This window comes from Enterobacter sp. JBIWA003 (assembly GCF_019968825.1).
GTDB classification, from domain to species: Bacteria; Pseudomonadota; Gammaproteobacteria; order Enterobacterales; family Enterobacteriaceae; genus Enterobacter; species Enterobacter quasiroggenkampii.
This window is the reverse complement of record NZ_CP074170.1, coordinates 2002036-2059433: the sequence shown is the minus strand read 5'-3', so window position 1 is coordinate 2059433 and position 57398 is coordinate 2002036. Positions and strand designations below refer to the sequence as shown.

Below are 57398 nucleotides of genomic sequence, written 5' to 3'. Positions count from 1 at the left end.
GGCAGCAGGTTAAGGGATAACGTCTGGTCCTGTAACCCCAGCGCGCTGGCCATGGAGAGCGCCACCTGCTTGCTTTGCAAATCAGACGCGTACACTTCCTCATGCGGAAGGCTGGCGAAATAAGCTCCCGGCGAGTCGCCGGACGGGGTGCGGAGAAGCGCCTCCCAGGAGACAACCTGCTGCATAAACGGATCGACTATCGGCTGGAACGCGAAGCTGCAATCCGCCCCCTTCGCGACCACCTCAGGCTGCGCGGACAAGCGCGTTTCTTCGCGAACGAATTCCCATGAGTCCGCAGGCGGCAGTTCAAAGTAGTTCGCTTTTTCCGTGGCCTCGACAAAGGTGCGGAAAAACTGCAGAGGGCGGTCGTTATACGTCAGCTGGTAGCGTGTCGTCCCCTTATTGAGCACCTGCTGCAGTACCTCGTCCCTGTCGAAGTGGCGCAAATCAAAAAGCTCCATACCCACGTTGCCAAAACGCCGGACAGGCCCGTGATCGCGCATTAACTCGACCACGTTATGGTGGCGCGGGTCGTTGCAGATCTGCTCATAGATAGCCGAAACGTGCTCAACCGGCCCTTCCAGCAGTTGAAAAAAATGTGTGCCGTTAAACAGCAAGATCCCCGTGACATTGGATTGCCGATTTTTACGATTTGCAGCAGCGACCATTGCTTCCAGCGCTTTCACTGGAACGTCCTCGCAGATATGACTGCGGTAAATGATGGTTGTGAGCATGCTATTCCTGGGGGTTAAGGTTTTGGCCACGAAAGACGTGGGTAATGTTCATTTATAGCACATTAATTGCCTGACAAATAATTTACATCTCAACCATTTACGGCAGTTAATGAGACCTTTTGACTCGGCTGTACAACTTACCAGCACCTGCGCTTTTTGTACAATATATCCTGCACTCCCACCCCATCACAACGCCAACCCAACACAATGAAAAATAAATGATTTATAAGATATATCGTAAAAAATCTAAAAAATTGTACATTTTAGATGTACAGATTTGAAAATTATGTATACCTTAAATGTAACGTTACTGATTACAAAATTTTACAGGAGCGAAACATGCAGCAGAAAGGTTACGTCGCAGATTCCGCAGCAGCAATCGCACAGTACTTCGAAAAGGCCGCGCTTCCTACCCAGCAGGAAACGCTGGGCCAGGTGGTTGTTGAAATTCTCAGCGACGGGCGAAACCTTAATCGCAAATCGCTTTGTACAAAATTGCTGAGTCGCCTCGAAAAGGCCGACGGCCCGGAAGAGGAAGAGCATTACCACATGCTGCTTGGTCTGCTCTTCGAACGGTAAGGATATGAATAGCAGTAACGCAGACCGACTGATAGACCAGCTTATCGGTGAAGCCGTTCTCTCTCTTCTGAAAGAGCGGGGACCGGTGACAACTGAAGGCTTGCTACAGCGTCTGCGGGTCATGAAAGAACATGAAAAGGATCCCCAGCGGCGGGAGACACTTGCGGTGGTGATTGCCGAGATCGGCTCAAACAGCACCGCCTTTACACGTCGCAGAACCGCGCAAGGACGAACGAAAAGAGAGGGATCTCTCAACGATACCCGAGACAATGTTGTGCCGTTATTTGGAAGTGGAAAACCGTCCGATCCCAAAAAAATACATTGACTGCAATTTAACAGCTACGGTGAGAACAAATGAGACAAAATATTCAGCTTCAACCCGAATACCACTCTGCTTTTTTAGACAGTGCGCTGGCGGAGTATTTCCGCCATGCAGGCGATCGTTTTGCTGAAGAGTCCGCTATTTTTTCTACTGCAGTACGCTGTGTTCTGGCCTCCGAAGGGCATTTGTCCAACAAGGCGATCATCCTCTGGCTCATTCAGACGCTGGAAGCCACCAACGACGTGGTTCAGGCGGATGTGATTCGCAAGACGCTGGAAATCGTGGTGGGTTACACGATGGACGATCTCTGAGTTCCTGCTCGCCACGCCCCCTAACGTGTCATCGTCAAAACTGACGATCGGCCTGACGATGACACGCGCCCTCCCCGCATAACGCCCTGTAATCCACGCAAAACCAACCTGGCACGGTTCCTGCTTACCTCCGTATACGGGACTGGGTTTCCAGTCAACTTTGCTTCATTTCTTAACAGGTCTGTTATTGATGAAAAAGATCGCCAGCGTCTGCCCGTACTGCGGTGCAGGCTGTAAATTGAACCTTGTCGTTGAAAATAACCGTATCATCCGTGCCGAAGCGGCAGCGGGAGTCACAAACCAGGGCACTTTATGTCTGAAAGGATTTTACGGCTGGGACTTCCTTAACGATACCCGTCTGCTCACCCCTCGCCTCACCCAGCCCATGATCCGCTACCGCAAAGGCGAAGCCTTCACCCCCGTTACCTGGGAAGAGGCGATCCGCTACACCGCCCACAGGCTCAGCAGTATTAAAGCGCAGCACGGGCCGCGGTCGATCATGACCACCGGCTCCTCGCGCGGAACCGGCAATGAAACCAACTATGTGATGCAAAAGTTTGCCCGCGCGGTGCTGAACACCAACAACGTGGACTGCTGTGCGCGCGTCTGTCATGGCCCGTCCGTCGCCGGTTTACAGGAAACGCTCGGTAACGGCGCGATGAGCAACTCCATTAGCGATATTGAAAACTCAAAATGCCTGCTGGTCTTTGGCTATAACTGCGCGGACTCCCACCCTATCGTCGCCCGCCGCGTGCTCAAAGCACGTGAAAACGGCGCAAAAATTATCGTCTGCGATCCGCGGCATATTGAAACGGCGCGTATTGCCGACCAACATCTGCAGCTGAAAAATGGCAGCAACATGGCGCTGGTGAACGCCTTTGGCTATGTGCTGCTGGAAGAGGAGCTGTACGATAAAAGCTACGTGGCGCGTTTTACGGAGGGGCTTGAGGCCTACCGCCAAACGGTAAAAGACTATGCGCCGGAGCAGGTCGAACATCTTACCGGCATCCCCGCCCGTGACGTTCGCCAGGCAATGCGCACCTTCGCGGCGGCCCCTTCCGCCACCGTGATGTGGGGGATGGGCGTGACCCAGTTTGGACAGGCTGTGGATGTGGTCAAAGGGCTGTCCAGCCTGGCGCTGCTGACCGGGAATCTCGGTCGCCCTGCCGTTGGCGTCGGGCCGGTGCGCGGTCAAAACAACGTCCAGGGTGCCTGCGATATGGGCGTTCTGCCGAATATGTTCCCCGGCTATCAAGATGTGACCGATCCCGCGGTCAGGCAGAAGTTCGCCGACGCCTGGGGAATTGACGTCAATGAGATGGACGATCGCGTCGGGACGCGCATTACCGAAGTGCCGCACCTTGCGCTGGAAGGCAAGGTTAAGGCCTATTACATCATGGGAGAAGATCCGCTTCAGACCGAAGCCGATCTTGGCCTGGTGCGCAGCGGTTTTGAGGCGCTCGATTTTGTCGTGGTTCAGGACATCTTTATGACCAAAACGGCAGAGGTGGCGGACGTTCTGCTCCCGGCCACGTCCTGGGGTGAACACGGCGGCGTCTTTACCTGTGCCGATCGCGGCTTCCAGCGTTTTGGCAAAGCCATCGACGCCAGCGGCAACGTGAAGCGTGACTGGGAGATCATCAGCCTGCTCGCCACCGAGATGGGCTATCCGATGCATTATGACTCCAACCAGCAGATCTGGGATGAGATGCGCGCACTGTGCCCGCTCTTCTTCGGCGTGACGTATGAAAAAATGGGCGAGATGGGCCACGTGCAGTGGCCCTGCCCGACGCTGGATCACCCCGGTACGCCGTACCTGTACAAAGACAATCAGTTCGACACGCCGAGCGGTAAAGGGCAACTCTTTGCCGCACCGTGGCGCGCGCCGGCGGAAACCCCGGATGCGGATTTCCCGCTGGTGCTGTGTACGGTACGCGAGGTGGGACACTACTCCTGCCGCTCCATGACCGGGAACTGCGCCGCGCTTCAAAGCCTGGCCGACGAGCCGGGTCGGGTGCAAATGAACCCTGCCGATGCAGAAAAGCTGGGCATTACTGACGGGCAGCTGGTCTGGGTACGTTCACGTCGCGGGAAAGTGATTACCCGCGCCAGCATCAGCGAGCGTATCAACGCCGGGGCCGTCTATATGACCTATCAGTGGTGGATTGGCGCCTGCAACGAGCTGACCCAGGACAACCTCGATCCCATCTCCAAAACCCCGGAAACGAAGTACTGCGCGGTGCAGCTGGAGGCGATTGAGGACCAGCGCTGGGCGGAAGATTTTGCCGCGTCGACATATCAGTCCATGAAGTCGCGGCTGATGAGTGCGGCGAACGTCTGAGGAAAATGCCGGGTGCCGTAACCGTCACCCGGCGACAAAACAGCGCCTGCGCCCTTTTCTCCCTGTTACACATCCTGCCCCGCTAAATGGTCACGCAATTTGTTCGGGTGGGCGTTCTTTTCAACCATTCGGTGAATCAGCACCATAAGTTCGAAATCATTACGCAGATCGAATTTTTGCATCAGTAAATACTTATGCGTGAATATCGTTTTGTTACTCGTCCTGAGCCTATTCGCAATCTGTGCTATCGATAACCCTTTGTATAAATTCACCGAAAGACGAATCTGCTGCGTCGATAATATTTTATGCGGGCAGTGGAAGCAGTCTTTATGTTTCCAGCGATAATCCGGCAGTTGCGTACGGTACCATGCAAGAAAGAGTCTCTCGCTTACCCGATCCAGCGGGGCCCGGCGGGAGATGAAAATCATATCCTGAAAACAGGATGAAAATTCAGTGAAGCGCCGTTCGTCATCGACCATCCCAATTAAGATCCCTTTTTTTCTCGCTTTTAATTCAGGAATACAGGTCAGCGCTTCACCCGGGCATAAAGAGAGGATAACAATATCGGCGCTATTGACGCTGTCAAAAGTAAACTCAATGCCAAAATTAACCTGATATCTAAAATTATGCAGGAAGAAATCGACAAGAAAATATTGCAGGCCATTTTTTAAAAAAGAATCCGGTTCTTTAATCAGAATATTCAACATAGCGGTTACCGACATCTGCAAATAAAAGGATAACACACGCACGAGCCGATCAGTTGTATTGCATCGTCATGACCACGACGGCACTGATGCTCCCCGGCGTCGCGCTCCCGGTAACAGAGTTGACCGATGCCAGCAGGGCTATCGTCGCGGTTCTGTCTGCTGAGATGGCCTGCGTAATCTGAGTCCCGGTTCCCTTTAAAGCACCGGTAGCGGCATCGTTCATCGCTATTGCGACGTGAGTGGCCGAACCGCTGTTCATATAGTAACCCGCCCCTGCGATGGGATCGGGGTTTCCGGTAAATAAGACCGTCACGCTGCGCGTACCCGCAGGGCACTGGGTAAACATCAGGTTAAAAGGCACAGGTTCGGAAGACGATCCCGGGGTTGCCATATTGGATGCCTGAATATTGCCGAGATTAACATCCAGATTGTTATTTCCCCCATTAAATACACAGGGAGAGGCAACAATATTACCGGTGACGCTGACGTTAATGGTATCCGCTGCAATGAGATTGCCGCTGATTAATGCCGCGGTGAACGCTGCCGTGCGCAAAATATTCATCGTCATTCCCTTTACTGGTATGTCAAATTTAAGGTTGCTGACGCATTTGCTGTGCCGGGTTCTACCGTCGTTTGCGTCTGATAATAACGCGCCGTTAAGGGGAACGCTTCCAGGCCACCCGCCGCGGGCTTTAACGGCAGACGCGTATTGAGCGTGAGAGGCGTACCGTTATAGAGCAGCTGAACGCCGACGCCTTTCGCCGTGCCGGTATTCCCTTGCCCAGTAAGCGCCAGCACGCTCGTCGCCGCAATGTCGGGATTCTGAATACCGCTGATTGACACGTTGACGTTAGCCCCCGCATCGCAGTTAAGCCCGAGATTCTGGGTATTCTGGGCGCCCACCGGCGTGGTGCCCACCGTTGCGCCAAACGCCGCGGCAGAAATATCCCCTATCGGAAACGTCAGTTGCGGCGTCGTAATCGTGCAGGCAAGCACGTTAATCGTTCCGCCCAGCAGGGTCGTCGTCAAACCATCACGATATACACCATCGCTCCCCTGCAGCGTCACCACACCCAGTACCCCCGGCGTCAGCGAACCGGACGCAACCGGTCCGGTGACGATAAGTTCTACTTTACCGCCCCACCACTCGACATAACTTGCCTGCGCAGTATAGGAAAAGGTATTAGCCGGGTTTTCAAAATAATTACCCGATGAAAAACGTATTCCAATACCGCTGACGTTAGTGTCTTAGACATGATTACCGTAGGTACTCGGCGTGGCATTAAGGTAGCGCATGCTAAAACCCAGCATTAACGGATTGGTACATCCCGTTAAATAGGAACCGGTTAGCGTTGCATTACGCGAAAACAGGACGGTCCCAACGGCGACGTCGCGTTGCACCGTAATTGTACCGACAGACAAGGTTGAGTCCTGTGGCGTGATCGTCGTGCAGGTTCCTGCATGGGCACTATTCCAGCCTGCGGCAATGCTCAGAAGGAATAGCATGTTCATTAAGCGCATTTTAAAATCCTAAAGGCAATTGACGTTGATTTCTGTTATTCCGCCGGAAGGCGACGGCGGTGTAAGCACGTACGGGGCGCGGCATTGCCGATCGCGTTCCGCTCCCCACGTAACAAAGACGGTGCCCTGTGTATCCAGCCCGGTGAGATAAACCTGGCCTTTATCACCCACAATGAAGCTGCTTCTCTCGACGCCTTTCAGGCTCGCAATCGCGCCAAAGGGAACGCCATGGCCGTTGTGCATAACATTGAACAACGCACGTCGCCCCACTTTTGCCTTATAGTCGGCCATCACCATTGCCCCTCGCGTCGGCGTCACCGTCCGGGTATTGATATCCAGCTCAACCTCATCCGGCAGGCTTTCCGGGGCAAGGGTGATGTCATTTTTACGATAAACGGCGAGGTTACTGACCACCGTATATCCCCGGTAATCCGTTCTGACTCCCGGCTGATTGCGAATATCCACGCCGTGCGCGCCCGGTGCGCGAATCAGAGCATTAGTCTCGCCCAGGGGCTGCGAAAGCGTGATCCCTTCTCTGTGGGCAATAATGCCGCCCTGCAGGCCATAATTAAGCCGCTCGCTGTTCCTGTCGTAGCTATAGCCCGCGGTAACTTCGCCGTAGGTTCCCTTATAATCACCGTTCACATTACCCGTATAGCCGACGCCATCCGACCCGTAGCCTTGCTGCACGTTCCAGTTCAGCGCGTGGTTTTCCAGCGCCACGCCGTTCAACCCGAGGTTGTGCGTGGTGCCGTTATTCTTGCTGGCGCTCACGCCATAGTTCGTCCAGGTCTGCGGTAAAAATTTGTCGAGAGGAATACTGACGTTAAAAGCCAGCAGCCGATCGCTGTCGTATCGCTTATCACCCGCACTGCCGTTTTTACTGTAGGTCCAGGTGAGTCCGTAACTGATGTTATGCCAGGCGTTGTTGTAACCCAGGGTGTAGGACGCCATCGTCTGACCCGAATTCCAGTAGTCTTCACGGGCCGCGCTCAGCGTCAGCGAACCAAGATTACCGCCCAGCGTCTGGCTCATCGTCAGCTCGGCCCGGTTGCGACGCCGGTCCTGAAGCGCACTGCTGTCACCGTACGAATCCAGTACCTCCTGCATGCCGTAGTAGCCGGACGTGGAATAGCGGTAGCCCGCAATCGAAAATTGCGTCCCCGTTCCGATCACGCTTTTGCTGTACCGCGCGCGCCAGGATTGACCGTTGGATTTATCACTGCCCTGCGGGGTGGACCAGGCCTGGGTCATGTCCGCAGAAATGGCACCGAAATCCCCCATATTCTTCCCGACGCCCAGTGCGAAAGACTGGTATTTGTTCGACGCCTGCAGCCCGCCATAAATCGTGAGTCCATACGGCAGACCATAGATCCCGGTGATTTGCCCGAAGGGTGTCTTCTCAACGCTGCCGTTATAAGAACGATACTGCCCTCCGGTCACCGCATATTTCAGGCGCCCTTCACGCTGCAAAACCGGTAATGACGCGTACGGCAGGGTAAAATGTTGCTCGCTGCCATCGGCCTCTTTAACGGTGACGTCCAGATCCCCGGCGCCTCCCGTCGGGTACATATCGGTAATTTCAAATGCCCCAGGCGCCACGTAGGTCTGATAAATCTGATAGCCATTTTGCCGCACCACCACCTGGGCATTGGTGCGCGCGATACCCCGCACCACGGGTGCATAGCCTTTCAGCGAATCCGGGAGCATGTCATCATCCGAAGCCAGCTGTCCGCCGCGAAACGGCATACTGTCGAACACGTCTGCTGGTGCCGAGCTATCCCCCAGGGTGAGCTGCGCGTTGAGCGGAATAATGGCCCGCTGCGCGTAGGTGTAGACGGTATCCCATTTGTCCTGCCCGGTCTCATCCCCGGACCAGGTGGTGTAATTCCGCACTCGCCACGGCCCAACGTTCAGACCCGGGCGCAGGTTGGCATATTGACTGTCGCTGTTTTTACTCTCGTTTTGTTTCGCCCGGCTGCTTGCACCACTCAGGCTGTAGTTCAACATGACGGCGGCGATCCCTTCATCCCAGAGCGCTGGCGAAACATACCCACGTGCAGGCAGGTCAATGGCGGCCTGAGGAATGCTGATAATCAGTCGCTGCGCGGCGAACTGAAAATCCGTGCTGGCATGAGGGATAGCCTGCAGGTTGACGCAGGACGTGCCCTGGTTCGCTAAGTCGGGAAAAAGCGCGGTTTTGACGCCCCATTTATTTAGCTGTTCAAGACTCAGACAGGGCTTAAGGCTATCGCCCTCCTGTCCGCCGTTTACGGAGATGAAGTCAATATCGCTGGTCTCGATGAGCTGGTCGTCAAGAATGATGTCAACATGGTATTTCCCTGGTGCCTGCGAACCTGATTCAAAAGCAGTTAAATCAGCTTTATCTGCGCCCGGATTGTCCAACTCAACCAGTTCAGCGTTGAACGACTCACGGGCATCAACAGTCTGCATTGTATTGACCAGCGCGAAGGCGATACAGATCGCCAGACGCGCAGGCTGCATTTTTTTAGTTTTCGTTGCCATCATCATGAACCTGACTCGAAACGAGGAGCACCGCTTTTAATAAATTAAAAGCTGGCCTGATGTATTATTCCGGGGCTGCCGTAATCATTAATAACTTTGAATGAAATATGACTGCCACTGGCTCCTGCGGGTAAGGTAAATGCCGCCATTGCGCCGGGCACCACCCAGGAGACCTCATCCAGCTTTTTATCGCCGATGCTTATTTCATTAAAATTGATGACATAGGGCGTTGGATTGGTGACCAGAAGTTTATCCCCGCTACGCGACCAGGTTAATTTATTCGCTTGCTCTTCCGGTGTGGATGTCTTCAGACCTGTCGGGCGATAAATAAGCTTAATGCGCGTTTTGACGGCAATTTGCAGTGAGTTTGTCTGCTTCGAGGCAGACGGTATCGCTTTAATATTCAGCCAGAAAAGACTCTCTTTATCCTGAGGTAACGAACCCGAGAACAAAATGCGCTCAATGTTTTGCTGCCCCCCATCCAGTCGATATAACGGAGGCGTAACAATAAAAGGTGCTTTATTAGCATTACCCTCCGGCATCTCAACCCAGGACTGAATTAAATAAGGCACGCTGTCTGCATTGTTAATGCTGATTGATGCCTCTTTTTTCCCGCCATCAAAAATGACGCGGGTCCCGCCAATAATGACCCCGGCATAAGCATGCGAAAACGATGCAGAGAGGATGACCGCGATGAGCAGGGTCTTGCTAATAAAATGCATGTTACACCTCGTGAAACACGGGGGCAGTGAATGCCCCCACGCAGAACCGCGTTGAACTGGTTCAGGTTCTGCTTAATGACTAGTTATAAACAACGGAGAAATTAGCTACGGAGTTGGCAGGGCCGGCCGTCACCGATGACGCGGTTGAAATATACTGCGCGTAGAAATTCAGCGTATTATCTGCGGTACTGCTGAGCGTATAGCTATAGCTGTTGCTGCCGTGTAAAGGCAGATCCGCTTTATCTGCGGTCATCAAATTGATGGCAACACCCGTTGCCGCACCGGCGACGGAGGTATCAATAGCCAGCAGATCGGCGTTGGTCAGATCGGGGGTACCGTCAAAACGCACTTTGGCACTGGTGACCGTGGACGGGCAGTTCTTCAGGACAATATCGAATTTCGCTGCCGCCGTTCGGGAACCCGTCGCCGTAAATTCTGATTTATTGTAATCGCCCAATACCACCACCTGATTTTGAGAGGAAACCGCAACATCGCAGGCAGAGTCCAGGATGTTACCATTAAAATTGACGGTTCCTGCAGCAGCGAAAGCGTTGCCCATCATTAAGGCGGCCCCCGTCGCAGCCATCGCTAAAATAACGTTCTTTTTCATAATCTTTATTATCCTGATTTAGGGAATAACTTTATTTATTATTAACACTCATGCAGCAGAAAGCTGATGAATACATCAATGTGAATTCATTTGTTTTTTATTAAAGCCATAAGCTCTTTCTGACTGGCTGGTTAAAATTTATATAATCATACGGGTGAATACAACGTTTAGATGGTCTAGCTGTAGACTTTGATTTAACGAAAAAACAACATTCCTTTCAGGAAATACTTAAGCCATGCTGTCCTGGTCTATTAATAGACTATGAAATCTTTTTGTTTATATTCAGTCTGTTAGATTACAACGACTCAATGGTCTACTTTTAGACCTCGTCGAAACATTCCCTGACCCCTTCATTTTTAAGATAATTCTTCCCACAGTTCAAAAAACGATCGGACCCGTAGTCGCCGTGAGGTATCTTATGAATACGCGTTTAACCCCTCCACTGAATCACCAGGAATCAACTGTTCTGGGTTTAAAACCGCTTAGCCATATAGACGCCCTGATTAAATCAGTGGTACCTGCGGCGGACAGAATAATTATCAGCCGAGGGGAAACCGTACATTATTATAAAGATGAGATTCGCCAGTGCTTTTTACTTCTCCAGGGGAGTGTGGCGCTTCATCGTCGCGGTGATGGTATTGTTTTAAACTCTGAATCTGCGCCTTTTATTCTTGGCGTCAGCAGCCAGTTTTCTTCGGAACATCTGTATGTCAGGGCCCTTGAGACGGCAGAAATAGCCCGAGTGCCGCTGGAGACGTTTAATCAGATCGTTGGGCAGCAGGATTTATGGGAGCACTTTTCAAAGCTGCTGATTTATACGGCCTCGCGGGTGTATGAGCACTGCGCGCAAATATCGCAAATGTCTGCTTACGACATCATTCGTTTCCAGCTTGTTGAGCTAATGCAGGAACCCGATGCCATACGGCAAAATACAACGGCGGCCGCGTATATCAAAAGCCGTACCTATCTTTCGCGTAGCGGAATTATGCGCATTCTTGCAGAACTGCGGACCGGGAAGTACATCACCATGGAGCGTGGGGTACTGCTTGACATTCACCATCTGCCCCGCAAATATTGACAGCCAGCGTGCCTGAAACCAGGAGAAGCGCTATAATTAGCCAGGTTATTTTTAAGGCTGTCGGCAACCATGTCCCTTCCAGAAAAGTCTCAACGGGGTTCCCCCTACGCGCAAGAACTTATTTCACACCTGTTACCTGATTGCACAACGCGACATATCGCCCGCGGCGAGCGGCTGGACCTGCAGGTCAACGGTCAGGGCATGTGCTATTTAATTCTTGAGGGAACCGTCGCCATCTACAGAAAAAACGATGACAGGATGCTGTCTACGGCTCGCAGCCCTGCCGTCTTCGGCCTCGCGAACCTCACCGATATCTATTTTAATGATTATCTTAAGACCGTCAGCCCGTGTCTGATCGGGACGCTCACCACCGAACGGGTGAATGCCATTATTAAAGAGAAGGCGCTTTGGGGGCTGCTCTCTCAACAGCTCGTGTATGTCTATAGCCGTCTTTATAACAACGTGATGCCGCAGGGCGCGCCCACGGCGTATGAGATGATTCGCCAGCAGCTCATAAAACTGATGGATGAAGATGAGAGCTATCGCGGCAGCGTGACGGCGGAAAGGTATATCAGGGAGAAAACCCAGCTCTCCCGCAGCGGCGTGATGCGCATTCTGGCGGATTTAAAAACCGGCGGATTTATCGAAATGGAAGAAGGCAGGCTTATTAAAATCAACAAGCTCCCCGCTAAATACTGAACGTCAGACACAAAAAAGGCCGCTCTTGCGGCCTTTTCAACATTACTCTCTCAATGGACGTGAACGCCCAACCGCCAGGCAAAGTAGATCTCTTCTTTCAGCTCATTCGAAGAGAGCGCCAGCAAATCTGTAAATTCCAGCTCAAGCTGTTTCAGCTTTTTCAGGTACTGCGCCGGGGACAGATTGCTCTTATCGCGACGTAAATATTCAATTGCCAGCTGTGTTGGGGTTATTTCAGTATCCATGATGTCCTCGCTTATGTACAAAACCTGACCAGTATATCACAACCCACTGACTAGTTTTTGACCAAAGGCAAAACATCTGAAAACTTTACACGACCGCCGTCGTCAGCCGCGACGAGCAGCACAGGCGATCCTGCTCGTCGAGAATGTCAATCTGCCATACCTGATGGCGGCTACCGGCGTGCAGCGCGCGGCAAACTCCGCGCACGCGCCCGCTGCGTACCGAGCGGATATGGTTAGCATTCACCTCGAGTCCGACCACCTTCTGCTCCCCTTCGGTACAGAGATATCCCGCCACCGAGCCCAGGGTTTCGGCCAGCACGACGGACGCCCCGCCGTGCAATAAACCAAACGGCTGATGCGTGCGACGATCGACGGGCATGGTGGCCTCGATATCATCGTCGCCAATGCGGGTGAACTGGATATCCAGCAGCCCCACCATATTCCCCTCGCCCATGGCGTTCAGCGCCTGCAGCGTCACGGCACGTTTCCAGATCATCCAATTATCTCCAGTAAAGCCTGCAATGGGTGACGTACACCGTTACCCTCTACCCGTTTCACCTGGCTTCGACAGGAGTAGCCCGTCGCCAGACAGCGGTTTCGCGGCAAACGCTGCATCGCCTGATGCCAGGACAGCTCATAGATACCGAGCGAGTTGGCGTGGTTTTTCACTTCGTGCCCGTAGGTGCCGGCCATGCCGCAGCAGCCCACGCTGACGCTTTCCAGCTTCGCGCCGAAGCGGGCAAAAACGGAGGCCCACTGCGCGGGGGCACCCGGCAGCGCGGTGACTTCCGTGCAGTGTCCGAACAGATACCACGGCTCGCCGCTGACATCCTGTACAGCTTTGCCTTCCAGGGCCATCGGCAGCCACTCGTGCACCAGCATGACGTGGAAATCACCGCGCTTGTCGCCCAGCGTCTGCTTGTATTCATCGCGATAGCACAGCACCAGCGCCGGGTCGACGCCGACCATCGGTATCGCGAGTTGCGCCACGCGGTTTAAGAAGTCAGCGGTTTTCTGCGCGGTCTTCGCAAAGCGCGTCAGGAAGCCTTTAATGTGCTGCGCCTTACCGTTGGGTGAGAACGGCAGGACCACCGGCTGATACCCCAGCTTTTCGGTCAGGCGGATGAAATCCGCCACGACCTGGGCATCGTAGTAGCTGGTAAACGGATCCTGCACCACCAGCACCACCTTCGCTTTTTGCTCAGGCGTGAGTGCCTCCAGCTGCTCCAGGGTCATGTTCGCCGAGCGATGCCCGACGAGCTGGCGCTGCAGAGACGGCACCGACAGCAGCGGCAGATCGACCATGCCGATATGTTTTTCGGAGAGCTTGCGCACCAGCGGCTGGTTGATAAAGAAGTTGAAGGTCTTCGGCGCGCGCGCCATCAGCGGCGCGTAGCTTTCCACCGTCGCCACCAGATGGTCGCGAACCGGGCGGAGGTAGCGGGTGTGATACAGCTGCAGGAAGCGCGAGCGGAATTCCGGCACATCGATTTTAATCGGGCATTGGGTTGAGCAGGCTTTACAGGCCAGACAGCCGGACATCGCCTCTTTCACCTCATGGGAGAAATCATACTCGCCCTTGTTGGCATGCCAGCTGTTGCGGGTGCGTTCAATCAGCGAGCGCAGGCTGGCCCGTTTTTCCGGAAGCTGCTGCTCCAGCCTGAGCGGGTCAACCCCGCGATCGGCCAGCAGACGCAGCCATTCACGCACCAGCGTCGCCCGCCCCTTTGGCGAGTGGATACGGTTGCTGGTGATTTTCATTGACGGACACATCGGGCTTTTCACATCAAAGTTAAAGCACAGGCCGTTGCCGTTACACTCCATCGCGCCGCGCCAGGAGGAGCGCACCGCAATCGGGATCTGTCTGTCGTATGTGCCGCGCTTGACGGCATCCACCTGCATCATTGGCGCGTCCACGCCTTCAGGCGGGCAGATTTTGCCCGGGTTGAGGCGGTTATGCGGGTCGAAAGCCGCCTTCACCTTGCGCAGCTCCGCATAGAGCTGTTCGCCGAAGAATGCGGGGCTGTATTCCGCGCGGAATCCTTTCCCGTGCTCTCCCCAGAGCAGACCGCCATATTTGGCAGTTAAGGCCACTACATCGTCGGAGATCTGCTTCATCAGGATCTCCTGCTGCGGGTCGCACATATCCAGCGCCGGACGCACGTGCAGTACCCCGGCATCGACGTGGCCGAACATGCCGTAGCTCAGGCCGTGGCTGTCCAGCAGGGCGCGAAACTCGACGATATAATCCGCCAGATGCTCAGGCGGCACGCAGGTATCTTCGGCAAAGGGAATCGGCTTCGCCGCCCCTTTCGCATTGCCGAGCAGGCCCACGGCTTTTTTACGCATCGCATAGATACGCTCAATCCCGGCCAGATCGTTACAGAGCTGCCAGCCGATCACGCCGCCTTCGCCCTGCGCAATCAGCTCATCCAGCCGCTGGCAGAGCGTGGTGACCTGGCTCTCAATCAGCGCCGCATCGTCGCCGGCAAATTCCACGATGTTAAGACCGAGCATCTCTTTATCCGGCACGTCGGTAATGAGATCGCTGACGGAGTGCCAGACAATATCTTCCCGGGCCAGGTTAAGCACTTTGGAGTCAACCGTTTCCACCGACAGCGCTTTCGCTTCCACCATAAACGGCGCATTGCGCAGCGCGGAATCGAAGGAGTCATATTTGACGTTCACCAGACGACGCACCTTCGGCAGGCGGGTGATATCCAGCCGCGCCTCGGTGATAAACGCCAGCGTCCCTTCAGAGCCGGTGAGCACGCGGGTTAAATCAAACTGGGTCAGGTCGTCGTTAAAGACGTGACGCAGGTCGTACCCGGTCAGGAAGCGGTTCAGTTTGGGGAACTTATCGAGAATAAGCTGGCGGTTGTCGCGGCAGCGCTCCAGCACGGTACGATAGATGCGTCCGCTGGCCGTGTTATCTTTGCCCAGTGTTTCCGCCAGTTCGACCGGCATCGGCTGCGTATCGAGAATATCGCCGCCCAGCAGAACGGCACGCACGCCCAGCACGTGATCGGAGGTTTTGCCGTAGACCAGCGAGCCCTGACCGGAAGCATCAGTGTTGATCATCCCGCCGAGGGTCGCGCGGTTACTGGTGGAAAGCTCCGGAGCAAAAAAGTAACCGTAAGGCTTGAGGTACTGGTTAAGCTGATCTTTGATGACGCCCGCTTCGACCCGCACCCACCCCTCTTCCGGGTTGATCTCAATGATGCGGTTCATATAGCGCGACATATCAACAATGATGCCCTGGTTCAGCGCCTGACCATTGGTCCCGGTGCCGCCGCCGCGCGGCGTAAAGACCAGAGAGGCAAAGCGCTCCTGTGTGGCCAGCCGGGCAATCAGCGCCACGTCAGCCGTTGAACGAGGGAAAACGACGGCATCGGGAAGAAGCTGGTAAATACTGTTATCGGTCGCCATCGTCAGCCTGTCGGCATAGTTCGTGGCGGTATCACCTGTAAAACCCTGTTGCTCCAGTGCTTGCAAAAAATTAAGCACCAGCTGAACGACGCCAGGTGCCTGAGAAATCTGTGGGATCATGACTGTCGACCCTAATTAGAGTTGTATATACACGTCATCCTTCGAGCTGCCTCTGCGTTGGCTGCGTCTGCTCACCCCAGTCACTTACTTCAGTAAGCTCCTGGGGATTCTCAGACTTGCCGCCTCGATGCAACTCGAATGATTTTGTGTATAAAATCGTTTGCGTTGTGTCTGGAAAGTTTTATCACATTTTTTTCTTATAATCTCTGCCGAATTACAGGCAAAATCCGCCTGTCAAAAACCGCTGAGATCATCAATGATTAGAGAGACGCGGTTTTCCGTTCCCGCCAGCCACGCTGGCGTTCTTTTAAGGAAAGTTTCATTTATGGTCAATCTTCGCCAGCCCAGGGATGTTGCGCAAATTTTGCTGTCGGTGCTGTTCCTGGCCCTCATGATTATTGCGTGTCTGTGGATTGTTCAACCCTTTATTCTCGGCTTCGCCTGGGCCGCGACCGTTGTCGTTGCCACGTGGCCTCTGCTGCTGCGTTTACAGAAGCTGCTGTTCGGCCGCCGCGGGTTAGCGGTGCTGGTCATGACGCTCCTGCTGTTCCTGCTGTTTATTATTCCGATTGCCCTGCTGGTGAATAGCCTGGTGGATTCCAGTGGCCCCGTTATTCGCGCTATTAGCAGCGGTGACCTGACGCTGCCGGATCTCGCCTGGCTGAACAGCATTCCGGTGGTGGGCGCCAAGCTCTACAGCGGCTGGCATAGCCTGCTGGAGATGGGCGGCAGCGCGCTGATGGCAAAAGTCCGCCCGTACATTGGCACGACCACGACCTGGTTTGTGGGTCAGGCGGCGCATATCGGCCGGTTTATGATGCACTGTACCCTGATGCTGCTCTTCAGCGCCTTGCTCTACTGGCGCGGCGAGCAGGTGGCTTTAGGCGTTCGTCACTTTGCCACCCGCCTGGCGGGCAAACGGGGTGACGCGGCGGTTTTACTGGCTGCGCAGGCCGTGCGCGCGGTGGCGCTGGGCGTGGTGGTGACCGCGCTGGTGCAGGCGGTGCTGGGCGGTATCGGTCTGGCGATTTCCGGCGTACCGTACGCCACCGTGTTCACCGTGGTCATGCTGATGACCTGTCTTGCGCAACTGGGACCGCTGCTGGTGCTGGTCCCTAGTATTATCTGGCTGTACTGGACGGGTGATACCACGTGGGGAACGGTGCTGCTGGTCTGGAGCTGCGTGGTCGGCACCATGGATAACGTCATTCGTCCGATACTCATCCGCATGGGTGCTGACCTGCCGTTGATCCTGATCCTCTCCGGGGTCATTGGCGGACTGATTGCCTTTGGCATGATAGGCCTGTTTATTGGCCCGGTACTGCTCGCCGTCACCTGGCGTCTGTTCTCCGCCTGGGTACATGAAATTCCGCCTCCGGGAACAGACCCGGACGTGATTTTGAGCGAACTGGAAGAGCTGGAAGAGAAGAACACGCATTAAGTTTTTTTGCCGGGTGGCGCTAACGCTTACCCGGCCTACATTCCCCCTCACAATACTTTAACGCTGCTAAAGTATTTATTCGTTGCTCACTGGTCAGACCCGCCTTTTTTGCTCTAAGTCCGCTATTCACCTTAAAAAATCTTTACGTCTCTTTAACTATTGAGACGAATCCGATCGACGCTAAAAGATGACATGCCTACTATTAGGACACGGTTATAGATCAACACCTTGATTTATAAGCATGGAAATCCCCTGAGTGAAACAACGAATTGCTGTGTGTAGTCTTTGCCCATCTCCCACGATGGGCTTTTTTTTTGTCCTGATTTCAGGCATCAGGCCAGCAATGACGGCATTTCAAGGATTTAGCACGTTGAGGGTATGCGATTACCTGTGTGCCGTTTGTGTACCATTTGTGTGCTACAGGCGTAAATCAGGCGAGTGTTACAACAATTTTCAGTATTGGTATATGGAGTGGCGCATTCAAGCCCCAATATCAAAAAACCGTTAGAGAACTAATCAGATGGGTAGAAAGTTCAGTTGCTCTCATCTGATGCGAAACAAAGCAAAATCTTACTTGCCTAACTTAAGACTATCCACCTATCGTAATATCATATACTTAGAAGTTAGTTGCAATAATTAAATAAAATTCATACTGATGGGGTTTCTTTAAGTATAATGTACGATGTAATATTTTCCCATCATGAATCTTTCTGTTAGCTAAATTAAGGGATTGAAATTAACCATGAATGAAATTGAATTGGATTATGGTGCAATCACTCTTGATAACTCCATTCTCAAAAGTGAGGGTTATAAGTTTTATGAAGGAATGCTTGCCCAAATGAGTCAATTTAAAGATAGCCCCGTTAAGGTTATCCAAACAGACATAGTTCATAACGAAGCAATAAATCATATCAGTCAAGAACTATCTAGAGCAAGATCAACAATTGAGCAAGCGTTAAGATCAGCGAATAAGCAACTTAAGATTAAAAATGATGATATTGACAAAGCTAGAGAAATATTATCTGTAGAAGGTAGCGAGGAAGAAATTGCAGAGCAACAGTTAGATAATTATTATACATTTATTGGTGCTGAAAAATTAGATTCTTCAGAGCATGCCAATTTATCCGTCCTAATGGACATGTACTTCTCCACCGAACCCCCTTTCGAAACGGGCAAAGACAAAAAGAATGAGTTTCCAGATGCAATCGCACTGTTATCTGTTGAGGGTTGGGCAGAATCTAACGATCTAAATATTATTGCCGTAAGTCAGGATAACGGATGGAAAGAGTTTTCTGAAAATTCAAACCGAATCACAGTAGTATCATCATTAGCAGAAGCCTTAGAAAAATTCCAGCCGCATAATAAAGTAGCAAGCATAATCGCTCATATTAGAGAAGATTCATTGTTAGACACAGAGAATCATGTGCTTAAAGAAATTGAAGATGCCATCATTGATAGCTTAGATGGTGAATATATTTCAATCGAAGCAGATTCATTCATGTATTATGAGTGGGATGATGTCAATGTTTCTTATGTGGCACATACTTTGGATGATGATAAAGAAGGATTGGTTAAAATCCGTGTGGTACGAATAGATGATGAATCAATAGTTCTAAAAGTTGGTGCAACCGTTGAGGTTGAAGTGGAAGCGAGCTTCAGTTTTTCCATAAAAGATTCAATTGATAGAGATTACGTAAACATGGGTGGAAATGTATGCACTACAACAGAGTCATATCATACAGACATTTTATTAACCCTTGCAGGTGATTTTAGTCAGGGATTTGATGATATCGAGGTTTCTGAAATTGAAGTCCTTGAAACTATCAGCGAGGCAAGATTTGGTGAGATTGAACCAGACTGGAGAAATGATTATGATGAAAATGACTAGGTAGTATGAAAAACAACATTTTCTCTTTTATATAATTCAGTGCCCTGCAAAAGGGCACTTTAGAGCATGGTTGATTTCATTAAAATATTTAGCGTGTTGACCAGTTCCCCATGGTTTTGTTTAACCCGCCCTGACGGTTGGATTTTACGTTTTGATTTTTGACGTAGTCCGACAGGAATTTATCAAGCGCATTAGCAAGTTTTTGCGCATCACCAGTTGTTGCACTGTTTTTGCTATCTACCCCGCCCTTATTGCCGTTATCGTTGATAGTAATGTTGATTACTGGCGCTGTTGAACCCAAACCACCACCTAAACGACTTGCGCCCAATTTAGGGATATCAGGAACCGCAAAAGTATTAGTAGCCGCCACAGGTGCGCCGGAAGCGCCACCACCCGAACTAAACCCCATTAAACCGCCAACATAGTCATTAAATGGTTTTACCAACCAATTACCAACCATATATTTTTCTTCCATAACGGCGATATCTTTAAAGAATTTTTCAAAATCCAATGTTCCGGTTGTCAAGAAATCAGTTAAATCATCCGTCATTAAATCAAGTGATTTAGACCAGATTTTTTCTTGCTGCGCCGCGACATTATCGAACCTTTCATCATATTCTTTCCAGCCAGCTTTCATCCCCGCTATAGCTGAATGAAGATTTTTTTCATAATCTTCAAATCCGCTTTCACTGGCTTTCAATGCAGCATTGCGCTGCTGTGTGATTTTTGCAATCTCTGAATCAAATGCAGAATTATTTGCATCCTTACCCTGACGACGGCGTAATTCGTTAACCCTATCAATCATTTTATCAAACTGCTGATTAATCTGGTCTTGCCCTTGCTGGAAATCATACGCATCTTTAGTTAGGTTACTAAATGGCTGATTTTTTGCATCCCATCGCTTATTGATAGAATTAATTATTGATTGCGATTGTTCATCAATACCATAAATTGAGTTTTTCAACTGGCTTAAAGCACGCGCTGCACGTTCCGCTGATTTTTCCGCTTCCGTTTTTCCTGAGTGAGTCCGGTATGATGGATGCAGAAAAGCGGTAAAATCATGATAGGCTTTCGTATGGCTTAAATCTGGTGATTTAATGGAATCCATAGATGCTTTTATTGCATCTTTCGCTTGTTCGTTTGCTGATTTAATTTTATTAACATGCACATCAATTCGATGTTGATAATCAAGCGTATCGCCTCCACCTGCGCCAATTTGTCCCAGCGCCATAAAATCCAGTGACTTTTGCCACCAGCTTTCACCATCCAATTCATGTTGTTCTTTTTGTGCTTCACGCGCCTGATTTTGCGCACCCTGCAACAACTGACTAATCATATCAGCGCCAGCAGCTTTATAATTACCGCTTTGAATATCTTTATTTACTTTATCTAGCAGGCCATCACCCATTTTATAAAGAGCGGCATAACCTTTTGTTGCATCGGTTTGTGTTTCTGCAAGGATTTTTTCTAATGCTTCTGTTTGCTTATCACCAAATTCCTGCTGATATTGCAAAAGGATGGAGCCATGTTGTTTAATAAAGTCAGAGCTTAATCCAGAGTTGAGAGCGTTAGAAACAAATTCCTCTTTGAGTTCTTTTGATGCGTCTTTAACGGTTTCAAGGCCATTAACAACTTCATCAATTTTGCCGGAAAACAAAGCGCCAGCATTACCGGATAAAATAGCGGATTGCTGCAAATCCTTCTGCGCTTGTGCGGCCTCCTGAATGCTTTCCGTTAGTGCCTCGATGCCCTCAACGGCTGCTGTAAGCCCCATGATAACGCCAGTACCAGCCCCCCCCCCATACCAGCCGCGCCTAAGAAGATTGACGCAGAACCTCGCAAATTAGCCCATCGCCCAGACATAATTTCATGTGACATTACGCCTAATTCGCGTTGTGCATTGTGATTTTCTTTAATGCCACTAACAAATTTAGACCACCATCCCTTACCAGCGCTTTCACCCGAATTAATAACCTCATTCGTAATTTCATTTTGTATAGAGCTAAAATCACGAACAATATTACCCATTTTTCCGCGCATCATTCCGTTAGCACCAGTGATTTTATTGACGGCATCAGATAAACCATTCGCGCTTTCCGTCACCCCCGTTGCAGCCTTAGCTAATTCATCAAGCCGTGTTGTTGCTGTTTCTACTTGTGATGTATCAACCGAAAAACCTAGTTCAGCATTGTCACCTGCCATTTTATTCACCTCTGATTTAATATTAATGTTACTTTGTTCGCTACGCTCACGCCCCTACGGGGCTGGTGGGTGAAGAAAAGGAAGTTTTTCTTGCACCATCACCATTCATTTAATTACTGAGTTAAATCTAGAATCCGCATCGGCGCATATGATGTGCATCGCGGCGCTGGCGTTCCTGTTTTTGCTGAAAATCGTGCTTCTGCTGCGCTTCTGCATCATGCAGCTTAATGATTTTAAATCGGCTGGTTGATTTATTTCCGGCTAATTGCTCATTACGTTTAGCCGCTGCATTTGCTGCTAGTTCACGCGTTTTATAAAAGATTAATCCTTTTGTGCTTCCTTTATAAAGCTGCGCAAGGCTGGGTGAAGTTTTTCCGGCCTCCACCAGCACCATAGACCATTTAATAAATCGCTCATCTATAATCATTGTTTATTACCCAATGTAACGTTAAGATAATCATGCACGCCCTGTTTAACCATATTTGCTATATCATTTCGCTGATTCATAGCGCGGCGTTGTTTAAGGGCTTCTGTTAGATTCCCTGACTTAAACAATTCTTTTGTATTATTCAAATCAGGTGCGACGATTTCACACAGAACATATTCATATTTATCTTTCTGCGCTGCGGGAATTGTTGCGTTCATTTTCCCAGAGTAGCGCATACCTTCAATATAATCCGTGAAAATACGTTTAGGTTTAACACCTTTATTTGCTACATTTTGGTCTGATGGAACATCTTCAACCCTTTCACCTTTACGCCAAAAAAAGACGCCATATTTTTTATCAGCCATTTTTGATTTCCTCTTTAAGAATCAGGAAAGCCCAAAACATTACAACCATGATAGCAATTGTCATGCCACACCTCCTTCAATTATTTAATTAATTAGATTGTGCACGTTCGATTGTAAGAGCATCAATCAGGGCTTGCGTTGATTGCATCTTTTCCAAAGTCTCACTTACTTTATTAACGTGACTATTAATCTTGTTTTCACCATTATCCCAATGTCCAAACCCCAAATTTGTAACTCCAATACGGTTTAAGTTTGAAACCTCATTATTATATTGATTTAGAAGATTTTGCATTCTCGATTGCAGCACCTGACTATATTCATTATCATCAATCATTCGGTTTTTATATTTTTGCTGATACATTTTAATTTTCCTATTTTTAAATTTAGATAAAAGAGTGTGCATAGAGTTTCCTCTTTGATTTTGTGAAGTTTAAATTGTATTTATCGTATTATTATTTTAAATTGAAATTTCTTTTGATAAGCGACTGATAAGCATCTTAATAATTGCATTTCTGCTTAGAGGAATCCCATTTTCTTTGTGATATTTATTTTTATAACTTTCAATTATCTCTATTTCATCATCTGACAGATATACAGCAACCTTATTCTTGCAGTTAGGCATGAATCATCCTCTTGTTGTGGCGATGAGTTCATTCTATTATATAGGTATAGTATCAACAAGGGTATTACACCTATATTCCATCTACACTCCATCTAAAGGATCAAATTATGATCAAGTCTGTCAACACATCGCCTATAAGCAAAGAAGAAGCACTCTCATTAGTCAATCAAGCCGCATCTAACCTATTGAAAGCAGAGGAAAGGTTAGATTACCTGACCAGAAAAACATATTTAATCCAAATAACAATCAATAATAAAATTTATTTTTTATGCGACGATGATTCTTTAAATGAAAAATTCGGCGGGGCAATTAAATTCAAACGAAAATGCGATGCACAACAAGAATTGATGTTTTGGCTGGAACGAATTGATGCGGTCGGGAATCCAAATATAAAATGTGAAATTGTGATTGAAAAACATTTGCTTAGAAATTTTATCTCACACACTAAAAAACAAATTAACAAATAACCTGCGATCTATTAATGGAACCGCTAATTACTATGTTGTCAGGGTGATTTAATCTAAACGCCCTGCTTTGAAATGGATAATCAAAATGAAAAAATACGTTGCCGCTTCTATGCTAATTTTTAGCATTCTAAGCATCACCGGATGTGCACAGCGAAGCGAAATCATAAAAAACTTAGATAAGCACTCATTAAATCGAGATGCACCTGAATTTATAAATGAAAGCGATGATGGATTTTACACCTGCACAAACGAACATGATGAGTCATTTAGCTTTACAATAAAAGGCCGATATCTAGCCCACGTTAAGCGCGTCGGGACGGGAATTGATGACAGTGCATTAAATGGTTATCAATATTGGGGAATACTAAAAGAGGAAAATCAAAATATAAGCGTTTATGGAATTATGGATTCAATATTTCCACCAGCATTAAAAATGCTTTATTTGGAAAAAGATAAATATGGACGATTCAAGGCTTTCGAAACCACTACTAGCCAGATTCCTCACCTCGCCAACTTCTACCAGTGCTGAACTAAACGACCGCATAAGGCAATCTGCGTGCCTCTATGCGGCATTCCCTATTCAGATCATCCAATCATACTTTCTTACCCTCAACGCTTACTGGCGATACGATTCCGGCGCAATCTCGCCACCTTGCACGGCATGGTTCTGTTACATCCATACCACCCGCAAGCAACAACCAGCGTGATCATTTAGTGATCGACGGCTTCACAGGAAGCATCAGGAGGCGTTTAGGCTCAAAGACATACAATCGCCTTACCTGATGGTTGTAAAGGCTATGATGAAGCACTGATGCACCCAGCCTCTCACTTAAAGTTTGCGTTCTGGCAAATCGCGTAAATTTCTTATTTCTTTTAAAATTGACTTCCTTAGGTAATAAAAAGCTCTATTTCTTACATGCTCTTCATTCTGAGTTAAATGATTTTTAACACCGTGTACTATTTTCGAACGCACTCGGTACATTTTTTTAAATTCATCTTTTATTTGTTTTCGCTCACTTATATTTCTTCCAATCAAGTAAGCACATCTATCGGCGAGACTGTTAGTTAATCCCCCTTCAGATTCATTATCACCAAAAATTGACTCAAGCCCCATGCACACTTGAATAAATGACATAGTATCATCTTCATTAATTTCCGCCTGAATAAACCAACCTATAGCTGATTTAACTCTAGTTGCTTCATCTGAATTATTATCTAAAAGTTCAGTGGCGACGGTTAGCGCAACCCTTACCATATCAATTGCAGCATCAGTTTTTAGCAAACTAAAATCTTCAGTTAATGCCAATTCATTTATATATTTGCTAACTGAAATAGGAAAGGAAAGATAACTATTAAAATAATCATACTTTTCACATAAAAGCCTCGCATCAACAGAAAGGAATTTTTTATGTTTATCCGATAAAATCTCTAATGCTGAAGGGATTTTATCATATGCTCTTGAGCTATATATGACTCCATTTTGCTTTAGCATGAACATCAAAATACTTAATGTTTGCAATGTTTCTTTTAAAAATAACTTTTCAGTGTCATATGAAAAGAAACCCCACATTGAAATTTTTATTTCTACAAATGATTCATAATTATCAGGTAATAAAGAGAAGATAAGACGTTTGCCTTCAGAAATTGTTACAGCAGTCCCAACCTTGTGGTAACCTAATGGTTTTAGCCATTCTAATGGAACAATTACATCATACTTTAATGGGGTTGCTAAATAGTGACCAAGTATATAACTTGCCAGCTCATCCTTTTGTGCTATTGACAATTCACTTAAAGATTGCTGGTCACCGTTTTTCTTTTTGAACTCCCTGGCAGCATCAAGATATATTAACTTACAAGAATATTTATCAAGTTGAAAGTCTTTATCTCTCTTGTTTAATTCTTTTGCGATAGATTCAAAAGGAGTCATATCGCATTTTATGCCTGAGAAGCCATAACCAACCAACGGGTCAGAAATTATTGTTTTAATATTTCCTGTGAGCTTTTTAATTGCGGCATCATTCATAAATTTCTCACCTTTATCAAATCCTATATATTTTTATGATTTTAAAACGAATTTAATCTAAATGATAGAATCAATATGTATCAAAATCATATAAACTCAGTTCGCTACGCTCACGCCCCTACGGGGCTGGTGGGTGAAGAAAAGGACGTTTTGAAACCACATTCTTTCCACCCACCAGCGCGGAGCGCAGCAAGGCGAAGCCGCAGCTAAAATCAAAATTAGATACCCGTCAAAATTCGTATTTGTTAACTAGTACAGAAATACAATTAATAACTATCACACGCACGCGCGCAACATGCCCCACTATGCGATGTGTTAGCAAAAACAAAAATGCGCCCCTTAAATTAGAGACGCATTGATTTATCTAAACAGGTTTTCGAATTACACGATTTTTTGGAGAGCCATCTTTTTCAAAATACCTAGAAGGCCAAATTTCTTGAGGTGACACGCCAATTGCATTAGCAATAATTAATTCGCCTCTAGGCCATTCTTTATTTAGAGCATTTTGCAATGTGCTGCTTGATAAACCATGTTCACGGGATAATCCCGCCATGCTGATTTTCTTTTTCTTTAAAGCGGCAAGAATATCTGCCGGATGCCAATCCTGCTCAACCATTTTCTCATTCCTTGGTGGTGAATCGAGACATGGTTTGCAGTACCAGCTAATGACATCTGGCGAGCCTTTCGACTCCCACGCCCCGACCCACCATTGAAAAATACAGATGAGCAAGGTCGAACCGTTCATTTGCATGAACAGCGCGTCATTAGTTGGGGCTGCAAATCCCCACCAGCGCCTTTTTCACGCTGGCATGCAGAATCTATCACATACCCACATTAACGCAAAGCCCGACGCCATGCGGTTTCCATTGATTAATTCCTAATTTTCCAGAATTGTTTCCTGTTCTGCATCTCCTGTAACCTGCGCCATACCTGAGTTTTCCCCAATTTCCTATATTTCCGACCTCATAAGCATCAAATGTGTATGTTCTTGACCATACTCCAAGGGGTTAGGGGTAGTTCATTCACCTGTAGAGGGTATGGTATGTATTAAGGGTTCTATAAGAGGCTTTAACCCTATAGTGGAAATCTCGGAAATCTGGAAAAACCGCATGGCGTCGGGGATGGCAAGGGATTGGATTCTGGAAGCAAATCTGGAAAAACTGGAAATATGCCCGCCTCCAATCACTCCTGTATGACTCTGTACACAAAACGCTCAAAGCAAAATAATTTAAACTTTTTTAATTTATTGTTTTGTTTGTGATTCTTTATAAAAACAAAGGTCATGCCAGTCTTGTATTCCCCGACGCCATGCGGCTTCTTGTTATAGTGTTGACACGCTGTAAATCAATAGGTTACGGCATGGAGTGATTTGACTGAGCATTCTTGCATGAGTAACATTGTCCATATCAGAGAAACATACTTCCTGCAGCCAGTTAAGTTTTCCAGAATATAAATAATATGGAGTAAATAAAATGATTACGCTTAATTCATGCGCGGGTAACGCACATCAATTGCCAGAAGATAAAATTTCTAATAAAGAAATACTTGTTTTACTGAATATCAAGCATCAAGAATTTAGCTCTGCAAGAAAATGGCGACCAGAGGATTTCCCAAAAGGTGTACGCTGTGGTCAGTCAATTTTTTATTCAAAAAAGGAAGTGATTGAATTTTTCGGGCGTTATGGATACAAACCAAAAGGTACTCAATGCAAACCAATTCTGGTAGCCGCTAAAATCAGGTAAACAAAATGAATTATCAGCACAAAGAAATATTCATTGATGTTTTTTACATGAGTCCTCATGAATGCTCAAAATTTGGATTTATATTTATTGATAAAACCGCAACACCTATTTATGAAACTCCTGAATTATATATTGATTACAACGCAAAACCAGACTTCGGCGCACCAGAAATGTTTATTGATTGGTCTGCGCGTCCAGATTACGATGAAATTGAAATTATGGCTCCTGCCATTCAACAGCCAGTAATTAATAATTTCCCGCCAGTGCAGAAACCTTCAAATGACACTGCAAAAGCAACTTTGCATATTGATGCAACAGCAAAGTCACTTTACGAACCTAAAAAGCCTGTGCTGGAAGCTCTGGGAAAAGATAAAAACAATGAAAATGATGAATTATGCGGTATAGGCCAGTACATCTATGAATACATGAATAATGCAGCCCGCCGTGAGTTAAAGCCAGCGGCTAAAATGGCGGCATTACAGGCTCTTTCTGCTATATCACCAAACATTAAAGGTTATAACAATATTACTATGGGCTTATTAACCTTTACTGTTTGTGAATCTGGTGCTGGCAAAGAAAAACCACAGGAAATTTTTGATGAAATCGCAGTTTCTGCTGGCATGGCAGCAGCAGATGCGCCAACATCAACTAAAAGTATTTACATGGACATTTTCCATGGTAAGGGACGCGCCGCTTTTCTTGTGGATGAAGCACATGAAATGCTTAACAGTATGCGTGGTATTGGTGCAAAGAAATCTGAACATTCAAGCGGGATGGAAGGTACCTTTTTAAAACTATCAACAAAACAGTATGCGAAACTGTCACCTACTTATCTAAAAGAAATGATTGCATCTATCAAGTCTGAAATTGACCATGACAAAAAACGATTAGCACATTACAAAGAAAATATTGATGATGATGGCAACAGAATTGATATCGACAAGGCCAAATCCATCTCCGACAAAATCAATAGTACCATTGAGTATAAAAAAGAAGCCATCAGGAGAATGAAGGAAACGAAAAGAATTGATGGAGTAAGGGTTAATCTTTTTGGTTCATCCACTCCAAGGGAAATGCGCCCACACATTAACAAGCGCTCGATTCAAAATGGTTTTCTGGGACGTGTCATTATGGGATGGGGTGAGAGCATTAATAAATTAAAAACTCCACATGCAAATGAAATTGAAAAAGAGGCATTATTACGATACATCGAATATATCTCTACGATAAAAGGTGAAGTTACAGCAACTGATGAAGCCAGGCTTTTTTTAGATGATGTAATGTTTAAATACGATGCAGATGAATTTCTTCAAAACATTGATTATGGGGCATTGTACCGAAGGGTATACGAAAACACATGCAGAATTGCATCCCTGCTAGCAGTCGGGAATTTTGATTTAAAAATCACATTAGCACAAGCTAAAGCCGCTTTGAAAATCGTCCTTGATAGTCTGAATGCGATTATTAGTCTGTGCGAAACGGGCGGCGAATCTGAGCAATACGAATTTGAAATGGAAGTTGAAGCGAAAATTTATATCACTATTGATAAAAATAAAAACCAACATGGATATTGTTATCTAAGCGTCTTGCGAGACAAGTTATTTAACGGTAAGAAAATAAGGAGCAAGTTAAACCAATTTAAAATGACAGTAGAGCGTTTCATGAACAAGCTTGTTTCGTCAGATTATTTATCTGTGGCTGATGCGAATAAGAAACCAGCATATAAGATTGAAAATGCAGGATTGAACAGGATGCATAAGTTAATAAATGCCACTTAGTTTGAATTACCAGTTATAACTACCACTAATCATCTTATATGAAGAGAACTCGAAATGACCGATACAAATTATCTTATTGGAAAAATGCGTTCTATGGCTATTGAAAAATACGTTAAGGAAAATAAAAAACTAATTGCTGCACAAATCAGCGAGCAATCCCAGAAGGTACAACTTACCGGACTGGTGTGTGGTGATGATGCTATAGCTTTGTCTGGTGTAAGTAAGCCAATGTTTTATGCGGCAAAACGATTTAACCCTAAAGAATTTCCACAAGCGATTTATCAAGAACACGAGGGTTACATCTGGTATCGAAAACAAGACATTGTTGATTTCTTTTCAAAATACCCAGCGCGTCGATATGGGAGTAAATATAATGGCTAATTTCTTTACCGATTTAAACAATTACATTAAACAAAAACCGCTTGATTACATGCGCGAATTTGGAATTGAAATCGAACCAAATACGCAAATCCCCTGCCCTATATGTGGGGGTGAAAATCGTTTTAATTGGAGAAGTACAGGCAAGTATGCAAATACGGGTTATTGCAGGTCAGGCGACAGTCACGGCGGTAATGTATTGCAACCACTAACCATCATACAAGCGATAACTAAATTTTCTCTTTCTGATATTGGTGCGCATTTAGGTTTTAATAAAACCAAGAAATGGCACAATCCCAATCATCTTATAATGAGGAATGCGCCAAAGAAAATCATTTATACGCATGAGCACAAAATAGCCGAGTTAGATTACAACAAACTGGATTTGTTTTCGCAGAATGTAAGCAATGAATCTAAAAATGCTACATGGCGCGAATCTCCGTACCTGCTAACCAAAGGAATTAGCAAAATGATGTGGATTGGCGGTCATGGTCAGACACTACTGGATTATTATCGCGCTGACGGAGCATTTTGTGCAATGCAACGAATTTCTAATGATGGGGCAAGTAAATTATTTATCTCTAATAGTCAGAAAACGGGTGCTTTTCACTGTGAGAGGAATCAGGCGGGGAATATTGAAACCATATTCATTGGCGAAGGGTTTGGAACCGTTACCGCATTTCAATATTCAATAAGTGATTTATATCCGGCATCCTTGTTCTTAACTGCTGGCAATGATACTAATTTAAACAACGTCACGATAGAAGCAAGGCGATGTTATCCAAATGCTAATATTTGCATTCTTACTGATAATGACAGTAATAAAGATAACGCTGGCTTAAAAGCCACTATAAAAACAATGGAGCAAGTAAATAACTGCTGGTGGGCAATGCCCGTTAATGTTGGTGAGGATTGGTGCGATGTTTTTCAGCGCGGAAAATTTGCAGTGCGTGATGAATTTCAAAGGGTACTTAAAAACAGCAAGCCATCTATATAAACATAAATACACATATTCTGACTACGCTGATTTATTTTCCAAAGTCACCATCACCTGCCCTTTACATGGTCAATTTGAACGTATCGGCATTTATCATATTTACGGCGATGAATGCCCCACATGCCAACGCAGTAAGCAGCGAATTTATTATAACTATGTAATGCAATCGGAGAACATTATCAAAATTGGCAGGTCTGCTAACGTCTTTGCGCGAATGAGTGAATTATCATTTGATTTAGGCCGACCGTGTTTATTGCATAATGTATGCTCTTACAACTCAAGACGTGAAGCATGGGATTCAGAACGGTTCGCCCATTCCATGTTTAAACAATTCAATATATCGCCGTTTGATTTAAAATTTGCTGGCTCGTCTGAATTTTTCAAAATAGTGCCATCAATGGCATGTAATGCCTTAATTATTTCAGGGGGTAAATTAGTTTATGAGCATCATTAAATGTTAGCCCCTTTCGGGGCTGCGCTCCGCGCTGGTGGGTGGAAAGAATGTGGTTTCAAAACGTCCTTTTCTTCACCCACCAGCGCGGAGCGCGTGAACGAAGTGAACTTAATTAATTAGCATCATTCAGCGCCTTTAACATTTTTTGTAATGGCAGGCGCGTTATATAAACTCTATCCGTAATTCCATGCGCTGCATGACCCAAAATAAATGCTCGTGTACTATCATCAGCATCTGTATCACGTAATCTGTTAGACATACTGTGGCGGTAGCAATGGCTTGAGCGTTTTAAGCCAATAGATTTATACGCCTTACTGATTTTATCCATAATGCTGTTTAATCCATTCTTCATCACTGGCTTTTCTTTCCATACGTTAAGAGCCAAAAGTGCATCGCAAATTGGTATATTTCGTTTACTTGATTCTGTTTTAGTTGTTTTCCCTTCTTCATGCGTATTGATACTAATGCATTTAATCCCTTCCACTTCAATGTAATCATCCTTTGTGATTTGCCGTAACTCGCTAACCCGCATCCCTGTATAATACATAAGTACATTAGCCCAATAATTTTGAAGGTCTTCAGTTACTGTTGGTTGCTTAATCATTTCTTTGAATTGAGATAGTGTAACTTCCAGCTTAGGTTTTTCAACACTGACCTTTTTATAATTCATCCCCCTAAATGGATTTTTATCAATCCATTCTTTAACGTCCAACACAAACGCAAACATGCTACCCAATGCGGTAATAATTTTCTGTTTAGTCATGGAGGCTAATTTTTCTTCATCCATGCAAGATTTAAATGAAATAACATGCTCTTTCGTTATTTCTTCCACAGTCTCAATATTTTTCGATGTACACCAAACAATAAATCTATCTATGCAACCAGAATATGCCTTAATAGTTTTCTCTTTCCATTCAGTGTTAGCGTCAAAGTACGCTTTTTTGGCGACAGCTAAGGAATGCCCCTGTGCGACCTTCTGAGGCCGTTTAGTACTTAAGGTAAGGGATTGCATTGGCGAAGTGGTAGCAACAGCGTGTGGCGCTTCCTGTGAAGCTGTCGCAAGATGCCTCAATCGCTCAATCTCGTCAGAGGCGACGAGGCCATCACGAAACTTTTTCAGCATTTCCCGCATTGAGGTAAATGGAGCTTCAAGGGATTTTAGCTCCATATACCTGATTGTTATAGATGCCGTTCTTTTTATGGCAATTGATTTATCACGGGTGCGCAGGATGATTTCAATCGTGTGTTTTTCATAACGCTTGCGCCATACATACCCCTTTTTATTTGTGTGCGATATGTGTGCAATTTGTGTGTCCATTTTCAAGCCTTGCTTAATTTTGGTTATGCCGAAAAACCGCATACCCACAAATCAATCAATGACTTAAATCCCCTGAGTGAAACAACGAATTGCTGTGTGTAGTCTTTGCCCATCTCCCACGATGGGCTTTTTTTTTATCCTGACTACGCGCGCTTAACCTCACAGGTACTGAGCATTCGCCACTCAGCAGGCAGCACCCGCGTTTCCCCTGTCACATTAATCGTCACCGCCGCGCGGATATCCGCCGACGATGCGCCAACCTGCAGTTCAAACTCGCCCGGCTCAACGATGCGTTTCCCGTCCCGGCGGGTAAAGTTGAACATCTCAACCGGTAGCGTAAAGCTGACCGTGGTGGTTTCGCCCGGCGAGAGCGTGACGCGCTGGAACGCCTTCAGCTCCTGTAGCGGCCGTACCTGGGTGGCGACCTTATCCCTGACGTAAACCTGCACCACCTCGCTGCCGCTGCGTTCACCGGCATTGGTGATATCCACGCTCAGCGTCACCTCGCCGTCGACCGGCACGCTGCTTTCAGCTACGCGGGCAGCCCCCCAGCTAAACGTCGTCCAGCCAAGGCCGAAGCCAAACGGATAACGTGAACCGAAGTGGAACGCAAACGGCGTGCCGCCGCTTTTGAGCTTGTGATTGTAGTAATACGGCATTGCCCCGGCGCTTTTCGGCACGCTCACCACCAGACGTCCCTGCGGCTCTGCGCGTCCCGTTAGCACGTCCGCGATCGCCCAGCCCCCTTCCTGCCCGGGCGCCCACGCCACCAGCAGCGCCGCGATCTTATCCTCCAGCCCCTGCAGGTTGTACGGGCGCCCGCCGGTCATCACGACAATCACCGGTTTGCCCGTCGCCACCAGCGCCTCCAGCAGCTGTTGCTGCACGCCCGGCAGATTCAGGGAGTCGGTGTCGGAACCTTCCCCCACGGTTCCGCTCTGGAACAGCCCGGCGAGATCGCCCACGCAGGCCACCACCACGTCACTCTCCTGCGCCGCGTTCACGGCCTCGGGGATCAGCGCGGTGCTTTGCGAGACCGGCGACTGCTGCATCGGCTTACCGCCGCTGTCGCCCGGGAAGACCGGCGCACCCGCCATCCGTTTCTCGATGATGTGACACCCTTTGGCGTAACGGACCTGCGACGCGCCGAGGTAATGTTCCAGCGCCGCGCGCGGGGTCGTTACCTGCGAGGTCTCTTCCACCATATCGCTGATGATCAGATGTACCGGGAAGCTGTAGCCGCTGAGCAACGCCAGCGGATCGTCTGCCGTCGGCCCCACCACCGCCACGCGGGGCTTACCGCAGAGCGGTAAAATACCGTTGTTTTCCAGCAGTGTGACCGATTTCGTCGCCACCTCCCGCGCAACCTGTCGGGTGGTGTCATTTTGCAGATCGATACCATTTTCATCCGCGTACGGGTTTTCAAACAGGCCCAGGCGGAATTTTTCGGTCAGCACGCGCGCCACGATCTCATCCACCCTGGTCATAGAAATTAGCCCGCGCTCAACGGCGTCCGCCAGATGGCGCGCGCAGTCATCTTTCGGCAACTCGACGTCCAGCCCGGCGTTAAAGGCCAGCGCGGCGGATTCGGCCGCATCGTGGGACACACCATGATGCTGGTGCAGCAGGCTGACGCCGCCGTAATCCGCGACAATAATGCCGTCGAACCCCCACTGTTCGCGCAGGACGGTGGTCAGCAGGAAGCTGTCGCTGTGCCCCGGCTGATTGTCGATATCGTGGTAGGCCGGCATCACCGACCCGGCATTGGCCAGCTTCACCGCCATTTCAAACGGAAGCAGGAAGGTGTCGTTCAGTTCGCTAAAGCCCAGATGTACCGGCGCATGGTTGCGCGCCCCTTCGCTGAACGAGTGGCCCACGTAGTGCTTGAGCGTCGCCAGCAGATCGCGCCTCTCGCCCTGCACCCCTTTCACGTAGGCGGTTGCCATCACCCCCACCAGCCAGGGATCTTCCCCGAAGGTCTCTTCGGTTCGCCCCCAGCGCACGTCGCGGGAAACGTCCAGCACCGGCGCCAGCCCCTGCTGACAGCCGACGGATCGCGCCTCTTTACCGATCTGCTCTGCCGCGCGCTGTACCAGTTCAGGATCCCAGGTAGAGCCGTAGTTCAGCGACGACGGGAACAGGGTGGCGTCTTTGCACAGCAGCCCCACCAGACACTCTTCATGGAACAATGCCGGAATGCCGAGACGCGTCTCTTCCATCATCATGCGCTGCAGGCGGTTAGCGGCGCGCACCCCGGTTTTCGCGTCAACGATATGGGTACCCAGCGGACGGGTGATCTGCCCGACGCCCAGCTTTAGCCGTTCACTCAGCGCTGCCTGCTCGCTCACGCCGGCGAATTCATCGCTGAGGTCACTGCGTTCGCGATGGTTGCCGTTTTCATCGAGGATCAGCCAGTACGCATGCATCTGGGCGAACTTCTCTTCCGGGGTCATACGCGCCAGTAAATCGGCGACGCGCTCGTGCACGGGACGTCCCGCGTCCTTATAGATAGCTGTCATGTTTTACTCCTGTAGTGCGGAAGGGATTGTTGGGCTGAGCTGCCCCGCGTCGGGTCTCACCTCACGCTTGCTGGTCAACTCCCGGGCGATGGAATCCACCAGCCGACTGTTGAGCTTGTAGATAGCAAGCAGCGCGACCATGCAAAGGAACAGCGCGCAAGGGATAAGGGTGAACAGCGCGTTAATCGTAGAGAGTACGTGGGGTGCCTGAGTTGCCTGCCCCGGGGCGTAATCCACCATGCCCAGCACCCAGCCGACCACCGCGCCACCCAGCGCCAGGCCGAATTTGATGGCAAACAGTGCGGTGGAAAAGACCAGCCCGTCCAGGCGGCGGCCGCTGCGATGCTCTTCGTAGTCGACCACATCGGAGAACATGGTCCACTGCAGCGGCGTGGTCAGGTTTTGCACAAAGCTAAAGACGATGTTGAGGCCAAAAATCAGCCACACCTGCGAAGGCGGCAGGAAGAAAATCAGCGCGCCGAAAATAACGAAGGAAATAATGGTCCACTGGTAGGCGCGCACGCGGTCAAATTTCCCCAGCAGCCGTTCAGATAATAATGCGCCGCTTAAGGAGGCAACCATTCCGGAAACAATAAAGGCAAAAACCAGCTCCGGGCGCAACAGCACGTAGTTCACGTAATACATCGTGGCGGAACCGCGCGTTACCACCGCCGTTAACAGCAAAATATTAAACAGGAAAACAATGCGCCACTGGCTGTTTCCGGCCAGCAGTTTTAAATCGGTGAGCATCGAGCCGGAGGTATCATTGCGCGGCGAATAGCGCTCGCGGGTCATGAGGAAACAGCAGAAAAAGAGCACAATGCCCAGCAGCCCCATCAGGCTCATGGCATAGAAATAGCCTTTCTGCACGTTGCCCTGGCCTAACAGTGAGACCAGCGGCAGGGCAATCACCGTCACAATCAACCCGCCGATAAACGACAGGCCAAAGCGCCACGACTGCAGGGAGTGACGCTCGCGCGGATCCAGCGTCAGCGCGCCGGGCATGGCGCAGTAAGGTACGTTAATGGCGGAGTAAATCAGGCTTAAGATCGCGTAGGTCACACAGGCATAAACGATTTTCGCCGTCGGCCCCACGTCCGGTACATAGAAAGTGATGAGGCAGCTTACGCCAAACGGAATGGCGAACCACAGCAGCCAGGGACGGAAACGACCGTGACGCGTCTGGGTGCGATCCACCAGGGCGCCAATGCACGGGTCGACAAACGCATCAACCACGCGCACCACTAAAAACATGGTGCCCATGATTGCGGCGGGTAGCCCAAAAACGTCCGTATAGAAATAAGCGAGAAATAAGGTTGCCGTTTGCCAGACCAGCGCGCTGGCCATATCACCTAAGCCATAACCTATTTTATCTTTGGTACGCAATACAGAGGAGAGTGTCATTGTTATTTGCCTTTTTATCAGGTTAAAACGTATTTCAACCAGTTGCGCATCACTGAAAGGGAAATGCGCAGTAAGGCTCAAGTATTAGCAACACGTTGCGCGCTAACAATTGTCTAAATTGACAGACAAATTATGATATTTGGTTTTTTACTTTATTTGTGATGGGGAGCAAATAAGAGGGAAAATAAAAAAGGCGAGGAGATATCTCCTCGCCTTTATCCGTTTTTAAGCGGTTACTTGTTCAGTTCCGCCAGGCTCAGCCAGGTTTGCACCACCGTATCCGGGTTCAGGGACAGGCTATCAATCCCCTCTTCCATCAGCCAGGCAGCGAAGTCTTCATGGTCGGATGGACCCTGACCACAAATCCCGACGTATTTACCCTGCTTCTTCGCCGCGCGGATGGACAGGGAGAGCAACGCCTTCACCGCCTCGTTACGTTCATCGAACAGCTCGGAGACCACGCCGGAGTCGCGGTCCAGACCCAGCGTCAGCTGCGTCATGTCGTTCGAACCGATAGAGAAACCGTCGAAGTGCTCGAGGAACTGCTCGGCCAGCAGGGCGTTGGACGGAATTTCACACATCATGATGATCTTCAGCCCGTTCTCGCCGCGCTTCAGCCCCTGACGCGCCAGCTCGTCCACAACCGCTTTCGCCTGATCCACGGTACGTACGAACGGGATCATGATCTCCACGTTGGTCAGTCCCATGTCGTTGCGCACGCGCTTCACCGCCTCACACTCCAGCGCGAAGCAGTCGCGGAAGCTGTCGGACACGTAGCGTCCGGCCCCGCGGAAGCCCAGCATCGGGTTCTCTTCTTCCGGCTCGTAGCGTTCGCCGCCGACCAGGTTGGCGTATTCGTTAGACTTAAAGTCAGACAGACGCACAATCACGCGTTTCGGATAGAAAGCGGCACCCAGCGTCGCGATCCCTTCGGTCAGACGGCCGACGTAGAACTCTTTCGGCGAGTCGTAGCCTTTCATCATCTCGCGGATTTCGTTCTGCAGCTTCGGCTCCTGGTCGTCAAACTCCAGCAGCGCACGCGGGTGAACGCCGATCATACGGTTGATGATAAATTCCAGGCGCGCCAGGCCTACGCCTTCGTTTGGCAGGCAGGCGAAGTCGAACGCGCGGTCCGGGTTACCGACGTTCATCATGATCTTCAGCGGCAGGTCCGGCATGGTATCCACGCTGGAGCTCTTCACGCTGAAGTCGAGGATATCGGCATACACGTAGCCGGTATCGCCTTCGGCACAGGAGACGGTCACGTTCTGTCCGTCCTTCATGCGCTCGGTAGCATCACCGCAGCCGACAACCGCAGGAATACCCAGTTCGCGTGCAATGATCGCCGCGTGACAGGTACGGCCGCCGCGGTTGGTGACGATAGCCGCCGCTTTCTTCATGATCGGTTCCCAGTCCGGGTCGGTCATGTCGGTCACCAGCACGTCGCCGGGCTCAATACGGTTCATCTCGCTGATGTCGTGGATCACTTTCACCGGGCCAGCACCGATGCGGTGACCGATAGCACGGCCTTCCGCCACGATTTTGCCCTGGGCGTGCAGCGTATAACGCTCCATCACCTGGCCGCGAGAGCGGACGGTTTCCGGGCGCGCCTGCACGATAAACAGCTTGCCGGTGTTCCCGTCTTTCGCCCATTCGATATCCATCGGGCGGCCGTAGTGTTTTTCAATCTGCACCGCCTGCTTCGCCAGCTCCTGCACTTCGGCGTCGGTCAGGGAGAAGCGGTCGCGCTGTTCCTGCGGTACGTCTTCAATTTTAACCTGCTTGCCATGCTCCTGGGTCGGGGCATAGATCATGCGGATTTTTTTCGAGCCCATGGTGCGGCGCACCACCGCCGGACGGCCAGCGGCCAGCGTAGGCTTGTGAACGTAGAATTCGTCAGGGTTTACCGCACCCTGCACAACCATCTCACCCAGACCCCACGCGGAGGTGATAAACACCACCTGGTCGAAGCCGGATTCGGTATCAATGGAGAACATCACGCCGGATGAGCCTACGTCCGAGCGCACCATGCGCTGCACGCCAGCGGAAAGCGCCACGCCGCGATGGTCGTAGCCCTGGTGCACGCGATAGGAGATGGCACGGTCGTTAAACAGGGAAGCAAACACGTGCTTCACGGCCACCAGCACCGCATCGTAACCCTGGACGTTCAGGAAGGTTTCCTGCTGCCCGGCAAACGAGGCGTCCGGCATGTCTTCCGCGGTCGCAGAGGAACGCACGGCAAAGGAGGCCTGCGCATCGTCAGCAGAGAGCTGGTTGTATGCGTCGTGAATGGCTTTTTCCAGTTCCGGCTGGAAAGGTGTGTCGATGATCCACTGGCGGATCTGCGCCCCGGCTTTGGCAAGCTCGGTGACGTCATCAATATCCGTTTTATCCAGCAGGTCGTAAATGCGCTGGTTAACACCGCTCTGGTCTAAAAACAGGTTAAAGGCATCGGCGGTGGTGGCAAACCCGTTCGGTACGGAGACACCCATACCCGACAGGTTTGTAATCATTTCACCCAGGGAGGCATTTTTGCCCCCAACTCTGTCTACATCATTCATGCCGAGTTGGTTATACCAAAGCACCAGCGGTGACGAGCCATTGTTGGACATCGAAACAATCCTTTTGTGATATTTGATCGGAGTAAGTAACACCTGACTACGTATTTATACTGGCATATTTATTTCCGCTAAAAAAACGGTGAATCGTGTAAGCAATTTAAAATTTCAACTTTTCGGATACTTTCCCATCAACGATTAACCCGATGATTCCTCTATATTCAGCCAGAAACCCCAAAAATAAAGTCGCTATTTGAAAAATGAAATCCACTTTTCAGGAAAATCAAAAACAGCGTTTCATTCATAATTAGGATAAGTTCTTTGCTGTGTAAATTACTTTTTTAATTTATGCTTTCAGACAATTACGTCTGATATTCAGGGTGGGTAAAATGGATAGTGCTGTCGATCGTCACGTTTTTTATATTTCTGATGGTACGGCGATCACCGCCGAAGTGCTGGGCCACGCGGTGATGTCGCAGTTTCCCGTATCGATCAACAGCATTACGCTGCCGTTTGTCGAAAATGAGAGCCGCGCCAAAGCGGTGAAGGACCAGATCGACGCCATTTACCAGCAGACCGGCGTTCGCCCGCTGGTGTTCTACTCCATCGTGATCCCCGAGATTCGCGCCATCATTCTGCAGAGCGAAGGCTTCTGCCAGGATATCGTGCAGGCGCTGGTGGCTCCGCTGCAAAGCGAGCTAAAGCTCGACCCGACGCCTATCGCCCACCGTACCCACGGGCTGAACCCCGGCAACCTGACCAAGTACGATGCCCGTATCGCCGCCATTGACTATACCCTCGCGCACGACGACGGTATCTCTCTGCGTAATCTCGACCAGGCGCAGGTGATCCTGCTTGGCGTGTCGCGCTGCGGCAAAACGCCGACCAGCCTCTACCTGGCGATGCAGTTCGGCATTCGCGCCGCCAACTACCCGTTTATTGCTGACGACATGGATAACCTGGTGCTGCCCGCCGCCCTTAAGCCGCTGCAGCACAAGCTGTTCGGGCTGACCATAAATCCGGAACGCCTTGCCGCCATCCGCGAAGAGCGCCGCGAGAACAGCCGTTACGCCTCCATGCGCCAGTGCCGGATGGAGGTCTCCGAAGTGGAAGCCCTGTACCGCAAAAATCAGATCCCGTGGCTGAACAGCACCAACTACTCTGTGGAAGAAATTGCCACCAAAATTCTCGACATCATGGGACTTAACCGCCGCATGTACTAATATGCTAGTACATTGGCTCGGATTCAGGTATCATCATCGGCAACCACGGGGCGGTGTCGCCCCGAACTTGAAATCAGCAGGGATTGGTTTAAGGTGATGCCCATCACTTCCCGGTAGTCTGCCGATGAAGCAAAAATTTTCTGAGACATTCCATGAATAAAACCGATGAACTCCGCACTGCGCGCATTGACAGCCTGGTCACGCCGGCTGAACTGGCCCAGCGGCATCCTGTTTCCGCTACCGTTGCGGAACACGTGACGGCCTCCCGCCGCCGCATTGAAAAAATACTTAATGGTGAAGACAAGCGTCTTCTGGTGGTGATTGGTCCCTGCTCCATCCACGATCTGGATGCCGCGATGGATTATGCAAAACGGCTTCAGGGCCTGCGGGATAAGTATCAGCACCGCCTTGAGATTGTGATGCGAACCTACTTTGAAAAACCGCGGACCGTGGTGGGCTGGAAAGGGCTGATTTCCGACCCTGACCTGAACGGCAGCTATCGCGTGAACCACGGCATTGAGCTGGCACGTAAGCTGCTTTTGCAGGTCAACGAGCTGGGCGTGCCGACCGCCACCGAGTTTCTTGATATGGTGACCGGGCAGTTTATCGCCGATCTGATCAGCTGGGGCGCGATTGGCGCACGCACCACCGAAAGCCAAATCCACCGCGAGATGGCCTCCGCCCTCTCCTGTCCGGTCGGCTTTAAAAACGGGACCGATGGCAATACCCGTATTGCGGTTGATGCCATCCGCGCTGCCCGTGCCAGCCACATGTTCCTGTCGCCGGACAAGAGCGGTCATATGACCATCTACCAGACCAGCGGTAACCCGTACGGGCATATCATTATGCGCGGCGGCAAAAAACCTAATTACCATGCACAAGATATTGCGGCGGCCTGTGAAACCCTGGCCGAGTTCGACCTGCCGGAACATCTGGTGGTGGACTTCAGCCACGGCAACTGCCAGAAGCAGCATCGCCGCCAGCTGGACGTTTGCGATGAGATCTGCCAGCAGATCCGCAGCGGTTCAACCGCCGTAGCAGGGATTATGGCGGAGAGCTTTATCAAAGAAGGCACGCAGAAAATCGTTGCTGGCCAGCAGATGGTGTACGGCCAGTCGATCACCGACCCGTGCCTGAGCTGGGAAGATAGCGAGCTGCTGCTGGAGAAACTCGCAGCAGCCGTGGACACACGCTTTTAACATCCTGCCGGGTGGCGCTGCGCTTACCCGGCCTACGATTCTTGCCGTTGTAGGCCCGGTAAGGCGAAGCCGCCACCGGGCTTTTCATTGCACAATATTGATCCTCTCGCCCTTTTTTCACAAAAACGCTTGCCGTGAATTTGCAGTTTATTGATAATGATTATCATTGTTACATTGATTGTTATTTATAAACATTATGTCACGTACGGATAACAGCGCGGCAACGCCAGCAAAAACAGACACAGCACCAGCCCCTATCGAGCGTCGGATTGACAGCAAAACCCTGCTCGGTGATGAGGGCCGGGTCATTATCGAGCATGACGGCCAGCGCTATCTGCTGCGCCAGACCCATGCCGGAAAACTGATCCTCACAAAATAAACAACACAAAAAACTACGCCAGCCACCCAGGTAAACCCCAGGCAGCCAGCGCTTTTCAATTCTAATGGAGAGTTGCTATGCCACACCTGCCTTCCGCGTCTTTACGCCCGTCACTTCTGACGCTGGCAATTGTCAGCGCCCTGCCGACCGCGGCGTTTGCTGCCACAGATGACATTACCGTCACCGCCACGGGCAACGCCCGCAGCGCCTTTGAAGCCCCCATGATGGTGAGCGTGATTGACGCCAGCGCGCCGGAGAAGCAAACCGCCAGCTCGGCGGCCGACCTGCTGCGTAGCGTCCCCGGACTGACGCTGGACGGCACCGGGCGCACCAACGGGCAGGACGTGAACCTGCGCGGCTATGACCGTCGCGGCGTGCTGGTGCTGGTTGACGGCGTTCGCCAGGGTACCGACACCGGTCACCTGAACAGCACGTTCCTCGATCCGGCGCTGATTAAACGTATCGAAGTGGTTCGCGGCCCGTCGGCCCTGCTTTACGGCAGCGGCGCGCTGGGCGGCGTGATTTCCTATGATACCGCCGATGCGAAAGATCTGCTGGAGCCGGGTAAAAACAGCGGCTACCGCGTGTTTGGGACGGGCGCGACGGGCGATCACAGTCTCGGCATGGGGGCCAGCGCCTACGGCCGCACCGACACCCTGGACGGTCTGGTGGCCTGGTCCAGCCGGGATCGCGGTGATATTCGCCAGAGCGACGGAGCAACCGCCCCTAACGACGAATCCATCAATAACATGCTGGCGAAAGGCAGCTGGAAAATCGACCCGGCCCAGACCCTGAGCGGCTCCCTGCGCTACTACAATAACGACGCTCAGGAACCGAAAAACCCGCAAACCCCCGGGGCGGACAGCAGCAACCCGATGACCGATCGCTCCACCATTCAGCGTGACGCGCAGGTGGGCTATCACATCGCCCCGGAAGGTAACGACTGGCTGAACGCCGACGCGAAGGTCTACTGGTCCGAAGCGCGCATTAATGCCCAGAATATCGACAACAGCGGTGAGTTCCGCAAGCAGACCACCAAAGGCGGCAAGGTGGAAAACCGCACCCGCCTGTTCAGCGACACCTTAGCATCACACCTCCTGACCTACGGCGGGGAATATTATCGTCAGGAGCAACATCCGGGCGGGGCAACCACCGGCTTCCCGGAGGCGAAAATCGACTTCAGCTCAGGCTGGCTGCAGGACGAAATTACCCTGCGCGATCTGCCGGTCACCCTGCTGGGCGGCACGCGGTATGACAACTACCGCGGCAGCAGCAATGGCTACGACGATGTCGATGCCGACAAGTGGTCATCCCGAGCCGGGTTAACCGTCAGCCCGACCGACTGGCTGATGCTGTTTGGCTCTTACGCGCAGGCGTTCCGCGCCCCCACCATGGGTGAGATGTACAACGACGCCAAACACTTCTCTATTGGCCGCTTCTATACCAACTACTGGGTGCCGAACCCGAACCTGCGCCCGGAAACCAACGAAACGCAGGAGTTTGGTTTCGGTCTGCGCTTTGACGATCTGCTGCTTGCCAACGATGCACTGGAGTTTAAAGCCAGCTATTTCGATACCAAAGCCAAAGATTATATCTCCACCACCGTCAATTTCGCGGCGGCAACCACCATGTCGTATAACGTCCCGAACGCCAAAATCTGGGGCTGGGACATGATGGCAAAATACTCTGCCGACCTCTTCAACCTCGACCTGGCCTACAACCGCACGCGCGGGAAAGATACCGATACGGGCGAGTACATCTCCAGCATCAACCCGGATACCGTTACCAGCAAGCTGGACATTCCGGTGGCGCAGAGCGGTTTTTCCGTCGGCTGGATTGGGACCTTTGTCGATCGCTCAACGCATATCAGCAGCAGCTACAGCGAGCAGCCGGGCTATGCGGTCAATGACTTCTATGTCAGCTATAAGGGCCAGGAACGGCTCAAAGGCGTGACCACGACACTGGTACTCGGCAACGCCTTCGACAAAGCGTACTGGTCACCTCAGGGCATTCCGCAGGACGGCCGTAACGGGAAGATTTTCGTCAGTTATCAATGGTAATCCCTTCGCCCCGGCTGACCGGGGCATTGCTTTGAAAGGAAGAGACAATGAATCACTACACACGCTGGCTTGAGCTAAAAGAAGAAAATCCGGGTAAGTACGCGCGCGACCTTGCAGGGCTAATGAACATCAGTGAAGCGGAGCTGACCTTTGCCCGCGTGGGCCACGACGCCTGGCGACTGCACGGTGAAGTCCGCGAGATCCTGGGCGCGCTGGAGGCGGTGGGCGAAACCAAATGTATCTGCCGCAACGACTACGCCGTTCACGAGCAGGTCGGGAACTTCACCAACCAGCACCTGAACGGCCATGCCGGGCTGGTACTGAACCCGCGCGCGCTGGATCTGCGCCTGTTCCTCAATCAGTGGGCAAGCGCGTTTCACATCAGCGAAGCCACCACCCGCGGCGAGCGGCAAAGCATTCAGTTCTTCGACCATCAGGGCGATGCCCTGCTGAAGGTCTACGCCACGTACAACACCGACCGTTCCGCCTGGGGCGACGTGCTGACCCGTTTTATCTTTGCCGATAATCCAGCGCTGGCGTTAAAGGCGCCCGACGCGCCTGCTCACGCGGAAAGTCCGCAAGCCGCCCTCGTGGACAAAGAGTGGCGCGCCATGACCGACGTGCACCAGTTCTTCAGCCTGCTGAAACGTCATAACCTCAGCCGCCAGCAGGCGTTTCGCCTGGTGGGGGACGATCTGGCCTGTCGGGTAGAGAACAGCGCGCTGGCGCAGCTGCTGGAGACGGCGCGTCGGGACGGCAATGAAATCATGGTCTTCGTCGGCAACCGCGGCTGCGTGCAGATTTTCACCGGCGTGGTGGAAAAGCTGGCGCCGATGAAAGGCTGGCTGAACATCTTCAACCCAACCTTTACCCTGCACCTGCTTGAAGACGCGATTGCCGAGACGTGGGTCACGCGCAAACCGACCGCGGACGGGCATGTCACCAGCCTGGAGCTGTTTGCCGCCGATGGGACGCAAATCGCCCAGCTGTACGGCCAGCGCACCGAAGGGGAGCCGGAGCAGAGCCAGTGGCGCAGCCAGATTGACGCCTTAACGGCGAAAGGGCTGGCCGCATGAAACGGTGGCTTGCCCTGTTCAGCGCCCTGCCCCTGCTGGCGTTTGCTGCGCCGCAGGAGAAAATCATCACGCTCGGCGGCGACGTCACCGAGATTGTCTACGCCCTCGGCGCGGCTTCTTCCCTGGTGGCCCGCGACAGCACCAGCCAGTGGCCGCAGGCGGCAACCGCGCTGCCGGACGTGGGCTATCTGCGCCAGCTTAACGCGGAAGGGATCTTATCCATGCGCCCTACGCTGGTGCTGGCCAGCGCCCAGGCGCAGCCGTCTCTGGCGCTCAAGCAGGTTGAGCAAAGCCACGTCAGGGTGATCACGGTTCCAGCCGCTAACGATCTGAGCGTCATTGACGAAAAGGTACGGATCGTCGCTGAAGCGACGCACCGCGAGGCCGAGGGGCGAGCCTTGCGCAAGACGCTGCGTCAGGCGCTGTCGACGCTTCCCGCGTCGCCGCTCAATAAGCGGGTGCTGTTTATTCTCAACCACGGCGGAATGACCGCCATGGCTGCCGGACAACAGACCGGCGCGGACGCGGCCATTCGTGCGGCGGGGCTGCAGAACGCGATGCAAGGGTTCACCCGCTATCAGCCGCTGTCTCAGGAAGGCACGATTGCCAGCCGACCCGATCTGGTGGTGATTTCGCAGGACGGCATCAACGCCCTGGGTGGGGAAGCGAATCTGTGGACGCTGCCCGGCCTGGCGCAAACCCCGGCAGGACGCAACAGGCAGGTGCTGGCGATTGATGACATGGCGCTTCTGGGCTTCAGCGTGCGAACGCCGGAAGCCATCCGGGAGTTGCGTGCCAAAGCGGAGCAACTGCCCTGATGTCCCGGCGAGCCGCCCTGTCATTATGGATGCTGGCCGCGCTGCTGGTCGTCACGACGCTGACGGCCAGCGGTATTGGCGCGCTGCGCCTGCCGGTCAGCCTGCTGTGGAACGGCACCGACGAGGCCCTGCGTCAAATCTGGCTGACGATCCGCCTGCCTCGCGTGCTGCTGGCGCTGGCGATCGGCGGTTCGCTGGCACTGGCGGGCTGCGTGATGCAGGGGCTGTTTCGCAACCCGCTGGCGGATCCGGGACTACTCGGCATCAGCAGCGGCGCGGCGCTTGCCGTCGCCCTGTGGGTGGTGCTTCCGCTCTCGCTGCCAGGGCTGGTGATGCTGTATGCCCCGATGCTGGCGGCGTTTCTCGGCGCGCTGGCCGCCACCGTCGTGATTTTCCTGCTCAGCCGACAGCGTGACGCTTCCCTGTCGCGCCTGCTGCTGGTGGGCATTGCCATCAACGCCCTGTGCGGTGCCGCCGTTGGCGTGCTGTCATGGCTCAGCAATGATGCCCAGCTTCGCCAGCTTTCCCTCTGGGGAATGGGCAGCCTCGGCCAGGCGCAGTGGTCGACGCTGCTGGCCGTCGCGTCGCTGATGATCCCCACCCTGCTGACGATCTGGCGTCTGGCAGGGCCCCTCAACCTGCTGCAGTTGGGCGATGAAGAGGCGCACTATCTCGGCGTGGAGGTTGCCGCCGTGCAGCGCATCCTGCTGTTGTGCAGTGCCCTGCTGGTGGCTGCCGCCGTTGCGGTCAGCGGCGTGATCGGTTTTGTCGGCCTGGTGGTGCCGCACCTGGTGCGCATGTGGCTGGGAGCCGACCACCGGGCCGCGCTCCCCGGCTCGGTGCTGGCCGGTGCGCTGCTCCTGCTGGTGGCCGATACGCTGACACGCAGCCTGGTCGCCCCGGCGGAAATGCCGGTCGGCTTATTGACCAGCCTTCTCGGCGCGCCGTGGTTCCTGTGGCTTATCTTTCGTCGCGGAGGTGCGCATGGCTGAACGCTATTGTGCAGAAAACCTTGTTTTTCGCGCCGGGCAACGCATGCTGATTCACGACGTGTCGCTGACCTTATCTCAGGGCGAGCTGGTCGCGCTGATTGGCCCCAACGGCGCCGGGAAATCGACGCTGTTGCGGCTGCTTACCGGCTACCTTAAACCTGCGGGCGGACGGTGCAGCCTGGCGGGCACACCCCTTGCGGCCTGGCAGCCGGACAAGCTCTCCCGCTACCGGGCGGTGATGCGCCAGAACACGCAGCTCGGATTTGACTGGCCGGTTGAGGCGGTCGTCGGTATGGGCCGAGCGCCCTGGACCCGCACGCCAGAAGCGTCGGTGATCGAGGCGGTCATGGCCATCACCGGCTGTTTACCGCTGGCGGGCAGGCAGTTTGCCGCGCTCTCCGGCGGCGAGCAGCAGCGCGTTCAGCTCGCCCGCGCGCTGGCTCAGCTCTGGTGCGACGGTACGCCGCGCGGCTGGCTGTTTCTTGATGAACCCACGTCTGCGCTGGATCTCTATCACCAGCAGCATCTGCTGCGCCTGTTGAAATCCCTGACCAGCCGGGGACATCTGCACGTTTGCGCGGTGCTGCACGACCTCAACCTGGCAGCGCTGTGGGCGGATCGCCTCCTTCTCCTGCACAGCGGCAGGATCGTGTCCCAGGGAGCGCCGGAAACCGTTTTGCAGGCCGATGCGCTGGCGCACTGGTACGGCGCACAGGTTCACGTCGGCAGGCACCCGGCTCACGCCGCGCCGCAGGTGTTTCTTGCCCCTTAATCGGGCTGGTAAAAATCCTTCAGCGTTTCCAGCAGGGCATGCGCCGCTTTTGAAAGCTGCGTGTGCCCGGGATGGATCACCCCAATACACTTTTCAATGGGCGGGCTGTCCAGCGGAATACAGACCGCGCCCAGCGACGCCATCTGCGTCTTGCAGAGCGCCGGTACGGCGCTGCCGCCCAGCCCGCTTGCGACCATCCGCCCGACCGTCACCAGCTGATGACTTTCAAGCGCGACGTCCAGCTTTCTGCCGCTTCGCGCCAGCTCCTCTTCCATCATCAGACGCACCGCCGACGGGCGCTGCAGGGTGATGAAATCCAGCGTCAGCAGCGCTTCCCATGTCAGGCGTTTTTTGCCCGCCAGCGGGGAATCTTTCGGCACAATAGCAACAAAGCGGTCGAGACCCAGCGGGGTAAACAGCAGGTTATGCGTGGGCGCGGGCTCAAAGGCGATGCCCATCTCGACCCGCCCTTCCCGCACCATCTCAATCACCTGCTCGTTAATCACGTCATGCACGGTGACGTTGATCCCGGCATGGCGATCGCGAAATGCTTTCAGCACCTCGGGCAGGACATTCGCGGCAAACGACGGCATCGCCGCGACCGAGATTTTACCGCGCTGCAGGGTAAAGCACTGGTGCATCGCCTCTTCGACATTATCCCAGTCGGCAAGCAGCTGCCGCGCCATCGGCAAAAACGTCTCGCCCTCCTGCGTCAGCGCGACCTTGCGCGTGCTCCGCTGCAGCAGCGGTCCGCCGAGCGCGTCCTCCAGGGCTTTAATCGTCAGGCTCAGAGCTGGCTGGGAGAGATTCAGCCGTTCGCTGGCGTGGGCGAAATTCAGAGTGTGAGCTACCGCTAAAAACGCGCGTAACTGTTTGACACTCATTCTCATTTTTCATCCCGTTAACTAATTGAAAGAATTTAGTTAACAGAAAATTAATAAAAAAACCAAATGAGTGGGTCACAAATTCAAAATTAACAAATGAGTTGCCGCCCCTAATGATACCGCCACGGTTAAGAGGAGGAATGACGATGGCGGGACTGGATAAGCGCGTCGACAGCTATGCGCAGGCGCTGGATGGGCTGACGGACGGGATGACTTTGCTGGCGGGCGGCTTCGGCCTGTGCGGTATTCCGGAGAACCTGATTGCAGAGGTCAGACGCCGTCAGGTGAAAGATCTGACGGTGGTATCAAACAACTGCGGCGTGGACAGCTTCGGTCTCGGGCTCCTGCTTGAGACGCGGCAGGTTCGTAAGGTAGTGGCTTCTTACGTCGGCGAAAACGCGCTGTTCGAGCAGCAGGTACTGAGCGGTGAACTGGAGATTGAACTCACGCCTCAGGGCACGCTGGCGGAAAAGGTGCGCGCGGGCGGTGCGGGTATTCCGGCATTTTATACGGCCACCGGCTACGGCACGCCCGTGGCTGCAGGCAAAGACGTGCGCCAGTTTGCCGGTAAGCATTACATCCTCGAAGAAGCCATTACGGGGGATTTCGCGCTGATCAAGGGCTGGAAAGCGGACTGGTACGGCAACGTCGTCTACCGGCATACCGCGCAAAACTTTAATCCGCTGATGGCAACGGCGGGCCGGATAACGGTCGTCGAGGTGGAAGAGATTGTTGCGCCGGGTGAGCTTCCCCCGTCGGCCATTCATACCCCTGGCATTTACGTCGACAGGCTGATTGTTGGCCAGTTTGAAAAACGCATTGAACAGCGCACGCTGCGCGCGGAAGGAGTGTGACGATGTTAACCCGTGAACAGATGGCCATGCGCGTCGCCCGCGAGCTGCGCGACGGATATTACGTCAACCTGGGGATCGGCATTCCTACCCTGGTGGCGAACTACATTCCGGAAGGAATGGACGTGATGCTTCAGTCGGAAAACGGACTGCTGGGGATGGGCGCGTTCCCTGACGAGCAGAGCCTCGACGCCGACATGATCAACGCCGGTAAACAGACCGTGACCGCACGGACGGGCGCGGCCATTTTCGACTCGGCCCAGTCGTTTGCCATGATCCGCGGCGGCCATGTTGACCTGACGGTGCTGGGCGCGTTTGAGGTGGACGTCGAAGGCAATATCGCCTCGTGGATGATCCCCGGAAAGATGGTCAAGGGGATGGGCGGCGCGATGGATCTCGTCGCCGGGGCGCAGAACATTATCGTGGTGATGACCCACGCGTCAAAAAGCGGTGAGTCAAAGCTGCTGTCGCGCTGCACGCTGCCGCTTACGGGCGCGGGCTGCATCCGCCGGGTCTTAACCGACCTCGCGCTGCTCGAGATCGCGGACGGCGCGTTCATCCTGCGGGAATACGCCCCCGGCGTCAGTATCGACGAAATAGCGGCCAAGACGGCCGGAAAAATGATTGTGGCGGACGACGTTCGCGAGATGCGCTTTAGCTGAGGACTCAGGATGAAAGAGGTCATGATTGTCGGGGCAACGCGGACCCCCATTGGCAGTTTTCGCGGATCGCTCGCGCCCCTCTCTGCGGCTGAGCTGGGGGCCGTCGCGGTTCATCGTCTGCTTGAAAACAGCGGTCTTCCTGCTGAGACGATAGATGAGGTGATTTTCGGCCAGGTGCTGACGGCGGGATGCGGACAAAACCCTGCGCGTCAGACGGCCATCGCCGCCGGGTTACCCGTCAGCACGCCAGCGACAACGGTCAACCTGGTGTGCGGCGCGGGATTAAAAGCGGTGCAGCTCGCCGCGCAGGCGATCCGCTGCGGCGACGCTGAGGTAGTGATTGCCGGCGGACAAGAGAGCATGAGTAACGCCCCCTATCTGCTGGATGGCGCGCGTTCAGGGCTGCGTTTTGGCCATACGGGCCTGCAGGACAGCATGATCACGGACGGTCTGTGGGACGCGTTCAACGATTACCACATGGGGATCACCGCTGAAAACGTCGCCCGGCAGTACGGCATTTCCCGCGAGCAGCAGGACGCCTTCGCCGCCCGGTCGCAGCAAAAAGCGGCCTCCGCCGCCGAAGCGGGCCGGTTTGATGCCGAGATAGCCCCGGTGACGGTGAGGCAGGGTAAAAAGCCGCCACTTATTGTCAGCCGTGACGAGCAGCCCCGGCCAGGCACCACCGCCGAGCAGCTTGCGCAGCTGCGCCCCGCCTTTTTGCAGGAGGAAGGCACGGTCACGGCGGGAAATGCCTCCACGCTCAACGACGGCGCCGCGGCGGTGCTGCTGATGAGCGGCGAAAAGGCGCGGGAGAGCGGTTTGCCGATTCTGGGGCGCATCGTGAGCTATGCCGTGACGGGCGTTGACCCGTCGGTGATGGGCATCGGGCCGGTCAGCGCCTGTCAGACCGCACTCGCGCGGGCGGGCTGGACGCTCGATGACGTGGACCTCATTGAAGCCAATGAAGCCTTTGCCGCCCAGGCGCTGGCGGTCGGCCAGCAACTCGGCTGGGATGAACGCAGGGTGAACGTTAACGGCGGCGCGATCGCCCTCGGTCATCCGATTGGCGCCTCCGGCTGCCGCATCCTCGTGACGCTGCTGTACGAAATGCAGCGCCGTGACGTCAAAAAGGGGCTCGTCACCCTGTGCGTAGGCGGCGGGCAAGGCATTGCCCTCACCGTCGAGCGTTAAACATCTCGTTGGTACCCGAATAATAATGACAGTGAGGAGTCGTGATGAGTGTATTAATTGCCCTGGCGGCGCTGGCGCTGCTGATGCTGGCGGCCTATCGCGGATATAGCGTGATTTTGTTTGCGCCGATTGCGGCGCTCGGTGCGGTACTGCTGACCGATCCGGGCGCCGTTGGCCCGACGTTTACCGGTCTGTTCATGGAAAAAATGGTGGGCTTCGTCAAGCTCTACTTCCCGGTGTTCCTGCTGGGGGCGGTGTTTGGCAAACTGATTGAGCTTTCCGGCTTCTCGCGTTCCATCGTCGCCGCCGCGATTCAGATCCTCGGCCGTCGCCACGCCATTCCGGTGATTGTCCTGGTGTGCGCGCTGTTAACCTACGGCGGCGTGTCGCTGTTCGTGGTGGCGTTTGCAGTTTACCCGTTCGCCGCGGAACTGTTCCGCCAGAGCGGTATTCCTAAACGACTGATCCCGGCCACGGTGGCGCTGGGGGCATTCTCGTTTACCATGGATGCCCTGCCCGGCACACCGCAGATCCAGAACATCATTCCCACCAGCTTCTTTGGTACCAACGCCTGGGCCGCACCGTGGCTGGGGCTTATCGGCTCTCTGTTCATTATCGTCTTTGGCCTGCTCTGGCTGGAACGCCAGCGGCGTAAGGCGCTCAGCAACAACGAAGGTTACGGCACGGATCTGAAAAATGAACCGGAGACGCCGGACAACATTAACCTTCCGCATCCGCTGATTGCCATCGCCCCGCTGCTGATGGTGGGCATACTGAACCTGCTGTTTACCCGATGGATCCCCGGCTGGTACGGCACGAGCCACGAGCTGACCCTGCCCGGTCTGGCGAAACCGATCGTGACCGAGGTGAGCAAGATCACCGCCATCTGGGCCGTGGAGGCGGCGTTGATCGCCGGTATCGTGCTGGTGCTGATTTTTGGCTTCCGCAACATCCGGGGACGCCTGGCAGAAGGCAGCCGGACGGCGGTGAGCGGTGCCATTCTGGCGGCGATGAATACCGCCTCGGAGTACGGTTTCGGCGCGGTTATCGCCGCCCTGCCCGGTTTTCTGGTGTTATCCCACGCGCTGGCGGCCATTCCGAATCCGCTGCTGAATGAAGCCATCAGCGTGACCGTTCTCGCGGGGATCACCGGCTCGGCGTCCGGCGGGATGAGTATTGCGCTCGCCGCCATGTCCGACACGTTTGTCGCCGCCGCGCACGCCGCCAATATCCCCCTTGAGGTGCTGCACCGCGTGGCGTCAATGGCGAGCGGGGGAATGGATACCCTACCCCATAACGGGGCGGTGATTACCCTGCTGGCTATCACTGGCCTGAGCCATCGCCAGGCCTACGGCGGCATTTTTGCTATCACGATTATTAAAAGTCTGGCAGTGCTTTTTGTCATTGCCGTGTTCTATCTGACCGGCATTGTGTAAGGAGAGAAAGATGAATCTGAACGGTAAAACCGCCCTGGTCACCGGCTCGACCAGCGGCATTGGCCTTGGGATCGCCCGCGTGCTGGCGAAGGCCGGGGCGCAGCTGATCCTCAACGGTTTCGGCGACAGCGAATCAGCAATTGTTGAGATTGCGCAACTGGGCAAAAAGCCGGGCTATCACGATGCGGACCTGCGTGACGTCCTGCAAATAGAGGCCCTGATGCGCTACGCCGAATCGCAGTTTGGCGGCGTGGACATTCTCGTCAACAACGCTGGCATACAGCACGTGGCGCCGGTTGACGCGTTTCCGGTGGAGAAATGGAACGACATTATCGCCATTAACCTCTCGTCGGTGTTTCACACCAGCCGGCTGGCGCTCCCTGCCATGCGCGAGAAAAACTGGGGGCGCATCATTAATATCGCCTCCGTTCACGGGCTGGTCGCGTCAAAAGAGAAGTCGGCCTACGTGGCAGCCAAGCACGGCGTGGTGGGCTTTACGAAATCGCTGGCGCTGGAAACCGCGCGCACCGGCATTACCGCCAATACGATCTGTCCCGGCTGGGTGCTGACCCCGCTGGTGCAGCAGCAAATCGACAAACGGATCGCTGACGGCGTACCGCCGGAGCACGCGCGCGAACGGCTTCTGGCGGAAAAACAGCCTTCGGGCGAGTTTGTTACTCCGGAGCAGCTGGGTGAACTGGCGCTGTTTTTGTGCAGCGACAGCGCCGTTAACGTTCGCGGCGCCGCGTGGAATATGGACGGCGGCTGGGTCGCGCAGTGATGTTCAGGCCGGGTAAAGCGAATCCGCCCCCCGGCCAAAAGACTAGCTTGAGCAGCTGACCTCCAGCCGCTTGCCCCAGTCAGGCGGGCGGCTGACGTAATCATCATCCCGGTCGGCAAACGGCGTGCGCAACGCCACGTGCAGACGGTGTAATTCGTCGTACTCGCCCTGCTCTGCCTGCTCAATCGCCCGCTGCGCCAGCCAGTTGCGCAACACCATCGCCGGGTTCGTGGCGTTCATCTGCGTCTGACGGGTCGCGTCATCCACCTGCTCCTGCTGCAGCCGCGCGCGGTAGGATGCAAACCAGTCGTCAAACGCCTGTCTGTCAATAAACTCATCGCGCAGCGGCGAGGCGGCGCTGTACTGCTCCGTCTGCCCCAGCATCCGGAAGGTGCGCGTGTAATCGCTGCCCTCGCGCGCCATCAGGGCAAACAGGCCATTGAGGATGTCGTTATCGCCCTTCTCCTGCGTCACCAGCCCCAGCTTATTGCGCATCAGCGTGCCATATTCCCGCAGTAAGATCTCCTGATAGCTTTCGAGCGCATCATTCAGGGCATCAACGTCGATAAACGGCGACAGGGTTTGCGCAAGCCGCTGCAGGTTCCACAGGCCCACCGCGGGCTGATTGTCAAAACTGTAGCGCCCCTGATAGTCGGAGTGGTTGCAGATATACCCTGGCTGATAATCATCCAGGAAACCAAACGGGCCGTAGTCAAAGGTCAACCCGAGAAGCGACATGTTGTCGGTATTCATGACGCCATGGGCAAAGCCTACCGTTTGCCAGCGGGCAATCAGGGTGGCGGTACGGGACACCACGTCCCGGAACCAGAGAACGTATTTATCCGCCTCATCCTGCCAGTGCGCCCAGTGGTGACGAATGGCAAAGTCTGCCAGCTGGCGCACCTTTTCCGGCTCGCGACGATAGTAAAAGTGCTCAAAATGGCCGAAGCGCAGATGGCTTTGCGCGATACGCATCAGCATGGCGCCCTTTTCCACGGTTTCGCGCACAACCGGCGTGTCGCTGGTCACGATCGACAACGCTCGGGTGGTGGGGATACCCAGGGCATGCATCGCTTCGGAGCCCAGGCACTCGCGGATCGTTGAACGCAGAACCGCACGCCCGTCGCCCATCCGCGAATACGGCGTCAGGCCCGCGCCTTTCAGGTGCCAGTCAACCGTCTCCCCGTTGGGAAGCTGTTGTTCACCGAGCAGGATCCCCCTGCCGTCGCCCAGCTGTCCTGCCCAGACGCCAAACTGATGTCCGCTGTAGACCTGAGCCAGAGGTTGCATACCGGCGAGAAGCGTTTCGCCTCCCCAGACGCCAGCGCTCTCTGAACGCTGAAACAGCTCAGGCGGAATGGCCAACTCTTCTGCCAGCCGATCGTTATGCCAGATAAGACGTGAATTTTGTAATGGTGTGGGTTTGAGTGCGGTATAAAATCCCGGCAACTCGTCATGCCAGCGAGCAGTAAAAGACAGGGTCATAAGTCCTCCTGCTTTTAGTGTAGAGGGTTTACCCGGACTTAAACACGGGCGAAAGCAAGGGTTATCGCTGCTGAACCAGCGTAGTGACGTGTTCCGCCGAGACGGCAGGCCAGAGTGTCCCCTGCATGGCGCCAAAATTAAAGGACAGCACGCGCTGTAAGAGGCCGTGGTCATCAATGCCTGAGACAATCACAGACTGGCAGTGTGGCGTGATTTGCCAGAGGATGGCGCGCATAAAGGGCTCAAAAGAGAGTTCCGCCGCACGCTGCTGAATGAAGCCTTTATCGAGAATGACCCGTTTAAATAATCCATCGTAGACCGCCTTGAGCGATGCCGCGCCTGCGCCAAAGTTTGCCAGCACCAACGGAAAATGGATCGCCATTCTCGCCAGCTGAAGATCGTCCTTTCCGTTATTTAAACCTGGATAATTCTCATTAACAGTAAACTCAAGAAACGGATAACGCTCAAGAATTGAAACAGCGTTTCCATTACTTAATAAAAATTCAACTATTGCAGGTGTAATATTGATCCATGCAATTAACTGATGCTGAATAAAAAACAGTTTACAGGTATCAAGCAATTGCAGTTTTTCGTTAAACAGCGTTAACTCTTCAGCCGCTGAAAGTCGTGGGATAACAAGCTCAGTGGGGATCCGCACATCGCTGCCGACGCCAGTAAAGTTAACCAGAATTTCTAAACCTTTAAGCTCCCCTGCGCTATTACGGGCAGGCAGAAGCAGCAGTTCAGACTGGTAAGCATTATCTAGCGTAATTATCATTGCACTCGCCCCGCATTAAAGATGAGAGAGGACATCCTGGAGCAATTGCCGACACAATTCCACTGTCTTGATTTTAATAAGATTAATTTCATTAGTTCCGTATTAATTTTCAGATTTATCCCTGAATCTAAAATAATCTTATCCTGGTTGCAGAATAATAGCCAGTTTTAGATAAAACAGACACATGCGGGATTCGTTAATTTTAGATAAATTTAACTTTAATCATCTTATTTGAGAAAAAAACGGCATGTTTTATTCGTTTCCATGCCGTCATAAGAGAGGTATACGACGAAGACTATATACGTCGTGCCTGCCAGAAATTTTTACGCCAGTAGACATTATCCAGGGAAGAGCGCATCACGCCGCGGCTGGTTGACGCGTGAATGAACTGGTTGTCAGTGTCATAAATGCCCACATGAAGACCGCTTTCCCCCGATCCGGTTTTGAAGAAAACCAGGTCCCCGGGCAGAAGATCGTCTTTATCAATTTCCGTGCCGATTTCTGCCTGTTTGCGCGTTTCGCGCGGCAGCTGTAAATCAAACTTGTCGCGGAAGGTCATCAGAACGAAGCCGGAGCAGTCCACACCGCCACGGCTCATACCGCCGTAGCGATAAGGCGTGCCGCGCCAGTTGCTCAGCTGATCGTTGAGGCTGGCGATGACGGTGATCGAATCTGAAAGCCGTGGGTTAGGCGGCGGTGCACGATGGCTACTGCATCCCGCAAGAAAAAGTGCGGCCATCAGGAGAAACCAGAATCGCATTTTCAGACGAATCCTCTGCTTTTTTTGTTCTTTTCGTAATTTAGCGTGCAACTGCACTCACAGGCAAGAAACGCTTACTCCTGCCCGGTCGAAATCAGCATCTTATGGCCCTCGATATCCAGCCTGCGGAACGACATGTTGTACGCGCGGGCAAGATTGGGCGGCGTCAGAACCTGATCCCGCGTACCGCTGGCTATCATCTTCCCCTTCGCCAGCAGCCACACCCGATGGGCATGTCGCAAAGTGTGGTTGAGGTCATGACTGCTCATCACCACGGCGATGCCTTTTCGGCTCAGCGCGCTTAGCAGCGTATCCAGGGCCGCCTGCTGCGCCACATCCAGACCGCTCATCGGTTCATCGAGAAGCAGCATCCTCCCATGCGGGTTACCGGCCGGGTGGATCTGGACGATGACAGCCGCCAGACGTACCCGCTGCCATTCGCCGCCGGATAGCTGGCTGACATGCCGGGAGAGTTTATCTTCCAGCCCCAGCGCCGCGGCCACGTCCGCCAGCAGCGCCGTACGGTGTTTGTCGTGCAAATGCAGCATCAGATACTGCCAGACCGGCATCGCAAAGGGCGGCACCTGCTGCTGCACGAGATAGCTGCGCCGATGCGCCAGTGAGACCGGCGACCAGTCGGCCAGCGTATGCTCCAGCAACGTTATCTGCCCTTCTCCGGCAGTCATGCCCGCCATCCTTGCCAGCAGCGTGCTCTTTCCGGCGCCGTTTGGCCCGACAAGATGCAGGATTTCTCCCGCATTGACGGTGCCGGTTATCGGCTCCAGACGTCCCTTCTCGGCAACGTCCGTGAGCTGCATCAGCAGCGACATTATTTCGCCAGCGCCAGCTTGATAGATTCCATGACGATCGGATCTTCAGGGGTCATATCCGGTGAAAAACGCTGAACGACCTGGCCGTCGCGACCAATCAGGAATTTTTCGAAGTTCCAGAGTATATCGTCCGGGTAAAGCGGCGCGCGGCCTTTGCTGGCCATGCGTTCATAAAAACCGCTGCCTTCCGGCGCAACGGCTTTCGGTGCGGCAGCGATCAGCTTCGCATACAGCGGATGGCGGCCTTCACCGTTGACATCGATTTTGCTGAACAGCGGGAACGTCACCCCGTAAGTGGTGCTGCAGAAGGTTTTAATCTCCTCTTCGCTGCCCGGCTCCTGGCCCAGGAACTGGTTGCAGGGGAAGCCCAGCACGGTGAAACCGTCTTTTTCCCAGGCTTTCTGAATGTTTTCCAGTTGCTCGTACTGCGGCGTCAGGCCGCATTTGGATGCCACGTTGACGATCAGCAACACGTTGCCTTTGTAGCCTTCCAGCGTGGTTTTATCGCCATCAATGGTGGTCACTTCAGTATTCAGGATATCTGACTGCATAGCATTTCCTCAGGTTGTCGATTTAACGTCCAGCTTTTAATAGTAGCCAGATAAAGACCGGCGCGCCCAGCGTGGCGGTCACCACGCCGATGGGCAGCTCTGCAGCCGTCAGGGCAAGCCGGGCGATGATGTCAGCCACCAGC

General features: G+C 52.4%; 55 protein-coding genes, 2 other RNA genes and 1 pseudogene (2 of these 58 only partly in view). 29 read left to right on the top strand and 29 right to left on the bottom strand.

All coding sequences use genetic code 11. From position 1 onward, the window contains the following. Nucleotides 1-734, bottom strand: the 5' portion of a protein-coding gene (locus KGP25_RS09835; protein WP_045910304.1) for a diguanylate phosphodiesterase. It extends 487 nt beyond the left edge of the window; 734 of the gene's 1221 nt are visible here — the first part of the coding sequence; the start codon lies at nt 732-734; the stop codon falls past the left edge of the window. 339 nt (nt 735-1073) lie between these two features. On the opposite strand from KGP25_RS09835, the gene ycgZ reads away from it, so the two are divergent. From ycgZ to fdhF, 4 genes are all read left to right on the top strand, one after another. After that, nucleotides 1074-1313, top strand: a complete 240-nt coding sequence (ycgZ, locus tag KGP25_RS09830) for a regulatory protein YcgZ (RefSeq protein WP_008500634.1) — start codon at nt 1074-1076, stop codon at nt 1311-1313. 4 nt (nt 1314-1317) lie between these two features. Then, a complete protein-coding gene (locus KGP25_RS09825) occupies nt 1318-1638 on the top strand; it encodes a hypothetical protein (protein WP_045910303.1) in 321 nt (106 codons plus the stop codon). Nucleotides 1639-1667: 29 nt separating this feature from the next. Continuing rightward, complete coding sequence (locus tag KGP25_RS09820; protein ID WP_023327185.1) at nt 1668-1946, top strand: biofilm development regulator YmgB/AriR family protein; 279 nt, start codon at nt 1668-1670, stop codon at nt 1944-1946. 190 nt (nt 1947-2136) lie between these two features. Continuing rightward, nucleotides 2137-4287, top strand: coding sequence for a formate dehydrogenase subunit alpha (fdhF, locus tag KGP25_RS09815; RefSeq protein WP_223540346.1), 2151 nt, complete (start codon nt 2137-2139; stop codon nt 4285-4287). 65 nt (nt 4288-4352) lie between these two features. On the opposite strand, the gene KGP25_RS09810 is transcribed toward fdhF, so the two are convergent. From KGP25_RS09810 to KGP25_RS09785, 6 genes and pseudogenes are all read right to left on the bottom strand, one after another. Further along, a complete protein-coding gene (locus tag KGP25_RS09810; protein ID WP_223540345.1) occupies nt 4353-4994 on the bottom strand; it encodes a LuxR C-terminal-related transcriptional regulator in 642 nt (213 codons plus the stop codon). 49 nt (nt 4995-5043) lie between these two features. Continuing rightward, complete coding sequence (locus KGP25_RS09805; protein WP_223540344.1) at nt 5044-5556, bottom strand: fimbrial protein; 513 nt, start codon at nt 5554-5556, stop codon at nt 5044-5046. 11 nt (nt 5557-5567) lie between these two features. Next, nucleotides 5568-6515 (bottom strand): annotated as a pseudogene (locus tag KGP25_RS09800) (fimbrial protein). A gap of 9 nt (nt 6516-6524) precedes the next feature. Beyond that, nucleotides 6525-9041, bottom strand: coding sequence for a fimbria/pilus outer membrane usher protein (locus KGP25_RS09795; protein ID WP_223540343.1), 2517 nt, complete (start codon nt 9039-9041; stop codon nt 6525-6527). Between the two features lie 44 nt (nt 9042-9085). Next, nucleotides 9086-9763: a molecular chaperone gene (locus KGP25_RS09790; protein ID WP_223540342.1), complete on the bottom strand. Its 678-nt coding sequence runs from the start codon at nt 9761-9763 to the stop codon at nt 9086-9088. A gap of 79 nt (nt 9764-9842) precedes the next feature. Next, nucleotides 9843-10373: a fimbrial protein gene (locus KGP25_RS09785; RefSeq protein ID WP_223540341.1), complete on the bottom strand. Its 531-nt coding sequence runs from the start codon at nt 10371-10373 to the stop codon at nt 9843-9845. A 418-nt stretch (nt 10374-10791) separates the two neighbouring features. On the opposite strand from KGP25_RS09785, the gene KGP25_RS09780 reads away from it, so the two are divergent. Together KGP25_RS09780 and KGP25_RS09775 are read left to right on the top strand one after the other, a co-directional pair. Beyond that, on the top strand, nt 10792-11451 hold the full coding sequence (locus KGP25_RS09780; protein ID WP_223540340.1) for a helix-turn-helix domain-containing protein: 660 nt from the start codon (nt 10792-10794) through the stop codon (nt 11449-11451). Between the two features lie 69 nt (nt 11452-11520). Beyond that, nucleotides 11521-12150, top strand: coding sequence for a helix-turn-helix domain-containing protein (locus KGP25_RS09775; protein ID WP_223540339.1), 630 nt, complete (start codon nt 11521-11523; stop codon nt 12148-12150). A 50-nt stretch (nt 12151-12200) separates the two neighbouring features. On the opposite strand, the gene KGP25_RS09770 is transcribed toward KGP25_RS09775, so the two are convergent. The 3 genes from KGP25_RS09770 to KGP25_RS09760 all read right to left on the bottom strand — a co-directional run bounded on the left by KGP25_RS09770 (nt 12201) and on the right by KGP25_RS09760 (nt 15944). Next, on the bottom strand, nt 12201-12395 hold the full coding sequence (locus tag KGP25_RS09770; RefSeq protein ID WP_003857766.1) for a YdiH family protein: 195 nt from the start codon (nt 12393-12395) through the stop codon (nt 12201-12203). 85 nt (nt 12396-12480) lie between these two features. Then, nucleotides 12481-12891 carry a 1,4-dihydroxy-2-naphthoyl-CoA hydrolase gene (gene menI, locus KGP25_RS09765; protein WP_021241102.1) on the bottom strand — a complete coding sequence of 137 codons (411 nt, stop codon included), beginning with the start codon at nt 12889-12891 and terminating at the stop codon, nt 12481-12483. After that, complete coding sequence (locus KGP25_RS09760; protein ID WP_063621431.1) at nt 12888-15944, bottom strand: FAD-binding and (Fe-S)-binding domain-containing protein; 3057 nt, start codon at nt 15942-15944, stop codon at nt 12888-12890. The genes menI and KGP25_RS09760 overlap by 4 nt, the downstream gene beginning before the upstream one ends. A gap of 325 nt (nt 15945-16269) precedes the next feature. Here KGP25_RS09760 and ydiK point away from each other — a divergent pair, with 325 nt between their 5' ends. The 3 genes from ydiK (at nt 16270) to KGP25_RS09745 (ending at nt 19273) form a co-directional block, all read left to right on the top strand. After that, the gene (gene ydiK / locus KGP25_RS09755) at nt 16270-17385 is read left to right on the top strand and encodes an AI-2E family transporter YdiK (RefSeq protein ID WP_045910283.1); all 1116 of its coding nucleotides are present in this window, start codon (nt 16270-16272) and stop codon (nt 17383-17385) included. A 209-nt stretch (nt 17386-17594) separates the two neighbouring features. After that, nucleotides 17595-17702: antisense sRNA RprA (gene rprA, locus KGP25_RS09750), an RNA gene on the top strand. A 425-nt stretch (nt 17703-18127) separates the two neighbouring features. After that, nucleotides 18128-19273 (top strand): PIN domain-containing protein, encoded by a 1146-nt coding sequence (locus KGP25_RS09745; protein ID WP_223540338.1) that lies wholly within the window; start codon nt 18128-18130, stop codon nt 19271-19273. An 88-nt stretch (nt 19274-19361) separates the two neighbouring features. Here KGP25_RS09745 and KGP25_RS09740 read toward each other — a convergent pair whose 3' ends face one another. The 6 genes from KGP25_RS09740 to KGP25_RS09715 form a co-directional block, all read right to left on the bottom strand. Further along, nucleotides 19362-21047: a phage tail tape measure C-terminal domain-containing protein gene (locus tag KGP25_RS09740; RefSeq protein WP_223540337.1), complete on the bottom strand. Its 1686-nt coding sequence runs from the start codon at nt 21045-21047 to the stop codon at nt 19362-19364. Then, complete coding sequence (locus tag KGP25_RS09735) at nt 21008-21475, bottom strand: hypothetical protein (RefSeq protein ID WP_223540336.1); 468 nt, start codon at nt 21473-21475, stop codon at nt 21008-21010. Before KGP25_RS09735 ends, KGP25_RS09740 begins: the two co-directional genes overlap by 40 nt. Before the next feature lie 127 nt (nt 21476-21602). After that, nucleotides 21603-21902, bottom strand: coding sequence for a hypothetical protein (locus KGP25_RS09730; protein ID WP_223540335.1), 300 nt, complete (start codon nt 21900-21902; stop codon nt 21603-21605). Further along, complete coding sequence (locus KGP25_RS09725) at nt 21899-22267, bottom strand: hypothetical protein (RefSeq protein WP_223540334.1); 369 nt, start codon at nt 22265-22267, stop codon at nt 21899-21901. Before KGP25_RS09725 ends, KGP25_RS09730 begins: the two co-directional genes overlap by 4 nt. Nucleotides 22268-22355: 88 nt before the next feature. Next, nucleotides 22356-22670, bottom strand: a complete 315-nt coding sequence (locus KGP25_RS09720) for a hypothetical protein (protein WP_223540333.1) — start codon at nt 22668-22670, stop codon at nt 22356-22358. A gap of 54 nt (nt 22671-22724) precedes the next feature. Next, a complete protein-coding gene (locus KGP25_RS09715) occupies nt 22725-22889 on the bottom strand; it encodes a hypothetical protein (protein ID WP_223540332.1) in 165 nt (54 codons plus the stop codon). Nucleotides 22890-22996: 107 nt separating this feature from the next. Here KGP25_RS09715 and KGP25_RS09710 point away from each other — a divergent pair, with 107 nt between their 5' ends. Both KGP25_RS09710 and KGP25_RS09705 read left to right on the top strand, forming a co-directional pair. Further along, a complete protein-coding gene (locus tag KGP25_RS09710; RefSeq protein ID WP_223540331.1) occupies nt 22997-23356 on the top strand; it encodes a hypothetical protein in 360 nt (119 codons plus the stop codon). An 85-nt stretch (nt 23357-23441) separates the two neighbouring features. After that, on the top strand, nt 23442-23885 hold the full coding sequence (locus KGP25_RS09705) for a hypothetical protein (RefSeq protein ID WP_223540330.1): 444 nt from the start codon (nt 23442-23444) through the stop codon (nt 23883-23885). 300 nt (nt 23886-24185) lie between these two features. Here KGP25_RS09705 and KGP25_RS09700 read toward each other — a convergent pair whose 3' ends face one another. Further along, nucleotides 24186-25379 carry a HEPN domain-containing protein gene (locus KGP25_RS09700; protein WP_223540329.1) on the bottom strand — a complete coding sequence of 398 codons (1194 nt, stop codon included), beginning with the start codon at nt 25377-25379 and terminating at the stop codon, nt 24186-24188. Between the two features lie 364 nt (nt 25380-25743). Beyond that, on the bottom strand, nt 25744-25995 hold the full coding sequence (locus KGP25_RS09695; RefSeq protein ID WP_073535749.1) for a helix-turn-helix transcriptional regulator: 252 nt from the start codon (nt 25993-25995) through the stop codon (nt 25744-25746). A gap of 856 nt (nt 25996-26851) precedes the next feature. On the opposite strand from KGP25_RS09695, the gene KGP25_RS09690 reads away from it, so the two are divergent. The 4 genes from KGP25_RS09690 to KGP25_RS09675 are packed head-to-tail and all read left to right on the top strand — an operon-like array spanning nt 26852 to nt 30274. Further along, the gene (locus KGP25_RS09690; protein ID WP_223540328.1) at nt 26852-27121 is read left to right on the top strand and encodes a hypothetical protein; all 270 of its coding nucleotides are present in this window, start codon (nt 26852-26854) and stop codon (nt 27119-27121) included. 5 nt (nt 27122-27126) lie between these two features. Further along, nucleotides 27127-28899, top strand: coding sequence for a DUF3987 domain-containing protein (locus KGP25_RS09685; protein ID WP_223540327.1), 1773 nt, complete (start codon nt 27127-27129; stop codon nt 28897-28899). A 54-nt stretch (nt 28900-28953) separates the two neighbouring features. After that, the gene (locus tag KGP25_RS09680; protein ID WP_223540326.1) at nt 28954-29280 is read left to right on the top strand and encodes a hypothetical protein; all 327 of its coding nucleotides are present in this window, start codon (nt 28954-28956) and stop codon (nt 29278-29280) included. Continuing rightward, nucleotides 29273-30274 carry a primase-helicase zinc-binding domain-containing protein gene (locus tag KGP25_RS09675; protein ID WP_223540325.1) on the top strand — a complete coding sequence of 334 codons (1002 nt, stop codon included), beginning with the start codon at nt 29273-29275 and terminating at the stop codon, nt 30272-30274. The genes KGP25_RS09680 and KGP25_RS09675 overlap by 8 nt, the downstream gene beginning before the upstream one ends. Before the next feature lie 566 nt (nt 30275-30840). Here the strand turns inward: KGP25_RS09675 and KGP25_RS09665 are convergent. After that, complete coding sequence (locus tag KGP25_RS09665; protein WP_223540324.1) at nt 30841-32046, bottom strand: tyrosine-type recombinase/integrase; 1206 nt, start codon at nt 32044-32046, stop codon at nt 30841-30843. A gap of 17 nt (nt 32047-32063) precedes the next feature. Here KGP25_RS09665 and rprA (KGP25_RS09660) point away from each other — a divergent pair. After that, nucleotides 32064-32183, top strand: an RNA gene (gene rprA, locus KGP25_RS09660) — antisense sRNA RprA. Nucleotides 32184-32189: 6 nt separating this feature from the next. Here rprA (KGP25_RS09660) and KGP25_RS09655 read toward each other — a convergent pair. The 3 genes from KGP25_RS09655 to ppsA form a co-directional block, all read right to left on the bottom strand. Further along, complete coding sequence (locus KGP25_RS09655) at nt 32190-34565, bottom strand: glycoside hydrolase family 3 N-terminal domain-containing protein (protein ID WP_223540323.1); 2376 nt, start codon at nt 34563-34565, stop codon at nt 32190-32192. 3 nt (nt 34566-34568) lie between these two features. Beyond that, on the bottom strand, nt 34569-35969 hold the full coding sequence (locus KGP25_RS09650) for an MFS transporter (protein WP_223540322.1): 1401 nt from the start codon (nt 35967-35969) through the stop codon (nt 34569-34571). Nucleotides 35970-36202: 233 nt separating this feature from the next. After that, nucleotides 36203-38581 (bottom strand): phosphoenolpyruvate synthase, encoded by a 2379-nt coding sequence (gene ppsA / locus KGP25_RS09645; RefSeq protein WP_008500643.1) that lies wholly within the window; start codon nt 38579-38581, stop codon nt 36203-36205. Between the two features lie 335 nt (nt 38582-38916). Between ppsA and ppsR the strand changes: the two genes are divergently transcribed. From ppsR to KGP25_RS09605, 8 genes are all read left to right on the top strand, one after another. After that, entirely contained in the window at nt 38917-39750 is an 834-nt protein-coding gene (ppsR, locus tag KGP25_RS09640) for a posphoenolpyruvate synthetase regulatory kinase/phosphorylase PpsR (RefSeq protein WP_008500644.1), read from the top strand. A gap of 152 nt (nt 39751-39902) precedes the next feature. Next, the gene (gene aroH, locus KGP25_RS09635) at nt 39903-40949 is read left to right on the top strand and encodes a 3-deoxy-7-phosphoheptulonate synthase AroH (RefSeq protein WP_223540321.1); all 1047 of its coding nucleotides are present in this window, start codon (nt 39903-39905) and stop codon (nt 40947-40949) included. A 196-nt stretch (nt 40950-41145) separates the two neighbouring features. Next, complete coding sequence (hemP, locus tag KGP25_RS09630) at nt 41146-41328, top strand: hemin uptake protein HemP (RefSeq protein ID WP_045910279.1); 183 nt, start codon at nt 41146-41148, stop codon at nt 41326-41328. A gap of 77 nt (nt 41329-41405) precedes the next feature. Further along, the gene (locus tag KGP25_RS09625) at nt 41406-43388 is read left to right on the top strand and encodes a TonB-dependent hemoglobin/transferrin/lactoferrin family receptor (protein ID WP_196364716.1); all 1983 of its coding nucleotides are present in this window, start codon (nt 41406-41408) and stop codon (nt 43386-43388) included. Between the two features lie 47 nt (nt 43389-43435). After that, nucleotides 43436-44464 (top strand): ChuX/HutX family heme-like substrate-binding protein, encoded by a 1029-nt coding sequence (locus tag KGP25_RS09620; RefSeq protein ID WP_223540320.1) that lies wholly within the window; start codon nt 43436-43438, stop codon nt 44462-44464. Beyond that, nucleotides 44461-45282: a hemin ABC transporter substrate-binding protein gene (locus KGP25_RS09615; RefSeq protein ID WP_223540319.1), complete on the top strand. Its 822-nt coding sequence runs from the start codon at nt 44461-44463 to the stop codon at nt 45280-45282. The genes KGP25_RS09620 and KGP25_RS09615 overlap by 4 nt, the downstream gene beginning before the upstream one ends. After that, nucleotides 45282-46274: an iron ABC transporter permease gene (locus KGP25_RS09610; RefSeq protein WP_223540318.1), complete on the top strand. Its 993-nt coding sequence runs from the start codon at nt 45282-45284 to the stop codon at nt 46272-46274. The genes KGP25_RS09615 and KGP25_RS09610 overlap by 1 nt, the downstream gene beginning before the upstream one ends. Continuing rightward, the gene (locus KGP25_RS09605; RefSeq protein WP_223540317.1) at nt 46267-47046 is read left to right on the top strand and encodes a heme ABC transporter ATP-binding protein; all 780 of its coding nucleotides are present in this window, start codon (nt 46267-46269) and stop codon (nt 47044-47046) included. Before KGP25_RS09610 ends, KGP25_RS09605 begins: the two co-directional genes overlap by 8 nt. Here the strand turns inward: KGP25_RS09605 and KGP25_RS09600 are convergent. Further along, nucleotides 47043-47936, bottom strand: a complete 894-nt coding sequence (locus KGP25_RS09600; protein WP_032645461.1) for a LysR family transcriptional regulator — start codon at nt 47934-47936, stop codon at nt 47043-47045. The genes KGP25_RS09605 and KGP25_RS09600 overlap by 4 nt on opposite strands. A gap of 140 nt (nt 47937-48076) precedes the next feature. Here KGP25_RS09600 and KGP25_RS09595 point away from each other — a divergent pair, with 140 nt between their 5' ends. Genes KGP25_RS09595 through KGP25_RS09575 form a run of 5 tightly spaced genes read left to right on the top strand, consistent with a single transcriptional unit; the run spans nt 48077 to nt 52851 of the window. Next, nucleotides 48077-48784, top strand: coding sequence for a CoA transferase subunit A (locus tag KGP25_RS09595; protein WP_223540316.1), 708 nt, complete (start codon nt 48077-48079; stop codon nt 48782-48784). Between the two features lie 2 nt (nt 48785-48786). Further along, a complete protein-coding gene (locus KGP25_RS09590; protein ID WP_045910272.1) occupies nt 48787-49443 on the top strand; it encodes a CoA transferase subunit B in 657 nt (218 codons plus the stop codon). Between the two features lie 9 nt (nt 49444-49452). Further along, on the top strand, nt 49453-50634 hold the full coding sequence (locus tag KGP25_RS09585) for an acetyl-CoA C-acetyltransferase (RefSeq protein WP_223540315.1): 1182 nt from the start codon (nt 49453-49455) through the stop codon (nt 50632-50634). Nucleotides 50635-50675: 41 nt separating this feature from the next. Further along, nucleotides 50676-52070, top strand: a complete 1395-nt coding sequence (locus tag KGP25_RS09580) for a GntP family permease (RefSeq protein WP_175430161.1) — start codon at nt 50676-50678, stop codon at nt 52068-52070. A 10-nt stretch (nt 52071-52080) separates the two neighbouring features. Further along, on the top strand, nt 52081-52851 hold the full coding sequence (locus KGP25_RS09575; protein ID WP_223540314.1) for a 3-hydroxybutyrate dehydrogenase: 771 nt from the start codon (nt 52081-52083) through the stop codon (nt 52849-52851). Between the two features lie 42 nt (nt 52852-52893). Here the strand turns inward: KGP25_RS09575 and selO are convergent, their stop codons facing one another. From selO to btuC, 6 genes are all read right to left on the bottom strand, one after another. Further along, complete coding sequence (selO, locus tag KGP25_RS09570) at nt 52894-54336, bottom strand: protein adenylyltransferase SelO (protein ID WP_223540313.1); 1443 nt, start codon at nt 54334-54336, stop codon at nt 52894-52896. 61 nt (nt 54337-54397) lie between these two features. Beyond that, complete coding sequence (locus KGP25_RS09565) at nt 54398-55114, bottom strand: EAL domain-containing protein (protein WP_048027544.1); 717 nt, start codon at nt 55112-55114, stop codon at nt 54398-54400. 295 nt (nt 55115-55409) lie between these two features. Then, the gene (locus tag KGP25_RS09560) at nt 55410-55874 is read right to left on the bottom strand and encodes an NlpC/P60 family protein (RefSeq protein ID WP_008500650.1); all 465 of its coding nucleotides are present in this window, start codon (nt 55872-55874) and stop codon (nt 55410-55412) included. A gap of 74 nt (nt 55875-55948) precedes the next feature. Beyond that, nucleotides 55949-56704: a vitamin B12 ABC transporter ATP-binding protein BtuD gene (btuD, locus tag KGP25_RS09555; RefSeq protein WP_045910266.1), complete on the bottom strand. Its 756-nt coding sequence runs from the start codon at nt 56702-56704 to the stop codon at nt 55949-55951. Next, nucleotides 56704-57255 (bottom strand): glutathione peroxidase, encoded by a 552-nt coding sequence (locus KGP25_RS09550; RefSeq protein WP_048027541.1) that lies wholly within the window; start codon nt 57253-57255, stop codon nt 56704-56706. The genes btuD and KGP25_RS09550 overlap by 1 nt, the downstream gene beginning before the upstream one ends. 22 nt (nt 57256-57277) lie before the next feature. Next, nucleotides 57278-57398, bottom strand: the 3' portion of a protein-coding gene (gene btuC / locus KGP25_RS09545) for a vitamin B12 ABC transporter permease BtuC (RefSeq protein ID WP_223540312.1). 860 nt of this gene lie beyond the right edge of the window; 121 of the gene's 981 nt are visible here — the last part of the coding sequence; its start codon lies off the right edge, out of view; it ends in the stop codon at nt 57278-57280.

Excerpts from the sequence above, each read along its gene's own strand:
- ycgZ (WP_008500634.1), top strand. The coding sequence starts at position 1,074 with ATGCAGCAGAAAGGTTACGTCGCAGATTCCGCAGCAGCAATCGCACAG.
- KGP25_RS09825 (WP_045910303.1), top strand. The coding sequence starts at position 1,318 with ATGAATAGCAGTAACGCAGACCGACTGATAGACCAGCTTATCGGTGAA.
- KGP25_RS09820 (WP_023327185.1), top strand. The coding sequence starts at position 1,668 with ATGAGACAAAATATTCAGCTTCAACCCGAATACCACTCTGCTTTTTTA.
- fdhF (WP_223540346.1), top strand. The coding sequence starts at position 2,137 with ATGAAAAAGATCGCCAGCGTCTGCCCGTACTGCGGTGCAGGCTGTAAA.
- KGP25_RS09810 (WP_223540345.1), bottom strand. The coding sequence starts at position 4,994 with ATGTTGAATATTCTGATTAAAGAACCGGATTCTTTTTTAAAAAATGGC.
- KGP25_RS09805 (WP_223540344.1), bottom strand. The coding sequence starts at position 5,556 with ATGAATATTTTGCGCACGGCAGCGTTCACCGCGGCATTAATCAGCGGC.
- KGP25_RS09795 (WP_223540343.1), bottom strand. The coding sequence starts at position 9,041 with ATGGCAACGAAAACTAAAAAAATGCAGCCTGCGCGTCTGGCGATCTGT.
- KGP25_RS09790 (WP_223540342.1), bottom strand. The coding sequence starts at position 9,763 with ATGCATTTTATTAGCAAGACCCTGCTCATCGCGGTCATCCTCTCTGCA.
- KGP25_RS09785 (WP_223540341.1), bottom strand. The coding sequence starts at position 10,373 with ATGAAAAAGAACGTTATTTTAGCGATGGCTGCGACGGGGGCCGCCTTA.
- KGP25_RS09780 (WP_223540340.1), top strand. The coding sequence starts at position 10,792 with ATGAATACGCGTTTAACCCCTCCACTGAATCACCAGGAATCAACTGTT.
- KGP25_RS09775 (WP_223540339.1), top strand. The coding sequence starts at position 11,521 with ATGTCCCTTCCAGAAAAGTCTCAACGGGGTTCCCCCTACGCGCAAGAA.
- KGP25_RS09770 (WP_003857766.1), bottom strand. The coding sequence starts at position 12,395 with ATGGATACTGAAATAACCCCAACACAGCTGGCAATTGAATATTTACGT.
- menI (WP_021241102.1), bottom strand. The coding sequence starts at position 12,891 with ATGATCTGGAAACGTGCCGTGACGCTGCAGGCGCTGAACGCCATGGGC.
- KGP25_RS09760 (WP_063621431.1), bottom strand. The coding sequence starts at position 15,944 with ATGATCCCACAGATTTCTCAGGCACCTGGCGTCGTTCAGCTGGTGCTT.
- ydiK (WP_045910283.1), top strand. The coding sequence starts at position 16,270 with ATGGTCAATCTTCGCCAGCCCAGGGATGTTGCGCAAATTTTGCTGTCG.
- KGP25_RS09745 (WP_223540338.1), top strand. The coding sequence starts at position 18,128 with ATGAATGAAATTGAATTGGATTATGGTGCAATCACTCTTGATAACTCC.
- KGP25_RS09740 (WP_223540337.1), bottom strand. The coding sequence starts at position 21,047 with ATGGGGCTTACAGCAGCCGTTGAGGGCATCGAGGCACTAACGGAAAGC.
- KGP25_RS09735 (WP_223540336.1), bottom strand. The coding sequence starts at position 21,475 with ATGGCAGGTGACAATGCTGAACTAGGTTTTTCGGTTGATACATCACAA.
- KGP25_RS09730 (WP_223540335.1), bottom strand. The coding sequence starts at position 21,902 with ATGATTATAGATGAGCGATTTATTAAATGGTCTATGGTGCTGGTGGAG.
- KGP25_RS09725 (WP_223540334.1), bottom strand. The coding sequence starts at position 22,267 with ATGGCTGATAAAAAATATGGCGTCTTTTTTTGGCGTAAAGGTGAAAGG.
- KGP25_RS09720 (WP_223540333.1), bottom strand. The coding sequence starts at position 22,670 with ATGCACACTCTTTTATCTAAATTTAAAAATAGGAAAATTAAAATGTAT.
- KGP25_RS09715 (WP_223540332.1), bottom strand. The coding sequence starts at position 22,889 with ATGCCTAACTGCAAGAATAAGGTTGCTGTATATCTGTCAGATGATGAA.
- KGP25_RS09710 (WP_223540331.1), top strand. The coding sequence starts at position 22,997 with ATGATCAAGTCTGTCAACACATCGCCTATAAGCAAAGAAGAAGCACTC.
- KGP25_RS09705 (WP_223540330.1), top strand. The coding sequence starts at position 23,442 with ATGAAAAAATACGTTGCCGCTTCTATGCTAATTTTTAGCATTCTAAGC.
- KGP25_RS09700 (WP_223540329.1), bottom strand. The coding sequence starts at position 25,379 with ATGAATGATGCCGCAATTAAAAAGCTCACAGGAAATATTAAAACAATA.
- KGP25_RS09695 (WP_073535749.1), bottom strand. The coding sequence starts at position 25,995 with ATGGTTGAGCAGGATTGGCATCCGGCAGATATTCTTGCCGCTTTAAAG.
- KGP25_RS09690 (WP_223540328.1), top strand. The coding sequence starts at position 26,852 with ATGATTACGCTTAATTCATGCGCGGGTAACGCACATCAATTGCCAGAA.
- KGP25_RS09685 (WP_223540327.1), top strand. The coding sequence starts at position 27,127 with ATGAATTATCAGCACAAAGAAATATTCATTGATGTTTTTTACATGAGT.
- KGP25_RS09680 (WP_223540326.1), top strand. The coding sequence starts at position 28,954 with ATGACCGATACAAATTATCTTATTGGAAAAATGCGTTCTATGGCTATT.
- KGP25_RS09675 (WP_223540325.1), top strand. The coding sequence starts at position 29,273 with ATGGCTAATTTCTTTACCGATTTAAACAATTACATTAAACAAAAACCG.
- KGP25_RS09665 (WP_223540324.1), bottom strand. The coding sequence starts at position 32,046 with ATGGACACACAAATTGCACACATATCGCACACAAATAAAAAGGGGTAT.
- KGP25_RS09655 (WP_223540323.1), bottom strand. The coding sequence starts at position 34,565 with ATGACAGCTATCTATAAGGACGCGGGACGTCCCGTGCACGAGCGCGTC.
- KGP25_RS09650 (WP_223540322.1), bottom strand. The coding sequence starts at position 35,969 with ATGACACTCTCCTCTGTATTGCGTACCAAAGATAAAATAGGTTATGGC.
- ppsA (WP_008500643.1), bottom strand. The coding sequence starts at position 38,581 with ATGTCCAACAATGGCTCGTCACCGCTGGTGCTTTGGTATAACCAACTC.
- ppsR (WP_008500644.1), top strand. The coding sequence starts at position 38,917 with ATGGATAGTGCTGTCGATCGTCACGTTTTTTATATTTCTGATGGTACG.
- aroH (WP_223540321.1), top strand. The coding sequence starts at position 39,903 with ATGAATAAAACCGATGAACTCCGCACTGCGCGCATTGACAGCCTGGTC.
- hemP (WP_045910279.1), top strand. The coding sequence starts at position 41,146 with ATGTCACGTACGGATAACAGCGCGGCAACGCCAGCAAAAACAGACACA.
- KGP25_RS09625 (WP_196364716.1), top strand. The coding sequence starts at position 41,406 with ATGCCACACCTGCCTTCCGCGTCTTTACGCCCGTCACTTCTGACGCTG.
- KGP25_RS09620 (WP_223540320.1), top strand. The coding sequence starts at position 43,436 with ATGAATCACTACACACGCTGGCTTGAGCTAAAAGAAGAAAATCCGGGT.
- KGP25_RS09615 (WP_223540319.1), top strand. The coding sequence starts at position 44,461 with ATGAAACGGTGGCTTGCCCTGTTCAGCGCCCTGCCCCTGCTGGCGTTT.
- KGP25_RS09610 (WP_223540318.1), top strand. The coding sequence starts at position 45,282 with ATGTCCCGGCGAGCCGCCCTGTCATTATGGATGCTGGCCGCGCTGCTG.
- KGP25_RS09605 (WP_223540317.1), top strand. The coding sequence starts at position 46,267 with ATGGCTGAACGCTATTGTGCAGAAAACCTTGTTTTTCGCGCCGGGCAA.
- KGP25_RS09600 (WP_032645461.1), bottom strand. The coding sequence starts at position 47,936 with ATGAGAATGAGTGTCAAACAGTTACGCGCGTTTTTAGCGGTAGCTCAC.
- KGP25_RS09595 (WP_223540316.1), top strand. The coding sequence starts at position 48,077 with ATGGCGGGACTGGATAAGCGCGTCGACAGCTATGCGCAGGCGCTGGAT.
- KGP25_RS09590 (WP_045910272.1), top strand. The coding sequence starts at position 48,787 with ATGTTAACCCGTGAACAGATGGCCATGCGCGTCGCCCGCGAGCTGCGC.
- KGP25_RS09585 (WP_223540315.1), top strand. The coding sequence starts at position 49,453 with ATGAAAGAGGTCATGATTGTCGGGGCAACGCGGACCCCCATTGGCAGT.
- KGP25_RS09575 (WP_223540314.1), top strand. The coding sequence starts at position 52,081 with ATGAATCTGAACGGTAAAACCGCCCTGGTCACCGGCTCGACCAGCGGC.
- selO (WP_223540313.1), bottom strand. The coding sequence starts at position 54,336 with ATGACCCTGTCTTTTACTGCTCGCTGGCATGACGAGTTGCCGGGATTT.
- KGP25_RS09565 (WP_048027544.1), bottom strand. The coding sequence starts at position 55,114 with ATGATAATTACGCTAGATAATGCTTACCAGTCTGAACTGCTGCTTCTG.
- KGP25_RS09560 (WP_008500650.1), bottom strand. The coding sequence starts at position 55,874 with ATGCGATTCTGGTTTCTCCTGATGGCCGCACTTTTTCTTGCGGGATGC.
- btuD (WP_045910266.1), bottom strand. The coding sequence starts at position 56,704 with ATGTCGCTGCTGATGCAGCTCACGGACGTTGCCGAGAAGGGACGTCTG.
- KGP25_RS09550 (WP_048027541.1), bottom strand. The coding sequence starts at position 57,255 with ATGCAGTCAGATATCCTGAATACTGAAGTGACCACCATTGATGGCGAT.